Genomic DNA, 43,249 nt, shown 5'->3' with positions numbered 1-43,249 from the left:
TTGGGGCTTTGTCTTTGACGGATAGCTACTATTGTTGAAATGCTTTAATCGCCTGTCCGCGCCATGCGGCATCAAGCGGTGCACCCAGTAACCAGGTTAATGTAGGTGCGATATCATAAATCATCAACGTTTCCTTAATTTCTTTCCCTTTTGATACCCCCGGTCCAGTCATTACCCATGGAATCTCTACCTCAGCCAGCGATTTACCACCATGTCCTTTTCCTGTACCTCCATGATCGGCAGCAACAACGAAAATCGTTTCATCCGCGATCCCCGCATCTTTTACAGCCTGCTGCAAGGTGCCTATGCGTCTGTCAACCTGCTTTAACTCGGCATAGTATTCCGGTGTATTGTGTCCAATATTATGCCCTACACCATCAGGTTGGTCAAAGTGTACAAACATAATTGTTGGTTTCTCTCTTTTTATAATATCGACAGTCGTATTTAAAGCGGCTTCGTCATCATCTTTAGTATTAATGACTTTCTGGACAACTTTGTTATCGATCAGATAACCTATGCCAGGCCAGCTATGTACCACAGCAAATTGCGCTTTAGGATTTTTGCTTGCCACAGCATTAAACAACGAAGGGAACATTCCATTCGCTGTTTTGGTTGTAGACGGGATCTCGGGGACTTTGCTATCCCACTCGGTATATCCATGAGCTGTCGGACCGGCCCCCATAATCATAGAAGCCCAATTCACCGCACTTGAAGAAGGCAGGACTGTGCGTACATGGGTACTATAGGTTCCCTCCTGCATCATTTTTTTAAGATTTGGCATTTCCGCCTTTGGTAAAGCATAAGCACCGAAACCGTCAAAACCAACAAGAACAACATGTTTAATTCTTTTACTTTGCGCCAATACGGTGCTTGTGGAAAGTCCCAACAAAATTAATGGTAATAATAGGTTTTTAATTTTCATAATAAAATAACTTGGTATTTAATCAAAATTCGACCCCCTTCAAATTTTGGACTCATCTGGACAGGTAATCCTAACCCCTATATGGGCAACAAAGTCGTTCAGCATATTATTAGCCCCTTGTCTACAGACCATATTTTACAGATCACTCAAAATTGGAAGTTGATCATTTCAAAAATAAAAATTTTACAGCATCTATTATGTTAAGTAAACATTTTTTAATCTCTCTAACCAACATGTTACAAGAACAAAAAAATCTGCTAAAAATACTTTTAGCAGATTTTTTGAGAAGCTTACGATGAGCTGCTCTGAAGTTGTTCTAGTATCCGGCTTTTGCCAGCCTTGCATACATTTCGACAAAAGCACACTGATCAAGGAGCCACTTCGATTGATGTTGACCCTTCAAGGTCCAGTCTGGGCTGAAAAGCCCTTCTTTATCGCGCATATGCTTCCAGGCAAATTCAAGGTTTTTCGCAAAAACTGCAAGATACTTTTGGTTGCCATTCACCGCAGCGAGCTCCGTGTACCCACGCATCATTACTGCATGGAACCATAAATTGCTATTTTTCAATTTTGGAAAATTCAATTTCTCTTCCGTTTCGAAAAAATATCCTAGGCAAGCCTCAGCCAGCTGTTGCGCATCCTCGAGGTATTGCTTATTTTTTGTTAATTTATAAAGTAAGGCTGCTGCTTGCAACATTTGTCCGGAGTTGTACGAAAACTTAGCTTTTCCAATCTTTCCATTGAGCTGAATATTATCCCAATATAACTTGTCTTCGGGATCCTGAAGATTTCTTTTTGTCCACATATAAAGACGTTCCCCTTCCTGTAGATAGGATTTATCATTGGTTGCCATAAATAATTTAAGTGCAAACACACTTGCTGGGGCATTCGAACAGGTGTTTTTAGATTCCTTTTTTTGTTCACACCAATATACACCACCTCCTAATTTATCATCCTCTCCGCTCATTACAAAACGCCAGATCTCTTTCGCCGACATCAGGTAGTTTGCTTTTTTTGTATGGATAAAGCTATCTGTAAAATCAATACCAAGCCAGATATTATCGTCATAAAAACGGTCTGAAGGAGGGGCCGTATTTAAATAAGAGGCATAGCCAACAGGCGATCTGTTTTCATCCCTATATTCCTGTAACCCCACCAAGACTTTTTTGTCAAGTAAGAATTGAAAAGACTTTTTTGTCTTTGGTAATTCCATTAAAGCATTAACCGCCGAGAAGCTACCTGAGAAAGGCCAGAGGTAAGCATATTTCTTATGCTGGCCTGCCTGCTGCTGATTATCTAGATAATCAGCTTTAAAGTTTTCATCAAAGGGGTATTTTTCCGCCAAGAGCTGATTTTTAGCATTGCCAAACTTGGAATAGATACTGTCCAAGGTTTGGATCGCAAAGTTTTGAAAATTACCTTTCTGTGCGAATAATGCTGCACCGATAAAGTTCAAAAGAAACAGGGTAAAATATCTTTTCATATATTTTAGGTAAAAGAGTAGTAGATCCCCTGCGGGTATCTACTACTCCTGAACATTAATAACCAGGGTTTTGTTTTAGATTGGGATTCATTGATATCTGTTGCTGAGGTATTGGATACACTGTTTTGCTGTCAGAAGAAGGTGTATGATCCCACCAAGTTGCTGTATGAAATTTGCCGAAGCGGATTAAATCCTCCCTTCTAAATCCTTCAAAAATAAATTCACGTCCTCGCTCCGCCAGAAGCTCATCAAGTGTCAATGTGCTTGTGGTATACTTTGCTTCACTCCAGTCTGTATCAGAAAAGGCTCTCTTTTTACAACTATTAATCAAATCCACAGCTTCTTGTGAAGCACGTCCTCCATTTTTTCGCATCAATGCCTCGGCTTTTGCAAAATAAATCCAGCTTAGACGATAGACATTCCAGTCCGTATTGTTGTAATTTGCATTCGCAGGTATCTTAACACCGTTGACAGTACCCTCGACAGAGTTACCAAGCTTATATTTATTAAATCGAATACCACTATTCTCTTCACCATCGCTCATTGTAGACGATGTACCTCCGCTCTTAGCCCGCCGAATATAATCAACAAAAACAAGCTGTTCACCTTTATATTCCTCCGAGCCTTGTACAATTTTACCATCCACAAACCTAACCATCGGCCCGCTTAAAAACCATTCTTTTTTTCGTAAATCTTTTTCGTTATATCGATCAAAAACACCTGGAATTAAAACGATACCGTTATTGCCAGTTCGTCCGCCCCCATAGATCTCGCTTTGTACAAAATGATAAAATTCACCTGGAAATCCGGGTTCAAAGTCTGCTGTCTGATAATCGTAAGCAATTGAAAAAATAGTTTCCTTAGACATGTCATTCGTCGGCACATAGGAATCTGTCAAATTTGGATCCAATGCCATGGCACCATTCAAACCTCCTCCAGCACCCGATATCAATTTATCCGCCGCTGCAATACAATCATCCCACCGCGGTTGACCAGACCACCTTTCAGCGTTCAAATATAGTTCAACCAGCATTGCATAACCGGAAGCCTGTGAGATCCTTCCCAGCATACTTTTTGTTAATTTGGGAGCTGAATCAATATTATCTAAAATTTCCTTTTCAATAAATTCAAAAACCTCTTTTGTAGAAGAAGGCTGAGGTAAAGGCTCCTCTGCTGAACTTGGCGCTTTGGTAGTTATTGGAATATTGCCGAATAAATCCATTAATTTTAGATAATGTAATGCCCGTAAAAGCTTCAGTTCAGCAATAAACGCATTCTTTTCAGCATCTGTTATCCCCATGTTAGCCACATCAGATTTTTCGAGAATATCGATGGGACTATTACACAAACCTACTCCCCAATACATCAATACCCATGCGTTATTTAATCCACCTTCATCTACTGTCCAGGTGTGATAATGTAGTCTCTTCCATTTCCCCCCGTCTTCCCCATGTCTTCCCTTGGTCGGCCAAGCCAATTGGTCTGCAGATAACTCTGCAGGTCTCCACCATCCATCCTGTCCTGAGGGAGATATCCACGCATTTGCATGCGTATACGGTCGCAATACAGCAGAAATTACTTCATTTTTATTTTTATAAAAATCGTCCGCTACAATGATATCATAAGCGTTTTCATCTAAATTTGTACAACTTGATGCATTAATTACACAAGCTAAAAATAAAATCTTAACAATATTTTTCATATATTATCTGTTAAAAACCAAAATTTACACCAAACAAAAACGATCGGGTATTGGGATAAGGTCCTCTACTATCAATACCTAAACGTTGTCCATTTACTTCATTACCCAAACCTGTATCCAATACAAAATCAGGATCATTCCCTGAATACCCCGTTATTGTTGCCAGATTTTGAGCGGTTAAATATATACGCACATTATTTACCCAGGTGTTACTCTTCAATTTAAATCGATACCCCAGTGTAACTTCATCAATTTTTAAGTGACTACCACTTTCCAAATAGTAATCAGAATACATATAGGTATCATTAATATCTTTATATTTGGTGAAAGCGTCTCTCAAAAGATTCTCTGACCAAACCTTATTGCCATAAGAAAGTGCAGTCGTATTTAAGATATCATAATCGAATTTACCCCGCATAAAAATTCTCAGATCAAAATTCTTATAGGAAAAATTATTCGTCCAGGAAATATAATATTTGGGAACAGCGTTTCCGATTACCGCTAAATCAGAAGAATTCAAATCATCTCTGGAATTATTAATCGCATCATTGTGTACAGCTTCACCATTTCGGTTATAAAAGAGCCATTTTCCTTGATCATCAAATCCGGCAAATCGCTTACCAAAAAATTCACCGATCTTGTGCCCTTCGTACGTTGTGAATGCATCGCCCAATGCTCCTGCGCCACCTATTTCACCAAATGTTTTATATTTTACTTTAAATATATCATTCGAATAGCTATCTAAAACATTTTTTAACGTACTGGCTGTGAAATCCATGTTCCACTTAAAATTCTCACGATCTATAGCACGATAGCTAAGCGCTAGCTCAATACCCTTTGAAGAAAGTGTACCTACATTGGAATAGATATTATTTCTTATATAAGGAGGCTGCGGGGTAGTATACGTATCCAAAAGATCAACAGTTTTTCGTTGAAAAACATCAATTGAACCTGACAGCTTATTGCTAAACATCGTGAAATCAACACCGATATTTGTTTCCTTTTTCGTCTCCCACCTCAAGTTGGGATTCGGATTACGGTCGGGTCCGTAGGTTTCTCGGTAGGTCTCATCAGGAAACAGATATTTTCCTCCCCCACCCAAAGTTAATCGCGAGGCATTATTAGCAAAGCCCGTGTTTCCCGTTTCGCCATAACCAGCACGCAGTTTTAAATTATTTATAAAACCGATATCTTTCATAAAATCTTCATTGCTGATGTTCCACCCTACGGATACTGCCGGAAAACTACCCCATTTGTTATTTGCACCAAATTTAGATGAGCCTTCACGTCTTAGAATAAACTGAGCCATGTACTTATCCGCGTAGGTATAATTTATACGTCCAAAAAAGGCAATCAACGTATTGTCATTCTTATAACTGTCCATATTGGCACGTCCATCCCGCAGTGCTTGGCCTTCCGACAAATTATCTTCATGGAAATTATCATTTATAAATCCCCTATTATCTGCACTTTGTCCCTCATCTTTCTCATAACGGTAACTATATCCGGCCAATGCTGTGATTGCATGTTTTTCGGCAACGGTAGTGTTATATTGAAGTGTCGGTTCAAATGCATATTTTTCATTCAACAGATTAGATTTGGAAGCATATCCTCCACCCGGATAGTCTTGATCTTCTAACGATGCTTCACTATTAAGTGCTCTATAAGCACCATCTGTATAGGAATTACGCTGTACCGACCCAAAAATACTGGCTTTTAACCCCTCAATTATATTTAAGTCTGCTTTTCCGTCTAAAGAAGATGTCTGTTGTTTCCGATAACTTGTTTCAGTAAACAATCGAGCAAATTCATTTGTACTTGTTCGGTCATAACGAAAAGATCCATCATCATTATAATTTGAAAGAGTCGGATTTTTTGTAGCTTCACTTTCCCAGCCACCACCGCCTAACAAGTTCGCATTGTTCGTATTGGTAGCGATATTGAGTAGAAAATTCAATCTATCGTTAAAGCCTTTCTGGTTTATACTCGTTCTCACTGTATATTCCTTTCGTGAATTTTCTTTTGCAATACCTTCCAAATTTCGAAAATTGACACTACCGCGATAGGTAGTTGATTCATTACCTCCAGACAGTGAAAGATTGTGATTTTGTGAAAAATTATCTTTATTAATCAATTCATCAAAAAAATCGGTAGAGTGGCCAAAATCAGTTTGCTTTAGCTCACCAGATGCAATCTTATCCCTATATTCTTGTGGAGTTAAAAAATCAGGTCTATTATAGACAAAATCTTTACGAAAATAACTGGAATAGTTGAATACAGATTTACCAGGTTTCCCCCTTTTTGTCGTAATCAAAATAACACCGGCATTGGCACTTGTTCCATAAATCGCCGCACCGGATCCATCTTTCAGTACATCTATGGATTCTATATCATCCTGTTGTAACAGATCCGGATTACCTCCAGGTATTCCATCAATAACAAACAGTGGGCTGGCACTACCCGTAACAGAAATCGCGCCCCGCAATTGAGTTGCTACGCCTGAATTAGGATTCGATCCACTTCTAGACACCTGCAATCCTGCGACCTTTCCTTGAATGAGATCTAATGGGTTTCTCGCTCCACTTTGACGAAATTGGTCTGCACTCACATGCGCTACCGAAGAGGTAACTTCCCTTATTTTTTGCGTACCATAACCAACAACTACAACCTCTTCCAGCTGACTTTGGTCTTCTTCCAAGCGAACAGAAATAGTATCGCCAGAAACGGTAACTTCTTTGGTTTTATAACCAATAGACGAGACAACCAAAACGTCCCCCTGTCTAGCATCCAAAGAAAAATTACCTGACACATCTGATTGTACCCCCTTCGATGTTCCTTTAATAGTGATATTTACACTTGAAATTGGTTTCCCCGCAACATCTACGACTTTTCCCTTAACTTGCTGTTGGGGCTTTTTCGATTCGGTTAGAAAAGAGTCGCTTAACACCCTTTTAGAAGAGACAGCAGCGTGCACATGCTGCATTGCTCCTGCGATGAAAATCAAAGATAAGAAGAGCTTAGATTCCCCTTTTAATCGCACAACTGTTTTTAAATCAATTTTGCTCATATTTTTTATTATGGTGATTTAGTATATAAAACGATTTAGCTTATTGGCAAAGGCACTTATATTTATTATTATTTATAATAGTTACCGGAAACAGTGATTATTGTGTTATAGAATACACCGCATTCTATCGGAAACATTTAGTATTTAGTATCGGCACGTGATTCAAAATCGCCATCCTATATCAGCAAAATCGGTTTTGCTAAAAGAGTAAAAAAAATGGATGTTATTTTAGAAATTTACGTTGTTGATTTCCTTATTTGGTTTATTATTTAGTTCAAGTGTATGATTCGATCGTTAAGATAGGCATTTATAATTTCAGATCAAAAATAATTTAAAATTATTCTTTTTAATAAAATTCATTTAACGTCAAGCCATATTTCATAAAAAAGAACTTATGAATATTCAAAAGCGCTAATTTTTATACATTGATAAGATAAAGGGCAAATTGAATACCCTTTATCTTATATTAGTTATAGCTATTGATAGCCTGCGTTCTGCGTCAATTTTTTGTTCCGCTGAATTTCATCAGGAGATATTGGCCACAGTAAATCTGTTTCTTTGAATGTCGCACCAGATGCATTTTTAGCTCCGATCAATGGAACAAAGTCCACTTTTCCCGCTTCTGTTGTGGAAATCACAGGGAACATTTTAGTTCTTACAATATCATCCCACATCTTAAACTCTAACGGAAACTCACGTAGACGTTCTTTCCAGCATTCTTTCACGAAATTGTCTGCTGACAAGGTTTGCAATTCAGTCGTATAAGCAGCAACTGACTTTCCTTCCGTGTTCGCACGTGCTTTTACTCTAGCCAAATAGCCTGCTGCTTCGGCACTCACACCTGTCGATTTAGCCAGCCCTTCAGCTGCGGTTAACAACGCCTCCGGATAACGGTAAAAATTCCAGTCTTTGGTACCTCTTCCTGTTGTCAACAAAGCCTGTTCATCCACATAATACCAGATACCAGCATCCTCAGAAGTCCACTTCTTACCATTCACGGTATTTGTATAAGACCAATGAAAAAATTGATTAGGCTGGATACGCAAATCTTTTTTATCATAAACATTCAAGAATTGCTTAGTAGGTCCAAATACACGTTCAAATATTGAATAAGTTCCAAATACAGATACCGCAGACGAGTTAAATCCATAGGTAGTCCACCATCCACTATTATTAACTGTTGCATCATACTCTTGTGCATAGATTACCTCATCCAAATCATCTGTTTTCCGAAGTTGATTGTAGGCACTATTCATTTGTAAATCACCATTTGCAGTCATATTGTGAGTAGATTCAACCACAATCTTTGCTGCTGCCGCTGCATCAGCATATTTTCCCTGCTGTAAATATACATCTGCCAATGTCATGGCTGCTACATATTTTGTAACACGATGTCCATTTGTTGCAAACTTGGTTGCTGGCAAAGCAGCTACAGCTTCTTTTAAATCCGATTCGATCAACGCGTATACTTTGGCGGGATCTGTCCGCTCCAGATAAAGATCGTCTGCCAGTGTTTCGTTTGGCGTCGTTGGAAGTGGAATTGCACCGAAGGTCTTCACCAAATAAAAATAGTTATAAGCTCTAAAGAATTTTGCTTCTCCGACTAAACTATTCTTTTTTGAATCATTGGTGAAACTAATTTGAGGTATGTATTTCAAACCAGCATTGGCAATATTGATCGCTTTGTAGCTTTCATCCCAAATTGTATTCATTGTAGAGGAGATCAAATTGGTGTTTTGCTGACGGGTCAACTCTCGTGAGAACAAACAAATACGTTCTTGTCCTTCATAGCTATTCGTAAAGTAGCCCGTCAACATGGTATTGATCGAAGCTGTAGGTCCCACATAAGCACTCGGCGCCAATGCATAACGCTGAGGTGCTCCTCGACGATACAATGAATTTACAGTTGCCTCAGCCTGTCCTTCCGTTTTATAGTAGCTTTCTAAAGATAAGTTAGATTTGGGTTCTTCCTCCAAAAATTTATTACAAGATGTTGTCAATGCCATTCCAGCCAATAACAACAGAAATAATTTATTTTTCATTTTGATAAGTTCTAAGGATTAAAATGTAACATTTACGCCTAATGAGAAAGTTTTCGCTCTTGGATAGGCAAAGAAGGTCATATTTTGTCCAAATTGACTAGTTCCTTGAGATGTACTTTCAGGATCATAGCCCTTGAAATCTTTTGATGTGAATAAAAATGGATTATTCGCATTCGCATAAATTCTTAATTTGGATAATCCGATGCTTTTTAATGCATCAGCATTAAAAGTATATCCGAATTGAATTAAGTTCACACGAAGATAAGATCCATCTGCTACCCAAGCATCATCTACGTTTGTATCTTGTCCGGCATGCCCACCATTTGTCAAATAAATTGCTTGCTGCATGGTATTTGGGTTAGATCCATTATATGCATCAGTTAAAATTTCCTTCAGACCATTTGTAATTCCAAAACGATCGTATGTCGAATGGAAGAATTGCTGCATCACATCAACACCTTTAACAAACTGTAGATCTAAAGTAAAATCGAAATTTTTATAACGCAAATTGTTGATAAAACTACCTGTCCAATCTGGCAGACCTTTTCCGATGATTTCTTTTTCGGTTGTACGTTTCGCACGACCGATTTGGCTCAATGTCGCATTACCCGCATCGACATCTGCCTGTGTATAGACACCAAGCCTTCTATAACCATAAAAACTGTTTAGATTTTCGCCGACACGAATCACACTGTTGGCTCCGCCTACCCAACTATTCAACAAGATATCTGCATTGTTTTCACCCAATTGCAAGACCTCATTTTTATTATAGTTCATATTAAGTGACGATTTCCAATTGAAGTTTTCATTGTTTACAATTGTTCCTGTAACCATCACATCCAAACCTTGGTTCTTTACAGCTCCGATATTTTTCATTACCGTACTGAAACCCGATGCCGTAGGCAGTGGTGCATCTAACAAAAGATCTGTTGTTTTTTTGTGGTAATAGGAAACGTCAAAATTTAATCGGTTTTGTAATAATCCTAATTCTACTCCAAAATCAAATTGCGCTGTTTTTTCCCATTTTAGATCTGGATTCGAAATTGTATTGACAAAGGAATATGGTGCTCTAGAATTGTTCAACAATATTGTTCCTGCATCCACAATCGCTAAAGATTTATATGGATCAATTTCAGAGTTACCCGTCAAACCAAAGCTCGAATGGACCTTTAAGTTACTGATTGTCTGATTGCCTTTCAAGAATTCCTCATTGGAAACATTCCATGCCAAACCTAACGAAGGGAAGAACGCATATTTATTATTTTTACCAAATTTGGAGGAACCATCATAACGACTGGTTATTGTTGCCGAATAACGATCATCATAGGAATAGGCGGCACGCAAGAAATAAGAATTCATGGCCCATTTATTCCAGGAAGAACCCGGAGTAGAAGGCGTAATGCCTATCCCCATGTTGTTGTATTCGTAAAAATCATCAAAGAAACCTTCCGTTCGTGAATTATCATAGTCATATGTTCTTTCCTGCCAAGAAAGACCCGCCATGGCATTAATCCGATGTTTGTCAAATTGTTTATTATATGTCAGATAAGTTTCTTCTTGCCAATAAAAAGTATTGGTATGATTTCGCTCAGCCCAACCATTCGGTTTGGAAATATTATTGAGTAAAATGGATGAATAACCTTTATAGGTTTTTTGATGGTTGTCGACACCAAATTGTGTCTTGAGATCCAAACCGTCGGCCAAATGGAAAGTTAATGCTGCATTTCCAAAAATCTGCGTATTATAACGCATGCGTTTTTGAAGATCTAAGATCGCAACTGGATTAGACATCCCTTCAAAACCCAATGTCTCGGCTATTGTAGACGACGATGACTCTGTGTATTTGCCGTTTTTATCATAGACGGGATACCATGGTAACATTTCGATCATTGTTCTTCTTGCATCCTGTCCACCACCATCTTCCGGTGTATAACGGCCCCAGGTATGATTGACAGTTAAATTTACAGCGGTAGATAACCAAGAAGTCGGTTTAGCATCATAAGCCAATTTTCCATTAACACGCTTACTATACGTATCATTTACAATCCCTTGTTGATCGGTGTAATTCAAAAATGCACCAACAGATGATTTTTCATCTCCCTGTTGTACATTCAGTTGATGGTTGTGTGAAATTGCTGTTCGAGTAGCCTCTTTTTGCCAATTTGTATCGTACAAAGGATTTCCGCTTGCATCAAAATAGTTTGGATCATTAAACCAGGTCTTTTTATCTAAAGACCAAGACTTTCCCTGATATTTATTTTCATTTTCCAAGCCGATCATAAAGGCATCTACCCACTCCTGGGCATTTAGTACATCCATATACCGTTGTGGCGAACTTACGCCAGCAGATCCTTGATAACTAATCGAACGGCTTCCATCTTTGTTTCCGCGTTTTGTTGTTACTAAGATAACCCCATTTGCACCACGTGCACCATAAATTGCTGCCGAAGATGCATCTTTCAACACCTCGATATTCTCAATATCATTGGCATTTGCCAACTGAAAGTCTTCCATGACCACCCCATCAACAACATATAAAGGGTTGGAAGAAGAATTGATCGTAGAAACACCTCGAATGACCACACGGTTTGCATAGGCTCCAGGTTGGCTCGAGTTAGAAAAGATGTTAACCCCCGAAGCTTTTCCTCTCAAGTTATCCAAGGGACTAAAGTTCTGATCTTTGATCATGTCAGCTCCTTTGACCATCGCAATAGAACCGGTTACATCCGATTTACGCATAGTACCATAACCGACAACAACAACTTCGTCCAACTGGCTCTGGTCATCGTCCAACTGTACGGAAACCGTTGAACCGGAAACAGTGACTTCTTTAGCCTTGTAGCCAATGGATGAAATTACCAATACATCCCCCGATTTAGCATCCAACGTGAAATTACCCAAGGCATCCGATTGTGTACCTTTTGAAGTTCCTTTCACAGCGATGTTAACTCCTGAAATTGGTTTTCCAGCAGCATCCAATACTTTTCCTTTAACTTGTTGCTGCAAGCGGTTTACTTCTTTTACGAAGGATTTGGCTTCGTAATTGACTGAAGTTCCGACTGCGGCATTGACTTGTTGGAAAGTACCAGCAATGACAGCCAATGAGAAAAATAACTTTGTTTTTTTCCCAAGCTGCGCAAATGATTTTACGTCAACTTTGCTCATATTAATAGTGATTTGGTTTATAAAAACGTTTTAGCAAAAAAGATGCATAAAACGTTTAGTTTAATTTAGTTTCCCTTAATTGATATTTATTTAGCGACCGGCTCATTTAAAATTTGTCGTACTCCACCTCTGCCTTAATCTTTCATTTAACATAAAAGAGAAAACAGCGAGTTTAGAATACCTATGAGATATTTCTACACCGAACTTATAGTATAATGAGCTAAATCGCTTTTGCTTTTCTTGTAAAATTTTTTGGTTTCCCTATCTTGGTTTTTTTTCTTTTTATCTTTCCTTTTTGGTTATTATTTCTTGGTTTTAACGCTCTATTCTTTGGAAAGATAGCACTTTAATTTTACCGGGGAAAGATTTTTTTTCAAAACCATTCCCCGGCATTCTTAGATATTTCCTTTTTTCATCTCGCTGATCGCATAATCGACTGATCGTGCCGAAAATGCCATATAGGTCAATGAAGGATTTTGTGTTGATGTCGAGGTCATACTTGCACCATCGGTGACAAAAACGTTTTTCACCGCATGCATCTGGTTCCATTTATTCAATACCGAAGTCTTTGGATCGTGGCCCATCCGTGCGCCACCCATTTCATGGATATCCAGACCTGGAGCCTGCCAGTGTGTATCTGGACGAATATTTGTAAAACCTGCATCGGTAAACATCTCCGTCATAACGGAAATGTAATCTTTTTTCATTTTTTCATCATTCTCATCATAATCGACAGCGATTTTTAACAAAGGAATCCCCCAGTCATCTTTTTTGCTGCTGTCCAATGAAACCATCCCTGATTCTTTTGGTATTGTTTCACCCATCATATGAGATCCAACCTGCCAAACGCCCAATTTAGGATTCAACAAGTTATTCTTCAGATCCAGCCCCAGTCCCGAACGATCGGACTCTTTGCTACGCGAAGCACCAAAGCCGGCTGCATAACCTCTTAAAAAGTCCGTTTCCTGCTTATGCAAATTTCTGAAGCGTGGAATATATCCTCCTCCTGCCGGATTTCGCCCTTCGGATGTAAAATCCATCAGTCCTTCGTATTCCGCATAAATGCGGGCACTATAGTTATGGAAGGCTACATATTTCCCTAATACGCCACTGTCATTGCCCAAACCATTTGGAAAACGGTTGGATTTAGAATTCAATAAAATCAAATTGGTATTGATTGCCGCTGCATTGACAAAAATCAGCTTGGCATAGAAATCAATTTCCTCTTTTGTATTTGTGTCAATCACACGTACACCGACTGCTTTCCCTTTTTGCTCATCATATAAGATTGAATGGACAACTGAAAATGGACGTAAGGTCATATTTCCGGTCTTGGCTGCCCAAGGAATTGTCGTTGCATTCGAACTAAAATATCCACCAAAAGGACATCCTCGCTGACAGAGTACTCGATTCTGGCATTGTACACGTCCTTGTTCGATATGAATCTGATTTGGTTTGGATAAATGTGCACAGCGTGCTGAAATCACTTTGCGCTCCGGAAATTTCTTTTGGACGCTTTCTTTAAAATACTTCTCGACAATATTTAAGGGGTACCCAGGCAGAAACTCGCCATCCGGCAATTCAGGAAGGCCATCATGGTTTCCGGCAATACCGGCAAATTTCTCCACGTAGGCGTACCAAGGGGCCAAATCAGCATAACGTATCGGCCAATCAACGGCAAAACCATCTCTTGCCGGTCCTTCGAAATCAAAGTCGGACCAACGTTGCGTCTGTCTCGCCCACAACAGTGACTTACCGCCAACCTGATATCCTCTGATCCAGTCGAAAGGTTTTTCCTGAATATAAGGGTGCTCCTTATCCTTCACAAAAAAATGCGCTGCATCTTCGTGAAATGCATAACATTTGCTGACAATCGGATTTTCCTCCTTCACTTTGAAAGGCATTTCGTTCCGATGTTCAAACTCCCAAGGCATCATATTAGTGGTTGGGTAATCCTTGATATGCTGTACATCGCGTCCACGTTCCAAAACCAATGTTTTCAAACCTTTCTCGCACAACTCTTTTGCGGACCAACCGCCACTAATTCCCGAACCGATCACGATCGCGTCGTAGGTTCTGTTTTTTTCACTGTCAATATTTAGATTCGCCATCTGCTATTTATGCCTTTACTTTTACCGCACCATTGTACGGACCTGGAATAAGTTTATAAATCACCTTATTCTTCATCACATATTCTGAGTTCATATAACCCTGAATCGCACGCGATTTGAAAATCTCAAAAAAAGCTTTCTCGTCGGTTTGGTCTTTCAATCCAGCCAATGCGGCCTCCGTCTCTTTACTATTTGTTAAATTCAGCTGTTTTCTCAACTTGTTGAAACCAGCGACAAATTTAGCCTGATTCTCTGGCGACTCACAATCATCGACCATTTTGATAACGAAAAGATGCAAGTTCAGATCCTTTCCTCCCGGTGTATCCGATTTCGGAATCAGGATGTTGGCCAGATCGCCCAAAAATTGTTCATCTTCAGCCGAGATCTTCAGCTTATTCAATACAATCGATGCACCTCCATCATTCAGACAAGACGACAAAATGGTCAATCCCCCAGCTATAATGAAAAATTGCTTTATTGCGGTTCTACGGTTCATAATCAGAGTTCCCTTAACAATTCGGTAATATTACATATATCCGAATAAAAATACAAATGCTAAAACGATTAAATTATTTTACAACCCTCAAATCCACTGCGTCAACAGGGCTTTTGCCTCAGATAAGTTTTCCACAATGTTATCAACAGCTGTTAGTCTAGCGCGTTCTACTTCCTGTTTCGTAACTGCAATCAACTGCATACCTGCGCCCAAAGCTGATTTACTACCAGTAATAGTGTCCTCGATAGCCACACAGCAGTCAGCTGGTAGATTCAGATTCGTCAATGCCAATCGATAAGGCTCCGGATTGGGTTTTGGCAATTCCACACACTCTCGCGTGACAAAAAACTCAAAATAATCCAGGAGCTCATGCTTGCCCAAAACTGTATCTACTGTACTTCGATAACTCGACGTTACAAGTCCGATACGGATATTTTTTGCTTTTAAAAAAGCCAAAATCTCTCGCGATCCAGGCATCAATTCAATATCGCTCATGTTAGAATCAGCATAAGCTGCACGTGTGCGCTTCCACATATGTTCTTCCGTCACGTCGTAGCCATAGTCCTCGGTAAGACGCTTGACATTATGTGCCAAGGTATGTCCTGCAAAATCCCGAATCCAATCTTCGTAACTGATCAATAAGTCAAATTCCTGTTTTAATATAGGGGCCCAATTTTTGAAATAGAAATATTCCGAATCAATTAACGTACCGTCCAGATCAAACAATACTGCCTGTATTTTATTCATAGTGTTAAAGATACACAAGTACGCTGAAAAATCCTATTAAATGACGCCACAATAGGCCGAATTTGAAAATGCACCATGATAGGTATCCCAAAAACCGATGTATACGTGATAATCAAACTTTCCACGTTCAAAGACCGGGATATTTACCGCACATTCCCCCTCCGCTGCATCCGCAATTGCCATCCGGAGATCCACCTCCCTATCCAGACTGACCAAGGCCAGATTTAACTTAAACAAGCTATCCTTGTATTTTGGATTCGGTATCCAGGATAATTTCAGCAGACCTTCTTCCCAACGGGCCTGAACACCTTCTGGCGACATAAGCTCCCCAACAAACACCTGCACTTTTTCCAAATTAATAAATGGTTTATTTGTAGCATCCACATCAATCGCATTTTTGAAAACACGCTGCTGTGCAAGCTGAAATTTCCCTCGCCCTGAGTTTTTAGTTTCTTCAAATTGATACCCAAAGTTAACAATAGGCTTTATCCATCGGCAGAAAACGCTACTCAGTTTTATTTTCTCGCGATGCGCCAATTGGGCCGGGGTTGGTGGCTTCGTACTCTTTTTACGCGCACCGCGTATAACACATTTTCCATTGAGATTATAGCCATATACTGAACCTACTTTCCCTCGAAAACCACCATTTGGACCATCTTCTAATATTCCCATTTTTTATGCTTTTTATTTTAATTCAATAATCTATTCTACCCCTTAACAAATAATAGGTATTAATGTTTCCATTAGTTTAGCTATAAATTAGAACTAAGTTAGATTTTGGTTAGGGTTTTATTAGATTTTACCTAAACAAACCCTAACTAAACCCTAAACTAACCCTAAGTAAACCCTATTTAAATAGGCAATTTGATAGTATGTATAAAAGCAGTTGTTTTCCTTCATTTTTGGATAAGCTTTGGACATTTATTAAGTTTGTTGTGGTAAACGAAAACTAATGTATACCGAGTATGAATGCACGACAAGCTTTTAGAAGATAGCCATTACGTTCGTTAGCATAGCGCATTCCGACCAAGTGTAGGTAATTCTCAAATAGCATATAGTACTTTCTAATACCGCCTCAAACGTACACGCGATGAAAACCGAGCTCATGAGTTCGCAAGAAATCTGAAAGCTTCATTGCCTTAAAAATTTATATCATGAAAATAATTGCAATCGGTCGCAATTACATCGACCACGCGAAAGAGCTCAATAATCCAGTCCCAGAGAATCCCATTATATTTTTAAAACCCGATACTGCAGTATTAAAGGATAACAAAGATTTCTATTATCCCGAATTCTCTAAAAATATTCAGTTTGAAACCGAAGTCGTCCTCCGGATCTGTAAAGAAGGGAAACATGTGACACCAAAATTTGCATCAACTTACTTCGATGCCGTCGGTTTGGGAATTGATTTCACCGCAAGGGATGTACAGCAAGAATTAAAAGCAAAAAGCCTTCCCTGGGAATTGGCAAAAGCATTTGACCATTCGGCAGTAATCAGCAACTTGATTCCAAAGGAGGAACTAGCAGACGTGAATTCGATTGATTTCTCCCTGCAACAAAATGGACAAACGGTACAACAAGGAAATACTAAGGATATGATTTTCTCCTACGAAGATCTGATTGTGTATACCTCCAAATTTATTACACTCCGCAAAGGGGACTTGATTTACACAGGTACTCCAGTCGGTGTTGGTTCTGTAGCTATCGGCGATTTATTAGAAGGTTTCATTGGCGAACAGAAGATGTTTAGCTGTAAAATCAAATAGTAGGGAAATAGCATGATGAAAAAAACAACGGCATTATTCGCCCTGTTGGCCTGCATGATAAGCTTAAGCCAGGGACAAGATATTATTAAAAGCCGCAATTATCCGCAGAACTATTTTGTACGTCCGATGGATATTGCTCCGCAAGCCTCAGGATCATTCGGCGAGTTGCGGGCTACACATTTTCATGGTGGGGACGATTACCGAACCCAACAACGCATCAATATACCGGTGCATGCAGCAGCGGAAGGATTTGTATCACGTGTTCGGGTACAAATAGGCGGCGGGGGCAATTATGTATATATCGATCATCCAAATGGCTACACATCTGTATACATGCATTTGGAAAGCTTCAATGCAGACCTAGCCAAAATTATCAAGGACGAGCAATACAAACAGAAACGTTTTGATGTGGACGTACTTCTCAAGCCAAATCAGGTCTTAGTAAAAAAAGGTGAATTTATCGCTAATTCAGGTAATACCGGCGGCTCTGCGGGTCCACACCTGCATTTTGAAATCCGCGATACCAAGGCACAGCTACCACTCAACCCACAATTGTTTGGCTTGCTCTTTCCGGACGGCGTCAGACCCATCATCCGCGGCATGACAATCTATGACTTGGGCTCCGAATTATTTGATGAAAATACGCCTCGCAGGCACCAAACCATCAAATCTGTTGGCAATGGCACCTACAGCTTAGCAAGCACTGCTCCGATACCGGTTAATGGCACTTTTGGACTGGGGATTAACACCGTAGACAAACGCAGTGGCATTTCATTTACCTATGGAGTCTATTCCATTGAACTCTTTTTGGACAACAAAAACATCAGTACCGTCCTGTTTGAATCCATTCCTTTCGATCAGACACGGGCTATCCAATCGTACGTCGACTACCCTTACTTAAAAAAATCTGGTGTACGCGTTCAAAAAAGTTTCAAAGATCCCAACAATCCCATCAACATCTATAAACATCTAGACAACCTGGGGAAAATCGAATTGCAAGACAATGAGGTACACGAGGTAAAGTATGTTGTCAAGGATGTCCAAGGGAATACGAGCGAGCTGAGTTTTAAGGTACAGAACAATCCTTCATTTTCGATCGGCCGAAGGAGTGCTACGGGTCTCAAAATGTTCCACTATGCAGAAGAGAACAAATATGAAGCAGAGAATGCCCGTGTTTACATGGGCAAAAATATATTGTACGACGACCTTTACTTCAATTATTCGCAAGGAGCAAAACCAGCAAGGGGCTACTCGGCGATGCACTATATTCACAATGTTTATACACCGGTCTTCGGATACTACAAACTCATGATCAAACCGGACTATACCCTGTCTGAAAATCTTTATGGCAAGGCTTTGATTGTTTCTTCCGATGGTGGGGCACAGGGTGGCAAATACGAGAATGGTTGGGTAGTCGCCAATGTTCGCGAATTTGGCGGCTTTTATGTTGCTGTGGATACCATCGCTCCAAACATTGTGGCACGCAACCTGGTCGATGGAAAGAATGTTGGGGCACAGCGATCGATCGACTTTACCATTAGCGATAATCTCTCTGGAATAGATACTTTTGATGCCTATATCGACGGGAAATGGACATTGATGAAATATGACCCCAAAACGCGACATATCTGGCACGACTTTGAAACGGATTTAAGCAGTGGAAAGCATGAGTTTAAACTCGAAGTAAAAGACAACAAAGGAAATATAAAAACATACGAAGCCTCTTTTGTGAGATAGCCGCTTGATTTTGGGTAATAAATCAGCGGTTTCAGCAGATTAATCGTATCTTAATAGGCTAAATACTACGTAATATGGCAACACTAGAAATAGGACAGAAAGCACCGGATTTCAGTGCAAAAAATCAACATGGTGAAACAGTCCATCTTTCCGATTTTAAAGGGAAAAAAGTTATTCTATACTTTTATCCAAAAGACAATACTCCTGGATGCACGACAGAAGCTTGCAATTTCAGGGACAATTATCAGTCTTTGAAAAAAGATGGTTTTGAAATCATCGGCGTAAGTGTGGACGGAGAGGCATCCCACCAAAAATTCATCAGTAAACATGAGCTCCCTTTTCAGTTGCTTGTGGATGAAGACAAGAGCCTTGTTGAGGCCTATGGTGTATGGGTTGAGAAGAACATGTATGGCAAAAAGTATATGGGCACAGCACGTACTACTTTTGTGATTGATGCAGATGGCATTATCCAGCATATCATCAAAAAAGTAGACAACAAAAATGCTTCCCAGCAGATCCGTGATTTAGGCATTTAAAGAATACCTCTTATCACGAATCTTATATCTAAAATCTAAAACTAATATCTATATTTGCCACTTATGAGCAAACAGACAGACGACTTTTTCAAAAGTGTAGTATCACACGCGAAGGAATACGGTTTTGTATTTCAATCGAGCGAAATATATGACGGATTAAGTGCCGTCTACGATTATGGTCAATTAGGTTCGGAATTAAAAAACAACCTAAAGACGTATTGGTGGAAATCCATGGTGCAATTGCACGAAAACATTGTTGGTATTGATGCCGCAATTTTCATGCACCCTACGACATGGAAAGCCTCTGGTCACGTTGATGGATTCAACGATCCGATGATCGACAATAAGGATTCAAAAAAACGTTACCGTGCTGATCAATTGATCGAAGATAAGATTGCACGTTATGAGGCAGATGGCAAGTCAGCTGAAGCTGCTGCATTATTAGACGCTTTGAATACCGCATTGAATGCAGACGATTTAGCTGGACTAAAAACCATCATTGAAGAATATAATATCGTATGTCCGGTTTCAGGTACCAAAAATTGGACTGAAGTACGTCAATTTAATTTGATGTTTGCAACTCAGATGGGTGCTATGGCCGATGGAGCAGATCAAGTTTATCTTCGCCCTGAAACTGCACAAGGTATTTTCGTCAACTTCCTGAACGTTCAAAAGACAGGACGTATGAAAATTCCTTTTGGTATCGCCCAAATTGGTAAAGCTTTCCGTAATGAAGTGATCGCACGTCAGTTTATCATGCGGATGCGTGAATTCGAGCAAATGGAAATGCAATTTTTCTGCCGCCCGGGTACGGAATTAGAATGGTATAATAAATGGAAAGAAACGCGTTTAAAATGGCATCTAGCATTAGGTTTTGACCCATCCAACTACCGTTACCACGACCACGATAAATTAGCGCATTATGCAAATGCTGCAGTTGATATTGAATTCAACTTCCCATTCGGATTCAAAGAAGTTGAAGGTATCCACTCGCGTACGGATTTTGACTTGAAACAACATCAGGAATTTTCTAAAAAGAAAATGCAATATTTTGATCCTGAAATCAATCAAAACTACATTCCGTATGTGATTGAAACTTCAATCGGATTGGACCGTCTTTTCTTGACTGTATTGTGCAACTCCCTGGTAACGGAAGATCTGTCTACAGCAGAAAAACAAGATTCTCGTGTTGTATTAAAATTCCCACCAGCATTGGCACCGGTAAAAGCCGCAATTTTACCATTGACCAAAAAAGATGGCTTGCCAGAAAAAGCACGTGAAATCTTAAATACACTGAAATTGGACTACAACGTTCAATATGACGAAAAAGATGCGATCGGGAAACGTTACCGCCGTCAGGATGCAATTGGAACACCAATTTGTATCACTGTTGATTACGACTCATTGGAAGACAATACTGTTACCATCCGTCACCGCGATACGATGGCACAAGAACGTGTAGCCATAGCCGATCTTGAAAAAATATTGAATGACCTAGCAGGTTGGAATACCTTGCTAAAAAAATTGATATAGCCAATCCGCTACCATAGAAAAGGTGTCCATTGCAATTGCTGGACACCTTTTTTGTGGGAATAGATGTAGGGTAGCTAGATATTAAATACAATAACTATGCTAATATTCGATCAAAATATGATCGTCCCAATCTTCGTTCTTCACGACCTGAAACCCCAGATTCCCATTGATAGTCTCTAACAATTTTCCCTTAAACAGTATTTGAACATTATTTCGAATCTCGCTTCCCAATTCAAATGTACGTAGAAGCTGACCTTCTTTAAAAACACGAAACTGATATTTAATAGCGGTATTGTTAAGATAATAGCCCATAAATTGATTAAAAGTAAAGCTTTGATCGGCTGCTGTAAAATGAGGAACAACAGTCAGCACACTTTCATCAACCTGATCGTTACTATGCGTCATAAAAGGATAATAATGAAATGCAGGGTGAAGCTGCTTCACCTGAATACTGTCTATCACACTTAGATCTTCACTGTCGGTAAAGCTCAACTTAACTTCGCTGTAAATCCGGTTTAAGTTGAGATCCCGCTCTATCGAACCCTTCACTTCAAAAGTGTCCCGACCAGCAAATAACTCTGCAGAATGTTCAAAAAAAGCATTCGTAGCATAAAAACGTTCAAAATCCACGTTCTCTGCCATGATCAGCGGTAGTGTCGAATTTTTAGCAATCAGACTCAGGTAATAGGTTCCATTTGGTAACTCGACATCAAAAGTTTCCTGCGAATTAAGTACTCCAGATTTAACCATCGCCTTCGATTTCGCATCGAATACATGATAATAAAACTTGCTAGGCAAAGCGGCCGGGTTGACTTGTCCGTAAATCATCAGATTATCCATCTTAAACGTGCCTGTCGTTGGACTGTAACCTACTCCCCCATCCCTGCTACCCGCAAATAATGAAATTTTTAACCAAAGTTCCTTGCTATTGCCAAGAGGAATATTTCCCAACGATGCGCTTACGGGGACTTTAGCTGAAAGCGACAGCCCCGAAGGATACTTAATCGTGTCTGAAAGCAAGGAAAAACTATTTCCCTTATCCAGAGAATAACTCAAGAGCAGTGCCCTTGGCCCTGTACTCGAACTATTGCCATCAAAGGCCCAGTCTCCCAGCGAGTGAATACCTGTTGTCGGGATTTTGACCATGATTTCTTTCACTCCTTTAAAGCTAATGGCTTTTCCCGAAGAGGGCCAACCGCCCAGAAAATCATAGTTCGTCTTTCCATTGTCATAGTCGATCACAACAGCGTCATCGAGTGCAACTTCGGGAATAGCGTTGCTGTTGTCAAAAGTCCAGTGATACAGCAGTTGATCTTCTGCAGTAGCGCCAGTTAGAGCGCCTCGTTTTGCCGTGGATGATTGTTTTTTTAGGGGAGTAACAATCGCTTCAAAATCCTTGATTTTGAATTTTACCGCATGAATTGTTTCATCGTTTTCATCGGGAAGTTTTGCGTGTTTTTTGCACGAAGGCATTGCGGCTAAAACCAGGATGAATACACATGAAAAAATACACCAAGTCGACTTGGATTTTTTCTTCATAAATATAAATGATTTATAAGTTAATTAACCGGCAGATTAAAATTAACTTATAAATCATTTCATTACAATAGCGCAACTAAAAAGTTACAATTGTTTTTTCACTTTTGCAGGTGGTCTCTTTGTCGACTTTTTGGACGTATACCTTTCTCGAAGAAGTGGCTAATTTTATAGTAAGCACGTTATTTGCTCCCGTAGGACGCACATACTCGCCATTAAATTCATCCCATTCATAGATCGGACTGCCATCTTCATTCAACCAGATGTAGTTATAACGTACATCGACTTTATCCTTTACCCTCAATTTTACCGTATTTTTCTTCTTGTCGATTTTGACCTGAATATTCTTTGGCTTTTCGATTTTATGCAATGTGTTGATGTGAACTTTTGCTTTTTCGGAGACCCGGCCATCCCAAATCCCACGGACGAGGTACACTTTTGACTCTACAATATCTTGTAGAAAAATATTACCGCCAGTCTCTTCCCAAAATCCAGTAGCGGCATCATACCAGCGATATTCAAGTCCGGCAACGGGATGCTTTATGCTAACCACCTGAGCTCCGCCGTAGCAAGTCTCTAATGTATCACCCCATGTGGTTGATGGTTTCGCCAAATCAATCGATTTGACCTGATTAAAAGTCCACACAACCGAATCCCGATGATTGACATAGGATGGATTACGCAATAAATTTGTCGTATCTTGAATCATCACCTTTAGTGTATTTGCACCAACACCTAGCATTCCCGGATCGAGATAAATGGAATCAATGTCTGTCGCAATGGTTTCACCGTTCAACAACCAGGACAATTTTAAGGTGTTCGGGGAAGGTTTTGCGAGTCTTAGCGAAAACTTCTGAACACTATCCAAAGTAAGTGTCTGGTCTAATCCAGGCTTCACCTGAATAAATGGACTTGACTTTTTCTTGATCGAAGCCACAAATTGTTCTTGACAAACAGGACAAAATGGAGCAACTAAATATTGCATTTTACAATATTCATGAGGTCTAAACCAGTTGGAAGGTGAACCTTTCCCCCCATACGAGTAAATACCGACTCCGTCTTTTCCAAGCCAGTATTTCCAGGGTACATGATCTGCATCTGCTGACTGTGAGCGGTTTGCAGACTCAATAGCATATTGATTTCCAGCCCAATATTCGTCGGCCAACTGCGCAAAGGAATGTCCAATTTCATGTACTGCGATATCGTTGCTCTTAAAATTAACCGTGGAAGTCGCCCACTTCCCTCCTGAACCACCATAAAATGGGGAATTAACCAACACAACGACCTGAGTATAATTGGGGATATTCGTTTTCAGGATCTCTTCAATACGATCATTTTTCTGAGGTACAACCAAACGGTGTAGACCTCCATTGTCAAAGCTGCTTCCAAAGATCGTATTCGGGTGAGCGACTGGAACAGCATGGTCGCGTGTAAATTTGTTGTAACGTGGCGGATATTCACTCAAATCGGTTTCCCCATGTACACAATCACCTGCTTTGCAGTCGTGCACCGCACCAGATTCTTCGGAAATCGTCCGAATAGCAAACACATTAAAAAAACTGCTGTATTGTTTGAAGGGTTCGATCGAGAAAAAATAGTTGGTAAACTGCTTAGCATCCGCGGCATAATCATCCAATTGTGTTTTGGTGTAACCATCTCCCAAAATGACCAGATTGACAATATGCTTATCCGTCCCCTGGTATTGCAGTGTATCGATCTTAAAGAGAGAACTTTGAGCCTGGGCTTGCACCAGCGATACAATTAAGGCTATAAGTACAAAAAATAGATTTTTATTCATCGGATTGGTCATCGTTAAGGTTCAAAAATAACACTTTAACATCTGCCATCTTTAAATTTTATTGACGAGTCTTTCTCCGATATTGTCAACAAAGCCATTCGATTATGACCTCCGTGGGATATACCTATCAAAAATCAACCTGATGAGGCTTCCGAAATAGCCTGGAATTACCATGTAGATTATTCCATCAAACATCTTAGTCACGCATGCGATGTTCATGCACATATTCACTGGGCGAAAGTTTAGTTATTTTTTTGAACACCCGATTAAAGTTGACAACATTGTTAAACCCTGTTTTAAAAGCGATATTAGAAACACTTTCTGAAGATTCGTCAATCAACATTTTACAGGCGCGTTCAATGCGGATTTCATTAAGAAAGGTAACATAAGTTTTTCGGGTATGTTTCTTAAAATACTTACAAAATGCATGTGGCGTCATATGCGCTACCGCAGCAATATCCTCTAGGGAAATCTTGTCTCCAAAATGTTGAAAAGTATATTGAAATATTTCGTTGATCCGCAATCCTTCGGCATCAGAGAATTTCTTCTGTGGAATACCGGTGTATAATGAAGTCCACTGATCTACTTTTTTACTTAAAAAATTAATCAGTTTCACCAACGATAGCAGGCGATCGATACCAGCACTTGCATTGATCTGTACGAATTTTTCTTTTAAAGCGACAGAGTGCTCCGCATCCAATTTCTTACTGACATTGATGTGCTCCAAGAAATATTTGACATCATCAAACTCAGGGAAATCCAAAAAGGATTTAAAATGTTCATAGTCGAAAAAAATATGGATGGCATGAATACCATCCTTTATATCCTCTCCTGTTTTGAACATATGCGGTTCGTCCGCATCAACGATGTAGATCTCGTCCTCTTCAAAACTGTGTGTAAAGTTGCCAATCATAAAGGTTCCCCGACCTTTCAAAATATAGGTCAGCTGGATTTCCTTGTGCCGGTGGTAATTACTATAGAATGAAGGCAGAATATCTTCCTGCACACAAATAGATCCTTGGTAAACAACCGGAACTGTAAATTGAACAACTTTCATCACGTATTGAACTAACAAATATTAAACAGTTAATTCAAATATAAGGTTTTTTTAAGACAATAAACGTTAATTTTTAGCAAGAAATTCCTTTACCTTCCCTAAAAACTGTGGCATAGCCGGATCTTCACCACTCAAAGATAAAATCTGTAATGTCTGTGGGTCTATCCAGAGATAGCTTGGCGTACGGTCTATTCCGAAACTGTTTTCAATTGCTGCCTGATCGTTATAGTTCAAAAAGTAACTCTGTTTTCCTAATGCAAGATCTTTACTTGTTTTCGTCCATTTGTCCAGATCCTTATCCAGCGAAAAGTAGATCACACGTACCCCTAAAGCATTCAGTTGGGATTCCTTTGTCCGTAACATTCTCATATCAGCCTTACTATTGGTATTCGATGCTTTCCAAAATGCGGCAATAAGCATTTTAGCTTTTGAAATATCCTTCAGATCTAAGGTATCCCTTTGTACATTCATTGGTGTAATCGAAGGAAATACAGGCATATTTTCATAAAAATCTTTCACCTTATCGACTTTCTCGCGAGCGAACTTGAAATAGGGATGTTTTTGTAAATCTGTATCAAACCCCTGTAATGCAGCATCGAATTTTTTATAATTCGTTTGATCCAGGGAGATGTATTTAAAAAAATAAGGTAATACCAAGGATGATCGATGGGTACTATCAAGAATAAAATCGGCATAGAGCGTGCGTGGATTAAATGCGGCATTGCCGCTTAAGCGTTGTATTTCATCCACTGCTTTTTCATAGGAACCATCCTTTCTTGCAGCCATAGAAGGTAATTGACTCTCCAGCTGTCTTACCCGTTGGCTTTTATTTGCCGTTTTATTTTTTTCCTCCTGTTCCCGCTGTTGGTAGTTCGCATTAAACTCCACAAAATCCTTGGCATTCTGAGAGGATGTTGTCAACGTAAATTTTCCATGCTCTTCTTTCAGATCGTAGTCACTGCCGCCTTCGATAACTAAAGTGTAGGGTTCCATTCCCTTTATCTGGATATCATAAAATCCGGCCATAGCCAATTCGCCTTCCAGAACAAATTGCCCGTTGGCGACCTGTGTTTTTACAAATTGCTGCAATTTATTGTCGTGGTCCACAAGGCTCACCTGAGTTCCATCCTTGGCGGTGGTTTTTCCGCTTACCTTATAGCTGAAACTCTTCAACAAGGCGGCTGTCTTTGCTGATTCTGCCTTTTGGGAACAGCTTGTTGTCCCCAAAGCTAGTACGGAGATCAAGCACAAATAGTTAACGAACTTCATAATCCCTGTATTTTCCATTTTCAAATATGCGGATCTTTCCCTTTTTACCTTTAATCTGCAATGCAGAGACCTTACCATTTTCCCATGCCATGTCTACCGTATAGTTTCCACGGGTCTTGAGCCCTTTAACCTCTCCTTTTGACCAGGCTTTAGGCAAAGCTGGCAATAGATGGATATAACCATTATGGCTCTGGATCAACATTTCGGCAATACCTGCTGCTCCGCCAAAGTTTCCGTCGATCTGAAAAGGTGGATGAGCACAGAACAAATTAGGGTAGGTACCTGCCCCGACTCCCTGATAAGTTGTTTCATTGGTAAAAGCGGGTTTAAGCAACTGCCTTAGAATTTCGAGTGCATGATCACCATCCTGTAATCTCGCCCAAAACAAAATTTTCCAGGCTCTCGACCAGCCGGTACCTTCATCGCCACGTACAGCTAAAGTCTTACGTGCAGCCTCAGCCCATTCAGGTGTCGTTTGTGGTGAGATAAATGCTGCGGGATATAGACCATATAGATGCGAGACATGTCGGTGTTTTGGTTCAACCTCCTGATAGTCTTCGAGCCATTCCATCACGCGCCCGGATGAGCTAACAACCACAGGGGGAGGAATGTTCTTTAATTTGGTTTTCAAGGAACCAACAAAACTATCTTTCGCCGCCAGGATCGAATCGGCTTGGATCAGCGCTTGGTATAACTCTCGCACGATCTGGTTATCAATGGTAGGTCCCATCACAACCGCAGCAACTTTTCCATTAGGCATTCGGAAAGCATTTTCCGGCGATACGGATGGCGAAGTGACCAACCATCCCGTTTTAGGATCCTGAACGAGTGTATGATCGTAGAACTCTGCTGCTCCTTTCAATATCGGATAAATCTCTTTGAGGTAATTTCTATCGCCAGTAAACAGGTAATGCTCCCACAGATGGTTACATAGCCATCCTGATGCTGTGCTCGCTCCCCAGGAAGCTTGCTCGCCCGGAGCAGAATAGCCCCAGACATTGGTCATCATATAGACCACCCAACCCGGTGCATTATAGTATGCTTTTGCGGTCTGTTCGCCTGTCTTTGCAATCCGCTTTATCATTTCGATAAAAGGTTGGTGATATTCGCTCAGATTGTTGACCTCTACCCCCCAATGGTTCATCTGTGCATTGATATTGAGATGATAGTCCCCATTCCAAGGTGTATTGATCTGATTAGCCCATAATCCCTGTAGGTTTGGAGGGAGCGAATTTGCATTTTTCGGCGCTGAACTTGAAATATTCAAATATCTTCCATACTGGTAATAGATCGCTGCCAAACCTGGATCTTGCGCCGGATCTTTGTAGAAATTGGCAATTCTTTCATTAGTCGGAATAGCGGCCTTTGCCACATTGCCAAATAGATTAAGATTTACGCGATTGAAGATCTTTTGGTATGCAGCGAGATGGTTCCGATATACTTTCTGCTCATCAGCGGTTTTTGCTGCAGCAACTGCAGCTTTCACCACCGGCAATGGATCCTTTCCATAATAAGAAGTACTGGCTGAAAAATAGATCGAAAGATCGCCTTTTGCAGACACTTCTAGGGTTTGATCTTTCTTACTGATCTGCAAATTCTTGCCTTTAACTTGAATTAATCCAACGAACTTGAGGTTTTTGCCACCTTTTCCATCAGCCAATGATCCTTCTATCAGAATTCCATCATTTAAGAGTGTATAACGGTCAATATTTTCTTTTCGCTGGAACGATAAATCAAGCGTTTGCAAGGCATCCTTATTTTGGTTCAATTGGATAACACCTACATTTTTGTCAAAAGAAGTATAATAGCGGCGTTGGATTTGCTGTCCATTGATCCTGAATGAGGTCTGTGCAGAAGCTGTAGCCAGGTCCAAGGAACGTCTATAATCTTCGATCGTTCCAACAGGCAATTTATAATCCAGTAAAAGGTCACCGAACAGCTGATAACAGCCATAGGGAACAGATGCTCCGTTACCAAAACCAGACCCCTTGCCTTTGGTCACAAAAGTTTCATTGACCAGCTTTTCGGCTTCATCATTTTTACCTGCCTTAAGCAGCGCCTGAATTGCTTCAACATTTTTATAGGCCTCATAATTATTGGGATCTTCGGGACTACCGGACCACATACTGATCTCGTTGAGTACAATTTTTTCCTGACGGGGATTTCCATCTGGCATCATCCCGATAAGTCCATTACCCAGTGGCAACGTTTCTTCCCAGACTTTAGCGGGTTTATTGTACCAAAGTAAAAGCGAGTTTTGCTGGGCAAAAAGCATTGTGGTATGACAGAGGCACACCACAATGAATATTAGAAATCTATTTACCATACAATTCAAATTCTGCAATCGCTAATTCATTGCCATCAATAAATTGTTTTGGTTCGAATTTGATAAACTTGGTGGTATTTGCTGTATCAAAAAATACCTGTTGCAATATTGGATTTGCCTTAATATTGGAGAACTCTCCTTCTTTGGCAAGGGACCATGTTTTGCCGTCGGCACTTGTTGAAATCTTATAATGTGTTGGCGTACCTACCGTCTTTCCATCCTGACGAGGAAGGAAGCCGATACCAGAAACAGGTTTGTCGGTAGCGACAATAATTACTCCCTGATCGCCTACGGTAGCAAAAGTAGCTGGTTTCCCATCGGATAAATAAACATTATTATTGGATCTTCCTGTCGAAATCTTAAATCCAGTCAGCTTTTTCACTTCTTTGGTATTGAATGCAAAAGGCTCGTTATATTCCTTAAACAAACCAAAATCGCTGAGCGTAATCGCTACAGGGGCATAGACATGCAGACGTAATCGACTTGCAGTTTGAGGTTGTGCAAGTTTAATAAGGCGGTTTGCACCGATACTTGTTGCTTTGGCCAAAGGCTTCCAGCTGTTATTTTCCCAACGTTCAATGGAGACACTATCAATCCGCTGTCCTAATTTAATATTCTCCCTCAATTGAATAAGGTCGAACTTAGCTGGGGACTTTAATTTTATTTCTAGTGTAGCCGATGTTTTGGAATCGTCTGTTGCCCAATAGCTGTAACGGTCGTTGTCGGTAATAAGCGAGGTACCATAGGTTTTGGAATCGCCATTACGCGTATTGGATGCTGTAATAGTTGCTCCCTTAGCCAGGTTTGTACGGAAAGTTTCCTTTACTTTTTTTCCAAAGGCCTCCAACGATTTCACATCGTTTTCATGCAAAGTACCTGAAGGCATCGGTGCCAAGCCTAGATTCATACAAGCTCCTCTACCGACAGATTTTAGATAAATTTCAAAGAGCTGATCTGGTGTCTTTACACGGCTATTTTGCTCCTCATGGTAAAACCATCCTGGACGCTGTGGCACATCACATTCAGCAGGTATCCAATATTTACCATTTCGGTCACCTGTTTCGGCATTGTGGGACTCTGTGGCTCCGGGTACAGCAACTTTTCCATTTAAACCGATCGGGGTAAATGTTGCCCATGATGTTTCAGCTGCAAATCCTTTTTCGTTGCCCACCCAACGCATATCCGGACCGATATCTGAAAAAATCACCGCTTCAGGCTGTAGTTTACGCACGATTGGCCATGTTTTCTCGTGCCATTCATAATAGGTTGTACGGTCTATAATACGTTTTCCTTCATGTCCACCGTAAAAGCCATCACCACCATTTGCGCCATCATGCCAAGACGTAAACAAAGGACCATAGTTGCTCATCAATTCGGTCAGTTGCTGCCTGTAGGCTTCAGCATAAGCCGGCGTACCGTAACGCTCATCGTGACGATCCCAAGCAGAAAGATATACACCAAATTTCATCCCATTGCGATGGGTCGCTTGCATAAAATCTTTGACCATATCTCCCTTTCCATTTTCCCAGGGTGACGAAGCGATACTGTAAGAGGTTGTCTTGGTCGGCCATAAACAAAATCCATCATGGTGTTTTGCGACGCTTATTAAACCTCTGAAACCACCAGCGGCGGCGGCTTTCGCAATCTGATTTGCATCAAACGCCGAAGGGTTAAACAAAGAGGGCTGTGCATCACCATAACCCCATTCCTTATTTTGGAAAGTTGTCGGCGTATAATGGATCAAACAATACGTTTCCATCTCCTGCCACTTTAATTGACGCTCGGTCGGCAAAGCCCCATAAGCTTTTAAAGTATCTGATTTGGCTACAGGCCCGCTGGAAAGTAAAATGGAGGATAACAAGATTGTCAACATAGTCTTTATTTATGTTCTAGAAAATTAGGTTGTAAAGTTCTAAGATAAGAAGTTTTATAAAATGCTGTATGTAACATTTGCGTACTTTAGTAGCCGAAGCTCAGTTTAGTTATACTATATTCTACCACCAAATCGTATTTTTAGATCAGATCAATCGATTGTTTAAAATAAGTAAGCTTATTTATTCATTGTGCTATTTTTTGACAAGAATTTAGCCTATCCTGTACAGTCATAACCGTTTTTTAGCTACTATTCATTTTTTAATGCTAAAGAAAAGCAATCATTCGGTCGATTGGCGAGTTATACTGTGTCTTAAAATCTACATTTTCTGCTATAATTTCTTGAAAGATCAGATTCTTCGCTTTATAGCCAAACAAAAATTACCAATTCATTATTAATAGAGGATAAAGTAGTTAACGGCATGCGCGCAGGTGTTCGATTGGGCTATACTTAGGATTGGCATGATAATTATAAATATAGGACAGAAAAAGATATGTTTTTCTGAAAGTGTCTAACTTTATTGATTCGTATTTTTCATTAAGGCATCAACGAGCTCACTACGCGCGGTTATCGGCCAGAAAGAACCTTCAGGTTACTTTCCCGGTTGTTGATGCTGACGAAATAATGAAGGTTTTATGTTATTAAAAATTATTATGAGAGGAAATTTAATGATTTTAGCTGTTGCATTGGCGTTTTCAACAATCGCATGTAACACAACTGGAAAAAAAGCTGAGGCAACAGGTACGGGCGACACGGCTACTACCGTTCAAAAACCGAGCACAGTGGACAATGCATCATTGGAAGGCACTTGGGAACTTAAATCCCTGACCACAGCAGAAACTGCAGGAAAACAATTTAAGGATTTATTTAAGGACAAAATCCCAACCTTGACTTTCAACAGCAAAGAGCACAAAGTAGATGGCAACAACGGTTGTAATGGTATTGGTGGAACTTACGAAAGCGAAAAAGGCAATTCGATCAAAATTGGAGACAAATTGGTTTCAACGATGATGCACTGTGAAAATGCCGCTTACAACGAATTTATGAATGGTTTAAAGTCTACAACAAGCTTCGATGTGCGAGATAACGAGTTAACGTTCATCTCCGGTGACATCGTTGTGATGCAGTTCGTTAAAAAATAAGTTAATCTAACGATAAAGAAAGGCCGGTACATATACCGGTTTTTTTTGTTTCATGAAAATCGATCTATTTGTATTAATCAGCCAGGAATTATATTCCGTAATCAAATCCGTCTACAAGACAATGAAATAACATTGTAAATTTCACAAAATTCAGTGATTTCCTTAACTAAAAATGTGAATATAAAAATTTCATCTCGTACCTTTACACATCATGAAACAAGATCAATCTAAAATCATACGTGAACAGGTCGATCGTTCAGCACTTCGCGAACATTCGACTCCTTTATACCTTACATCAAGTTTTATCTTCGACAGCGCTGAACAAGGTCGGGCGGTCTTTGCTGGCGAAGAGGATGCGATGATTTATTCCCGCTATGCCAATCCAAATACTTCAGAATTCATCAACAAAGTTTGTATTCTTGAAGGTGCAGAAGCAGGATTGTCTTTTGCATCAGGAATGGCGGCTGTATTTGCCTCCTTTGCAGGAATTATCGAAAGTGGAGACCATATCGTTTCTTCACGTGCAATATTCGGTTCCACACATCAGTTATTTACGGAACTTTTCCCACGTTGGGGTGTGACCACAACTTACGTAGACGCAGCTAATCCGGAAGAATGGGAAAAAGCAATCCAACCGAATACGAAAATCATCTTTTTAGAATCGCCATCCAACCCAGGTCTGGAACTGGTTGATTTGGAATGGTTGGGTAAATTTAAGGAGAAATATCCCCACATCATTCTGTCGATCGACAACTGCTTTGCTACGCCTTATCTTCAGAAACCGATTCAATATGGATTTGACCTGGTTATCCATTCGGCAACAAAGTATATGGATGGACAAGGTCGTGTCTTAGGTGGAATTGTGGTTGGAAAACAAGAACTAATCGACAAGTTGATGTTCTTCATCCGGCATACAGGTCCAGCGCTATCCCCGTTCAATGCCTGGATCATATCAAAAAGTTTAGACACGTTGGGCATTCGTATGGACCGCCATTGTTCTAACGCTTTGGCTTTGGCCGAGGCCTTGGAAAATCATCCGGAAATTGAAGATGTTAAATATCCATTTCTTCCAAGCCATCCACAATATGAGCTGGCCAAAAAACAAATGAAAGCTGGTGGCGGTATTGTAACCTTTGTTGTCAAAGGCGGTTTTGAGCGCGCAAAAGCCTTTGTAGATCATTTGGAAATGATTTTATATACCTCTAATCTAGGAGATTCAAGATCAATCGCAACGCATCCAGCCTCCACCACACACTCAAAATTGTCGGAAGATGAACGCTTAAACTTAGGCATCAAACCGGGAAGTATCCGCCTGTCTGTGGGTCTGGAAGATCAACAAGATATCATAAACGATATCTTACAGGCTTTAGAGAAAACAAAACAATAACAAGAAGTATATTAATGAAAAAAGCCCTTGCAAAAGCAAAGGCTTTTTTTATTCCTCACATCCCTCTTAATTCAAAGACGCTATAGCTGCAGCATAATTTGGCTCATCAGCAATTTCTGCTACCTGTTCTTCGTACAATACTTTTCCATTTTCATCCAATGTGATAACAACGCGGCTTAACAAACCTGCCAAAGGTCCATCGGCGATAGCCAATTGATAAGCATCCGAAAAGTTTGAATCTTTATACTCTGATAATGTCACTACATTATTTAAACCTTCTGCTGCACAGAAGCGACCTTGTGCAAAAGGCAGATCTTTTGATATACATAACACAACTGTATTATCCAACTGAGAAGCTTCTTTATTAAACGCACGTACGGAAGCGGCACAAGTTCCGGTATCTACACTAGGAAAAATATTTAATACAATTTTTTTTCCTTTGAAGTCTGCTAGAGATTTATCGGAAAGATCGCCTGCAGTTAATTTAAAATCAGGAGCTTGTTCGCCAACTTGTGGTAAACTGCCTTTCGTGTTTACTGGATTGCCTTTAAAAGTGATTGTAGCCATATAATATGATTGTTTAATTTTTAGTATCCTTGCACTTAAAGGTACGAGCAAAAAAAATATTACACAACATTTATTAATTTTAGTCAAACATTTATTATGTTAGCATTGTATTTGATAGAGGAATGTTAACCAAACAATAAACACTAGTATGAAGAAACTACTATTCTCAATACTTTGTGCAAGTCCGTCACTCCTATTTGCACAAGGATCTCAAGTGAATCTACAAAGTCCCAAGGCTGTGGGAATGGGAGGAGCAGGCTCTGCTTACTTTTTAGATGAATCCTCCATTTTCTACAGTCCGGGTGCCTTAGCGAAAATGGACCATAATGCCATTTCAGTTGCTGGGAATGCCGTCATGTACAAATCTGCATTTCAAGAGGTTGGGAGTACAGTTGTTTATCATACTAGAAATCAGATTTCAACTCCTTTTTCCTTATTTGCCGCATTCGGCCCTAAAAACTCCTGGTGGAAAGCTGGTATCGGGGTTTACACACCTTATGGTGGAGCCGTCGATTGGGGAAAAGATTGGGTAGGCAAATTTAGTTTGGTTAGCCTTTCGCTGCGTGCTATTTATATTCAGCCTACATTAAGTTTCAAACTGACTGAAAACTTTAGTGTTGGGGGTGGTTTTGTCTACAACATTGGTACTGTTGATTTAGAAAATTCTGTACCGGTATTCTATCCGGATGGTCATGCCGGACTCGCAACCTTAAAGGGAACGGGAACGGGAACAGGTTACAACGTAGGTATCCATTATAACCTAGAAGACGAATTTGCGATATCGGTAAGTTACCGTTCCAAAGTAGTCACCAAACTTAAAAATGGTGATGCAACTTTTGACGTACCTGAATCGGTGGCGAGCAATTTTCCTGCGGGCAACAAGTTCAGTGCTGAGTTACCGTTGCCCTCCACATTTGCCGCGGGCATCGCCTTCCCTATTTCAGAGAAATTGAAGATGGCTCTTGATGCAACACTTATTAACTACGACATCTATAAAGCCCTAGATTTTGATTACAAAGAAAACACGCCCGTATTGCAAGATACACATTCACCAAAAAAATACGATAAAGCAGGATCTATTAAAGCAGGATTGGAATATATTGCTTCAGACTGCCTACAATTACGTATAGGTGGCGGTGTAATCGCAACACCAGTGCAACAGAGCGCTTATGTCTATCCCGAGACACCAGACAACACGAGATACTTGATATCGGGAGGTTTCACCATAAAACCATCACCAAAATTTGACGTCACAGGCTCCTTTGCGTACCAACGCATTGTGGCTCGCCAGTCCACCAATGTGGAGAGCCAACTTTCGGGTACCTATGCGACAAATATTTTTGCCCCTGGTATTGGTGTAAGCTATAAGTGGTAAGTAACAGCCAAATTTGACTAAGATGAAAAAAAACAAACTCTATATAGCTGCGGCATTAGCGCTTTTGGCTATCGCCTCATGCAAACCTTCGTTGGATGAATATACGCCCTCGGCGGGATCGCTTAATTTTTCAAAATATGTTGCCATCGGAAATTCATTAACGGCAGGTTATGCCGATGGAGGACTTTACTTGGAGGGCCAAGAGGTAGCCTATCCAAATTTAATTGCTGAACAGTTAAAACAAGTCGGTGGCGGTGAGTTCAAATCGCCATTTTTCAGTGAAGATCAAGCCAATGGTTCTGGGTATATTACGCTTACAGCACTGGTCAATGGACAGCCTGTAACTGCACAAGTAACAGATAAATTGGCCTACCGCTCAGCTTCACCAAAATTGTTGACAAAATATACCGACCCGATCAACAACCTTGGTGTACCGGGAATGCGGATGGATATGGCCTTTGCTGCTGGTGTGGGCTCTCAAGCGGGAAACATGTATTTCGAGCGCTTACTACCTGACGCGGATGCGATGAAAACATATTTTGCGTATTCGACCACACAAAACCATACTTTCTTTAGTTTTGCTTTAGGCAATAACGATGCTTTAGGTTGGGCTACAAACGGTGGTGTAGAAGATGGACCAACATCAACATTGACCTCTACAGCGCTTTTTACGACTTTATTGGGCAACTATGTAACGACATTAACCGCAGGAGGTCAAAAAGGGGTACTGGCAACAATTCCCGATGTAACGGCAACACCTTATTTTACAACTGTTACACGGGCAGCTTTATTGGCAGCGGTGAATGCAACAAACCCGCCAACTCCGGTAACTAATATTTATATCGCCACTAAATCGGGTCCCCGTGCGGCTACGGATCAAGATTATTTTGTACTTCCTTTCTCCTCTATGGGATTATTAGGAAAACCAAATGAAGCGCAAATTCCTTATGGCTTACATCCATTGAACCCTGTGGAAGACAAATATGTATTGGATGTGAGCGAAACAGCAACAGTCGTGCAACGCATCAATGAATATAATGCAGCTATCAAGGCTGCCGCAGATTCAAAAGGCCTGGCTTTAGCTGACGTACATGGATTCCTGAACAATGTAAAAGGTGGTGTCCGTATCAATGGATTAGCCGTTAGTGCAAAATACATTACTGGAAATGCATTCTCGCTGGATGGAATACACCTTACACCAATTGGAAATGCATTGATGGCCAATATCTTTATCAGTGCCATCAATTCTAAATATGGTTCAAAAATTCCACAAGTTGACGTAGCGAAATATCGCGGTGTTAAACTGCCTGATACCGTCACAAAATAAGAAGTGACCAACATACTGACAAAAGGCAGACGAATAATCGTCTGCCTTTTTTGTATATTTGTGTTGCGCAGATTTCAATTAGATCTGTTGTTACCAACGATGGGCTATTCGCTAAACTTGGTGTGCAAAAAATGAATTAAATATTTTAAGATGAAAATCAAATTAGACCGTGTTAACCAAGCTGTGCATTTCGAAGCCAGCAGTGAATTATCTCCTGTCAAAGTCAACATCGATGGTTCGGAAGCCATCGGCGGTGAAGGAAAAGGCGTTCGTCCAATGGAATTGGTTTTAATGGCACTGGGTTCTTGTAGCGTATTCGATCTCCATAGCATACTGGTAAAGCAACGCCAGCAAATTGATGATATCCAGGTCGAAGTGGAAGGTAAACGCCGAGAAGAAATTCCACAGGTATTTACAGATATCCACATCAATTTCTTTTTAAAAGGTGAAATTGACGAGGTAAAAGCAGCTAAAGCAGCTGAATTAGCCGTTAAAAAATATTGCTCAGTACATGATATGCTTGCCGCTGGCGGTATCAATATCACGTATTCTTTGAAAATAAACTAAGAAAATACTTTTCTAGCGATCTAATAACCCTCCACATAGGATGTGAAGGGTTATTGACTTTAATCGGGACTATATTTGTTCTCTTTATCGATGTATTATACATATAGGTAAGAGAATTTGAAGGATTTAACTTGCAACGGTTAACTAATTTACAAACGATCCTGTTCTTCTGTTCTATTGGGCTGATTGCTGCTCTTGACTTTCTGATTGCCAAAATGATACCGCAGCGTCAGATTCACCTTTCTGGTATCACGGTAATCTTTATAAAAGTTATTCTGATCACCGTACTTGGATGATATAGTCATTTTTTCTGTTTTAAAGATATCCATGAAAGAGAGATTCACCTCAAATTTCTTTTTGAAAAATTTCCGATTTGTCATCACATAGGTACTTGAATATCCCGTAATTTTAAATGGCCCTTGTATCGTCGGAGATGTGAATGTATTACCCAATTCAAGATTCCAGCCGGCATCCTTATTCAACACATAGTTGGTACTTACATTTCCGTTGCCAATATATACATCATTCTTGTGCAATACTTCATCAGTACCGATGAAGTAATTCTCGTTATACATTCCCTCCAGTTGCAGATTCAATCCCCAGCGGCCTGTTAGCTGAAAACTCTTTCCTAAGTCTATCCCCGCCCCTTGTCCTTTCTTGATATTGGTATATTGGAAAATTAGCTGGTGATTGTTGTTATCTTGAAGGGAAATTTCCATATTGGGCCACTTCTCAAATCGGTAGAATAGGTCAATATTCCAGTTGTTTTTGGTCCAGGTCAGATTCAGATTATGAACGATTGTAGCCCTTAAACGCGGATCACCCTGAAAATAGGAAAAACGATTATAGTAGGATTTAGCCGGATTGAGCCAGGAGTATGCCGGGCGACTAATACGTTTTCCATAAGAAAAACCGAACTGCTGATCGTCAGTCAAGGCATATTGCATGTAAAATGTAGGGAAGAGCACAAAGTAATCACGCTTATTGATATCAGCCGGTTCGGATACAATACCTTTCAAATCGGTATATTCTCCCCTTAAGCCTGCTTTCCAGCTCCATTTCTTCCAGGCATAGTCAAGGGAAGTATACAACGCTATATTCCGTTCTTTGTAATCAAATACGCTGCTCTTTTCGGGCCGATGCTGAAGAGTACCGGATTCGTCATCAGAGAAGGCAAGGGTACTCGTCGTTTTCACATCGCTAAATTTCCCACCGAACTCTATTCCGAGGCCCTTTATTTTCCCTGTAAAATCTAACTGTGAAGAAAAAAGTTGGTTTTTATTTCCATTGTTACTGATAAATCGGGTATCTGTCGGTTCTTCTCCCTTAAATCTCAGGGCTGTCAAAACATCCTGGTCATTGGTAGAATGGTTATCTGTAAAATAGGATGACCAGTTTATGCTCCATTTGGGATTAAGTTTTTTTGTCACTTGTAAATAGAGGTTATTTGTCTTTGACGACCGCTCGTGATCATTCGTTGTCAGATAACTCGATTCCTGGACATGGTTTTTATCGTAAATCACGGTTGGCACCTCGTAGATACCATAAGTTTTAGGCCCATAATATCCATTTAATCCGGCGTTGACAGTCCAGGTTGTATCGGGAGTATATTCCATGGAAAATACATAACTATGCTGACAATTATTGGTATCAAATCTATCCATCACGCCCTCCCATGAAGTTTGCTCGTTGGGATAATAGACATAATTCGTTTCATAGCGTGCGTAGGTTCCCCTTCCAAAATTATAGGTACCACGCAGGTTAAATTTTTCACTTTTATAATATTGGGTCAGCCCAAACAGCTGTTTCCAGGTGCTACTCTTTTCGGCCAGCGCAACCACCGTTCCTCGATATCCATATAGGTTAGATCTGGAAAGTTTAATATTAATAATTGTACTTCCCTCCGCTTCATATTTTGCTGGGGGATTGGTAATGACCTCTATAGATTGAACATCGCTGCCTGATGTATTCTCCAAATAGGTTTTCAGTTCATCGCCGCTAAGCATGATTTTTCGTTCATTGATAAGGACGACAATCTTTTTACTCCCGCGGACCATTAAATCTGAACCATTTGCCATAACCAATGGCGTACGTTTCAAAATGTCCCAACTGTTGAGTGCTGAAAGGTTTGAATTTTGAACATTGAATTCCAGACGGTCTAATTTGCGGACCAATCGGGGTGGCCGACCTATTACCTGCGCCTCTTCGAGCATCTTTGCCTCGGACACAAGTTCAAATACTAAGGGACGAGAAATGGTATCGCTGTTAAAAAAATACTCCTGTGGCCTAAAGTTCAGATAAGTCGTTCTCACGTAATATCCGTTATGAGGATCTAAAGAAAGAATAAACTTTCCACCATGATCTGTCTTCACCTCACGTATCTCTTGGTAACTACTATCCAAGAGCATAACGGTCGCTCCCGCTAATGCAACTTTGTTTGTATCCTGTACTCGCCCCTCGATTTGTTTGGTCTGTGCTAAAAGCGACAAAGGAAAAGCCAGAAAAAATAAGATCAATTTCATCTCTAAGATAATTAATTTTTAACACTGCACGGCATATCGCGATCATCGTGCCTGTCAGATGTACTTTTTTGCCGATATGAATGTATATCGCCATCCGTGTCTGGCTATCGCAGCTATTCCACATGAACTATTTAATGTTCCAAAGGTGTTCATCATTGCGGCAAATGATGGTTAATAAAGGGTTAATACAGAGTTAAGGTATATTATCTTGGTCCCCAGCAGTTATATTTGTGTATGGAATTGAAGCCCAAAAATTATATCGTTCTCTTTACGTTGTTTTTTGCCGTACTTATCGGCATACAGGGTTATCAATTGTACAATACCTATCAACTCAAACAGCGTGATATTTTTGCCACCGTGAAAAATAAGCTAAGTAAGCTTCACGATAATGACAAGCTTTTTGATGATGATTTAATGAGTAAGGACATTGCCAGAGACTATTATATCAAATTGGTTAAAAAAGAGATAACGGCGGAAGAACTGAAAGGACTTTACAGTGCGAATGCACATAAAACATCCCAGAAACTAACGCAATATGTCAACAGTCTATTTCAGCCACTTGGAATGAATGTCATCCTGAAAAAGGAAATTTTGGGCATCTATTTTAAGAGCTTAGAAAAACAGATCGCAGAGGGCCCCATTACCGTCTACACAACGCTTGGAACTTTTCGGCAGCCCGTTGAACTTTCCTCAAGCGAGTGGATAACAGAAAAAACAGAAACACAGAAAATCGAAAACAGCATCCAAAGCAAAGAAGTCTTATACACTTTTTTTGTACATAGGAAGACATCCTTTGAGGTGACGAATCTGAATTGGATATTATTCAAAGAACTCACTTCGCTTCTGTTGAGCACGCTTTTTATTCTGGTCGCTTTTCTTTGGCTTTTTTATGGAACCATTCAGAATCTCAGAAAACAGCAAAAGCAGATCAGCGTGCTACACGATGTCGTTGACAATATTTCACATGAGCTAAAAACGCCCATCGCGACCTTGAAGATTGCAGCTAAAACACTTCGAAAATCAACAGACGAAAATATCATAACGGTCATTGAACGTCAGGTAAACCGTCTCGAACAAACCCTCAATCCACTAAACGAAAACCTTCAAACAACTGATCAGCGTCTTATTACCAGCACGGAACTACAAGCTATTTTCGAAGACTTTAAGTTGACCAATCCGACCACCGCATTTCAAATCGGCCCTTGCCCCGAGAACAAATTGTGCCTGAACCCCAATGATGCAACAACATTATTTCAGAACCTGATGAGCAACGCCGTAAAACATGGTGCAACTTGGCTTAATATTCATTTCGAGGAACAGAAAAACAAACTTTCTATTTACATACAAGACAATGGTGATGGCATGGAAGAGCTAGAACTACCTTATATTTTTGACAAGTTTTACCGCATCCAAAAAAACAATGTTCATGATACCAAAGGCTTGGGAATCGGACTTTTCCTTGTTAAAAAAATCGTGAATCGTTATCAGGGACAGCTTACAGTGACCAGTAAGCTTGGTGTGGGGACTACGTTTAAAATTCAATTGCCGCTCGTTGCTATTCCGTCATGAGGTATTGTAATATCAGCAAGAGAAATGAGCTGCCGAAAAGAAATAGGAATTAGGATCCACGACAAAGCCGAACATAGTAGCCGTAGACTATTAGTTTATATTAACGACTGAATATAAAAAAATGAACAAATTATTACTGGTAGAAGATGACTCTGATTTTGGTTTTATGCTCAAGCAATACCTTGAGCTATCCAAATTTGCCATAGACTGGATAGCGCAGCCTAAGGATCTTACAGAAAATTATCAGCAGCTAGCCGATTACGATCTAGTAATACTGGATGTTATGCTTCCTCAAATCAGCGGTTTTAGTCTGGCCAAAGAAATCAATGCCCTGTATCCCGCATTACCATTTATCTTTTTAACAGCTAAAGAGCAAAAAATCGACAAGCTTACGGGACTAAAAATCGGTGCAGATGATTATGTCACTAAACCTTGCGATCCTGAAGAACTATTACTTCGCATACAGAATATATTAAAACGGAATCAGAAAAGTAGCTCTCCAAAATCGATCGTCATCGGCACGTATTTATTCCATCCTGAACAGCTATTATTAAGCCACACTTCGGAACAATACAAGCTCACCGAACGTGAAACACAGCTCCTTCTATTTCTGTGGCAGCATAACGGCCAGCTCGTTACGCGTGAAGAAATTCTTGAAAAGGTATGGGGAAATGTGGATTTCTTTACGGGAAGGAGTATGGATGTCTTTATTACCCGAATCCGAAAATACCTAAGCTTGGATCCTAACCTGAGCATCAGCTCAAATAGAGGTGTCGGATTTACTGTTCAATTTTAAGGATCATCCTGCAATCTCTTCTTTCCGCTTGTTCCATAATTTCTCTGCCCAGCGACCCACAAACCAAAAAGAGACTGCAAGAATCAAAAAGAATACAGCTCTATTGATATTATCCCAGAGATACTCCACATAACGGGTGTAGATATTGAGCACTAAAAAGACAAATCCCACTTCTCGGCTCACATTATCCTTGGCTTTTAGACCGTATACAACCAGAAATACAGAGACCGCGGTGGATAAGATACCCCAGTAGAACATATGGTATTGGCGTACGGTCGTCCACTCATAGAAATCGGCATAATTTCCGAAAATGGACAATGTCCACAAGGATACCATCAGATAGATCAATCCCACAATATAACTGATCGGCTGAAAGATTTTCAGGCGATCGAACCTCGGTTGACCCCAAACGGCCAAAGCGGTTATCAGTGCCCCAAAGATGGTAAAACGAAGTGGGTAATTTATTCCCCAAAACTTAAACCCCCAATTGCTATGGTAGGCTGTCTCGGTCGCAAACCATACACCCAAAGCCAAAAGCATAAAGGTCCAAATCAGTTTACTGTCAAGCTTAACGGCAAGAAAGCCATAAATCGCCACGGAGAGTAAAAATAACAAGGAATAGTGCATCGTATCTTTATCCAATACTTTGCCCATAAATCCGATACAAGCAGCTGTTCCGAAAACCCCAATCAGCATCATGGTCTCGGTAGATAGATTTTTATAAGGATATCGTTTCTTATATCGAAAGCCCAACGTATAGAATAACACGGCTACAGCTGCAAAAAAGAAACAGAACAGGATATTGGGTGCTTCGTAGAGTGTATCTACAAA

At 40.2% G+C, this 43,249-nt stretch carries 30 protein-coding genes (1 of these 30 cut by a window edge); 11 read left to right on the top strand and 19 right to left on the bottom strand.

The genetic code is table 11. From position 1 onward, the window contains the following. Nucleotides 1-28: 28 nt before the first annotated feature. From B3C94_RS07230 to B3C94_RS07185, 10 genes are all read right to left on the bottom strand, one after another. On the bottom strand, nt 29-922 hold the full coding sequence (locus B3C94_RS07230; RefSeq protein ID WP_293901201.1) for an alkaline phosphatase: 894 nt from the start codon (nt 920-922) through the stop codon (nt 29-31). Nucleotides 923-1,238: 316 nt separating this feature from the next. Next, entirely contained in the window at nt 1,239-2,405 is a 1,167-nt protein-coding gene (locus tag B3C94_RS07225) for a glycoside hydrolase family 76 protein (RefSeq protein ID WP_293901198.1), read from the bottom strand. Between the two features lie 55 nt (nt 2,406-2,460). Further along, the gene (locus tag B3C94_RS07220; RefSeq protein ID WP_293901195.1) at nt 2,461-4,107 is read right to left on the bottom strand and encodes a RagB/SusD family nutrient uptake outer membrane protein; all 1,647 of its coding nucleotides are present in this window, start codon (nt 4,105-4,107) and stop codon (nt 2,461-2,463) included. Between the two features lie 10 nt (nt 4,108-4,117). Next, nucleotides 4,118-7,174 (bottom strand): SusC/RagA family TonB-linked outer membrane protein, encoded by a 3,057-nt coding sequence (locus B3C94_RS07215; RefSeq protein WP_293901192.1) that lies wholly within the window; start codon nt 7,172-7,174, stop codon nt 4,118-4,120. Between the two features lie 476 nt (nt 7,175-7,650). Next, the gene (locus B3C94_RS07210; protein WP_293901189.1) at nt 7,651-9,216 is read right to left on the bottom strand and encodes a RagB/SusD family nutrient uptake outer membrane protein; all 1,566 of its coding nucleotides are present in this window, start codon (nt 9,214-9,216) and stop codon (nt 7,651-7,653) included. Nucleotides 9,217-9,234: 18 nt separating this feature from the next. Further along, the gene (locus B3C94_RS07205) at nt 9,235-12,381 is read right to left on the bottom strand and encodes a SusC/RagA family TonB-linked outer membrane protein (protein WP_293901186.1); all 3,147 of its coding nucleotides are present in this window, start codon (nt 12,379-12,381) and stop codon (nt 9,235-9,237) included. 395 nt (nt 12,382-12,776) lie between these two features. Further along, entirely contained in the window at nt 12,777-14,492 is a 1,716-nt protein-coding gene (locus B3C94_RS07200; RefSeq protein ID WP_293901183.1) for a GMC oxidoreductase, read from the bottom strand. A gap of 7 nt (nt 14,493-14,499) precedes the next feature. Then, entirely contained in the window at nt 14,500-14,988 is a 489-nt protein-coding gene (locus B3C94_RS07195; RefSeq protein WP_293901180.1) for a gluconate 2-dehydrogenase subunit 3 family protein, read from the bottom strand. An 87-nt stretch (nt 14,989-15,075) separates the two neighbouring features. Further along, entirely contained in the window at nt 15,076-15,735 is a 660-nt protein-coding gene (locus B3C94_RS07190) for an HAD family hydrolase (protein ID WP_293901177.1), read from the bottom strand. A gap of 36 nt (nt 15,736-15,771) precedes the next feature. Further along, nucleotides 15,772-16,407, bottom strand: coding sequence for a DUF6266 family protein (locus tag B3C94_RS07185; RefSeq protein WP_293901174.1), 636 nt, complete (start codon nt 16,405-16,407; stop codon nt 15,772-15,774). Nucleotides 16,408-16,889: 482 nt separating this feature from the next. On the opposite strand from B3C94_RS07185, the gene B3C94_RS07180 reads away from it, so the two are divergent. From B3C94_RS07180 to B3C94_RS07165, 4 genes are all read left to right on the top strand, one after another. Then, on the top strand, nt 16,890-17,501 hold the full coding sequence (locus B3C94_RS07180) for a fumarylacetoacetate hydrolase family protein (RefSeq protein WP_293901171.1): 612 nt from the start codon (nt 16,890-16,892) through the stop codon (nt 17,499-17,501). 12 nt (nt 17,502-17,513) lie between these two features. Beyond that, on the top strand, nt 17,514-19,238 hold the full coding sequence (locus tag B3C94_RS07175) for a M23 family metallopeptidase (protein WP_293901168.1): 1,725 nt from the start codon (nt 17,514-17,516) through the stop codon (nt 19,236-19,238). Nucleotides 19,239-19,312: 74 nt separating this feature from the next. Then, nucleotides 19,313-19,774, top strand: coding sequence for a thioredoxin-dependent thiol peroxidase (bcp, locus tag B3C94_RS07170; RefSeq protein ID WP_293901165.1), 462 nt, complete (start codon nt 19,313-19,315; stop codon nt 19,772-19,774). A 63-nt stretch (nt 19,775-19,837) separates the two neighbouring features. Beyond that, on the top strand, nt 19,838-21,307 hold the full coding sequence (locus B3C94_RS07165; protein WP_293901162.1) for a glycine--tRNA ligase: 1,470 nt from the start codon (nt 19,838-19,840) through the stop codon (nt 21,305-21,307). A 99-nt stretch (nt 21,308-21,406) separates the two neighbouring features. Here the strand turns inward: B3C94_RS07165 and B3C94_RS07160 are convergent, their stop codons facing one another. From B3C94_RS07160 to B3C94_RS07135, 6 genes are all read right to left on the bottom strand, one after another. Continuing rightward, nucleotides 21,407-22,846 (bottom strand): hypothetical protein, encoded by a 1,440-nt coding sequence (locus B3C94_RS07160; protein WP_293901159.1) that lies wholly within the window; start codon nt 22,844-22,846, stop codon nt 21,407-21,409. 76 nt (nt 22,847-22,922) lie between these two features. Beyond that, entirely contained in the window at nt 22,923-24,641 is a 1,719-nt protein-coding gene (locus B3C94_RS07155; RefSeq protein WP_293901156.1) for a M64 family metallopeptidase, read from the bottom strand. Between the two features lie 196 nt (nt 24,642-24,837). Next, a complete protein-coding gene (locus tag B3C94_RS07150; protein WP_293901153.1) occupies nt 24,838-25,698 on the bottom strand; it encodes a helix-turn-helix domain-containing protein in 861 nt (286 codons plus the stop codon). A 66-nt stretch (nt 25,699-25,764) separates the two neighbouring features. Continuing rightward, complete coding sequence (locus tag B3C94_RS07145) at nt 25,765-26,967, bottom strand: DUF4369 domain-containing protein (protein WP_293901150.1); 1,203 nt, start codon at nt 26,965-26,967, stop codon at nt 25,765-25,767. Further along, nucleotides 26,954-29,293, bottom strand: a complete 2,340-nt coding sequence (locus B3C94_RS07140; RefSeq protein ID WP_293901147.1) for a glycoside hydrolase family 95 protein — start codon at nt 29,291-29,293, stop codon at nt 26,954-26,956. The genes B3C94_RS07145 and B3C94_RS07140 overlap by 14 nt, the downstream gene beginning before the upstream one ends. After that, nucleotides 29,283-31,166: an alpha-L-fucosidase gene (locus B3C94_RS07135; RefSeq protein ID WP_293901144.1), complete on the bottom strand. Its 1,884-nt coding sequence runs from the start codon at nt 31,164-31,166 to the stop codon at nt 29,283-29,285. The genes B3C94_RS07140 and B3C94_RS07135 overlap by 11 nt, the downstream gene beginning before the upstream one ends. Nucleotides 31,167-31,819: 653 nt before the next feature. Between B3C94_RS07135 and B3C94_RS07130 the strand changes: the two genes are divergently transcribed. After that, nucleotides 31,820-32,308, top strand: coding sequence for an META domain-containing protein (locus tag B3C94_RS07130; protein ID WP_293901141.1), 489 nt, complete (start codon nt 31,820-31,822; stop codon nt 32,306-32,308). Between the two features lie 211 nt (nt 32,309-32,519). Then, the gene (locus tag B3C94_RS07125) at nt 32,520-33,695 is read left to right on the top strand and encodes a trans-sulfuration enzyme family protein (protein WP_293901138.1); all 1,176 of its coding nucleotides are present in this window, start codon (nt 32,520-32,522) and stop codon (nt 33,693-33,695) included. 66 nt (nt 33,696-33,761) lie between these two features. Here the strand turns inward: B3C94_RS07125 and tpx are convergent, their stop codons facing one another. Further along, nucleotides 33,762-34,349 carry a thiol peroxidase gene (tpx, locus tag B3C94_RS07120; RefSeq protein ID WP_293901135.1) on the bottom strand — a complete coding sequence of 196 codons (588 nt, stop codon included), beginning with the start codon at nt 34,347-34,349 and terminating at the stop codon, nt 33,762-33,764. A gap of 61 nt (nt 34,350-34,410) precedes the next feature. Between tpx and B3C94_RS07115 the strand changes: the two genes are divergently transcribed. The 3 genes from B3C94_RS07115 (at nt 34,411) to B3C94_RS07105 (ending at nt 37,531) form a co-directional block, all read left to right on the top strand. Further along, nucleotides 34,411-35,637, top strand: a complete 1,227-nt coding sequence (locus B3C94_RS07115) for an OmpP1/FadL family transporter (RefSeq protein WP_293901132.1) — start codon at nt 34,411-34,413, stop codon at nt 35,635-35,637. Between the two features lie 22 nt (nt 35,638-35,659). Beyond that, nucleotides 35,660-36,964: an SGNH/GDSL hydrolase family protein gene (locus tag B3C94_RS07110; RefSeq protein WP_293901129.1), complete on the top strand. Its 1,305-nt coding sequence runs from the start codon at nt 35,660-35,662 to the stop codon at nt 36,962-36,964. Between the two features lie 150 nt (nt 36,965-37,114). Further along, a complete protein-coding gene (locus tag B3C94_RS07105; RefSeq protein WP_293901126.1) occupies nt 37,115-37,531 on the top strand; it encodes an OsmC family protein in 417 nt (138 codons plus the stop codon). A gap of 149 nt (nt 37,532-37,680) precedes the next feature. Here B3C94_RS07105 and B3C94_RS07100 read toward each other — a convergent pair whose 3' ends face one another. Beyond that, nucleotides 37,681-40,053 (bottom strand): outer membrane beta-barrel family protein, encoded by a 2,373-nt coding sequence (locus B3C94_RS07100; protein WP_293901123.1) that lies wholly within the window; start codon nt 40,051-40,053, stop codon nt 37,681-37,683. Nucleotides 40,054-40,287: 234 nt separating this feature from the next. On the opposite strand from B3C94_RS07100, the gene B3C94_RS07095 reads away from it, so the two are divergent. Both B3C94_RS07095 and B3C94_RS07090 read left to right on the top strand, forming a co-directional pair. Further along, nucleotides 40,288-41,622, top strand: a complete 1,335-nt coding sequence (locus tag B3C94_RS07095; RefSeq protein ID WP_293901120.1) for a sensor histidine kinase — start codon at nt 40,288-40,290, stop codon at nt 41,620-41,622. Nucleotides 41,623-41,743: 121 nt separating this feature from the next. Continuing rightward, nucleotides 41,744-42,418 (top strand): response regulator transcription factor, encoded by a 675-nt coding sequence (locus tag B3C94_RS07090; RefSeq protein WP_293901117.1) that lies wholly within the window; start codon nt 41,744-41,746, stop codon nt 42,416-42,418. Between the two features lie 3 nt (nt 42,419-42,421). On the opposite strand, the gene B3C94_RS07085 is transcribed toward B3C94_RS07090, so the two are convergent. Further along, nucleotides 42,422-43,249, bottom strand: the 3' portion of a protein-coding gene (locus B3C94_RS07085) for a DUF2157 domain-containing protein (RefSeq protein ID WP_293901114.1). It continues 228 nt past the right edge of the window; only the last 828 of its 1,056 coding nucleotides appear in the window; the start codon falls outside the window, past its right edge — the gene reads right to left on this strand; its stop codon occupies nt 42,422-42,424.

The sequence above is a fragment of the Sphingobacterium sp. UBA5670 genome (assembly GCF_002420705.1).
GTDB lineage: Bacteria > Bacteroidota > Bacteroidia > Sphingobacteriales > Sphingobacteriaceae > Sphingobacterium.
Note: the sequence above shows the minus strand (reverse complement) of the source record. Positions and strands in the feature narration are given on the sequence as shown.

What these genes read in the sequence shown, in the direction of transcription:
- B3C94_RS07230 (WP_293901201.1), bottom strand. Translation starts at nt 922, where the DNA reads ATGAAAATTAAAAACCTATTATTACCATTAATTTTGTTGGGACTTTCC.
- B3C94_RS07225 (WP_293901198.1), bottom strand. Translation starts at nt 2,405, where the DNA reads ATGAAAAGATATTTTACCCTGTTTCTTTTGAACTTTATCGGTGCAGCA.
- B3C94_RS07220 (WP_293901195.1), bottom strand. Translation starts at nt 4,107, where the DNA reads ATGAAAAATATTGTTAAGATTTTATTTTTAGCTTGTGTAATTAATGCA.
- B3C94_RS07215 (WP_293901192.1), bottom strand. Translation starts at nt 7,174, where the DNA reads ATGAGCAAAATTGATTTAAAAACAGTTGTGCGATTAAAAGGGGAATCT.
- B3C94_RS07210 (WP_293901189.1), bottom strand. Translation starts at nt 9,216, where the DNA reads ATGAAAAATAAATTATTTCTGTTGTTATTGGCTGGAATGGCATTGACA.
- B3C94_RS07205 (WP_293901186.1), bottom strand. Translation starts at nt 12,381, where the DNA reads ATGAGCAAAGTTGACGTAAAATCATTTGCGCAGCTTGGGAAAAAAACA.
- B3C94_RS07200 (WP_293901183.1), bottom strand. Translation starts at nt 14,492, where the DNA reads ATGGCGAATCTAAATATTGACAGTGAAAAAAACAGAACCTACGACGCG.
- B3C94_RS07195 (WP_293901180.1), bottom strand. Translation starts at nt 14,988, where the DNA reads ATGAACCGTAGAACCGCAATAAAGCAATTTTTCATTATAGCTGGGGGA.
- B3C94_RS07190 (WP_293901177.1), bottom strand. Translation starts at nt 15,735, where the DNA reads ATGAATAAAATACAGGCAGTATTGTTTGATCTGGACGGTACGTTAATT.
- B3C94_RS07185 (WP_293901174.1), bottom strand. Translation starts at nt 16,407, where the DNA reads ATGGGAATATTAGAAGATGGTCCAAATGGTGGTTTTCGAGGGAAAGTA.
- B3C94_RS07180 (WP_293901171.1), top strand. Translation starts at nt 16,890, where the DNA reads ATGAAAATAATTGCAATCGGTCGCAATTACATCGACCACGCGAAAGAG.
- B3C94_RS07175 (WP_293901168.1), top strand. Translation starts at nt 17,514, where the DNA reads ATGATGAAAAAAACAACGGCATTATTCGCCCTGTTGGCCTGCATGATA.
- bcp (WP_293901165.1), top strand. Translation starts at nt 19,313, where the DNA reads ATGGCAACACTAGAAATAGGACAGAAAGCACCGGATTTCAGTGCAAAA.
- B3C94_RS07165 (WP_293901162.1), top strand. Translation starts at nt 19,838, where the DNA reads ATGAGCAAACAGACAGACGACTTTTTCAAAAGTGTAGTATCACACGCG.
- B3C94_RS07160 (WP_293901159.1), bottom strand. Translation starts at nt 22,846, where the DNA reads ATGAAGAAAAAATCCAAGTCGACTTGGTGTATTTTTTCATGTGTATTC.
- B3C94_RS07155 (WP_293901156.1), bottom strand. Translation starts at nt 24,641, where the DNA reads ATGAATAAAAATCTATTTTTTGTACTTATAGCCTTAATTGTATCGCTG.
- B3C94_RS07150 (WP_293901153.1), bottom strand. Translation starts at nt 25,698, where the DNA reads ATGAAAGTTGTTCAATTTACAGTTCCGGTTGTTTACCAAGGATCTATT.
- B3C94_RS07145 (WP_293901150.1), bottom strand. Translation starts at nt 26,967, where the DNA reads ATGAAGTTCGTTAACTATTTGTGCTTGATCTCCGTACTAGCTTTGGGG.
- B3C94_RS07140 (WP_293901147.1), bottom strand. Translation starts at nt 29,293, where the DNA reads ATGGTAAATAGATTTCTAATATTCATTGTGGTGTGCCTCTGTCATACC.
- B3C94_RS07135 (WP_293901144.1), bottom strand. Translation starts at nt 31,166, where the DNA reads ATGTTGACAATCTTGTTATCCTCCATTTTACTTTCCAGCGGGCCTGTA.
- B3C94_RS07130 (WP_293901141.1), top strand. Translation starts at nt 31,820, where the DNA reads ATGAGAGGAAATTTAATGATTTTAGCTGTTGCATTGGCGTTTTCAACA.
- B3C94_RS07125 (WP_293901138.1), top strand. Translation starts at nt 32,520, where the DNA reads ATGAAACAAGATCAATCTAAAATCATACGTGAACAGGTCGATCGTTCA.
- B3C94_RS07115 (WP_293901132.1), top strand. Translation starts at nt 34,411, where the DNA reads ATGAAGAAACTACTATTCTCAATACTTTGTGCAAGTCCGTCACTCCTA.
- B3C94_RS07110 (WP_293901129.1), top strand. Translation starts at nt 35,660, where the DNA reads ATGAAAAAAAACAAACTCTATATAGCTGCGGCATTAGCGCTTTTGGCT.
- B3C94_RS07105 (WP_293901126.1), top strand. Translation starts at nt 37,115, where the DNA reads ATGAAAATCAAATTAGACCGTGTTAACCAAGCTGTGCATTTCGAAGCC.
- B3C94_RS07100 (WP_293901123.1), bottom strand. Translation starts at nt 40,053, where the DNA reads ATGAAATTGATCTTATTTTTTCTGGCTTTTCCTTTGTCGCTTTTAGCA.
- B3C94_RS07095 (WP_293901120.1), top strand. Translation starts at nt 40,288, where the DNA reads ATGGAATTGAAGCCCAAAAATTATATCGTTCTCTTTACGTTGTTTTTT.
- B3C94_RS07090 (WP_293901117.1), top strand. Translation starts at nt 41,744, where the DNA reads ATGAACAAATTATTACTGGTAGAAGATGACTCTGATTTTGGTTTTATG.